The sequence below is a fragment of the Aeromonas sp. Marseille-Q5825 genome, assembly GCF_946892685.1.
In the GTDB taxonomy this organism is placed as follows: domain Bacteria; phylum Pseudomonadota; class Gammaproteobacteria; order Enterobacterales; family Aeromonadaceae; genus Aeromonas; species Aeromonas rivipollensis.
Map to the genome: position 1 here is coordinate 57,672 of NZ_CAMPOU010000003.1, position 56,401 is coordinate 114,072.

Genomic DNA, 56,401 nt, shown 5'->3' on the forward strand with positions numbered 1-56,401 from the left:
CTTTGAACCAGCGCAAAAAACCTGTCGATTCTGACACTTGGGTCAGCAATATCCGTGGATCGGGCCCCGTCGGCTCCGTAGGATGGGGGTGGGTGCCCGTTGGCCCCTGTTTTGTCCCGTCGGGTCAGCGGCGCATTGTGGTAGCGAGAGCCAGGGGCGGTAGCGTCGTTGGCGGATGCCAGCCCGGCATCCAGCACCTCGGCAAGGTGCGAGGGCTCCACCCTCGATGGGGTTTCCGACGGCCCCGGGACCCGGGACAAGTAGGGTCGAGTTGAGTCGATTAGCGAAGCGTAATCGGCCGCGGTAACAGTCCCCTCGCCCCAACGGGAGAGGCGTAGGGTGCAATAAGCGGAGCGCATTGCACCAGGGTAACAATTCCCTCTCCCCTTGCGGGAGAGGGTCAGGGTGAGGGGTCGCCATCCTCTTTGGCATGGCTTCGCCAGTAGGGTCGATTAGCGAAGCGTAATCGTCCGCGGTAACAGTCCCCTCCCCCCTTGTGGGAGAGGGTTAGGGTGAGGGGTTGGGTAACTTGGGCATGGCTTCGCCATGCAGGACACGAGGGCACTGCCCTCGACAGGGTTTCGGCTTGGTCCCCTCTCCCCTTGGGGGAGAGGGCCAGGGTGAGGGGTCGGTAACGGCATTGCCTGGCGAATGCCCCCCCACGCCATAATGGCACGGCTTCGCCATGCAGGACACGAGGGCGCTGCCCTCGACGGGGTTTCGCCCGCCCTTCGGGCTGAGGCGAGTGACTTTTCTTTGCGTGGCCAAAGAAAAGTCACCAAAAGAAAGGCCACCCCCACTTGTTCGCCCTCCTGCGTCGGGTTCCCTCGGTTCACCCCTTTGTCCGACGGCACGCGCCGATGGGCCATCCCTGGCCCAGCGCCGCTCGCTCGGCATCCTGCCTCGCGGCCTGGACAAACGGGCTCACCTCGGCGAACAACAGGGGGCAACACCCAACCCACAGCATCGAGGCCAGTTAACACACCCGTTATTTCAGGAGGTCGTCTTAAATTGAAAGACCAATAGTGAGCTATTTCGCTGTGATAACACCTTAATTTCTCGAATGTCCGATTACACTTCGCTGGTCGAACTTACAATTTGCATTTAAGTTAAGAGATTACAAAGATGATTATTGGTTTATTTTTGAAACACATTAAAGCATACAAAGGAATCTCATTCATTCCGATTGGTTCAAAGTATGGTTTCGTTTCATATGTGGGAGAAAATGGTGTTGGTAAAAGTTCCATCCTAGAAGCACTAAATTCATTCTTTAACGACAAACCATACCCTATAAATAAGGATGGGAAACGAGATGGATTAACCACCGTCGGAAATGAACCATTTATATCGCCTATATTTTTAATCAAGAAGACTAAAGTGCCACGACAAAAGAAGGAGTTTGAGAGGATAAGTAAATACTTCTGGGAGGTACAGAAAAATACATTACATAGTGGAGTTAGAGGCTCCATGAATGACTTCTTTGAAATCAGGAGTCAGCTATTAGAGCAGAAAGGAATATCCATTGACTCTCATTACCTAATAGTTGCTGGTGAGTCGGAGATACAGTCTAACGTACCACGGTTATATTTTGCCAGTTTCCATGGCGAGGAAAATTTCCTTTCATACATGCTGGATGAAGAAAAAGTCAATAGCGAACCCCAAGAAAAAAGGGAAACAACAAGCAATAGAAAAGAAAGATTATCTAAATTACTGTCTAATTCTGATTGGAAGAAATTTCATAGCGAGCTAAAGGGTCTTTATTCCTTCATATATTTCCCTGTGGAAATAGAGGTTGAAAGCTTTACAAAAATTGAAACTACAGAAATGCAGAAAGTTTTTGACAAACAGTTAAAGGCTGAAATAGAAAAATCATTAAACACGGTTAACTTCAATAATCAAGGGGGGATTAATAAAACACTAGGTAATTTTGTATCTGAAATTGAAGTAATACTAGAGAAAGAATATTGCTATCATACAGGGCAAGATCGAAACAATTCAGTAACCAAGGCTGACCTAGTAAATAAGATCTTAGAAGTTTATTTTCAGAAAAGAGTTCTGCATAGAAGAAGCGGGGATTCGTTAACAAAAGTTAATGAACTAAGCGCAGGTGAAAAAAGGCAAGCATTAATAAATTTAGTTTATGCTTTTCTAAAAAGAAACTCTGAAAGAGATAGAATGGTCATTATAGGGATAGATGAACCCGAAAACTCACTACACACATCATTATGCTATGAACAATTTGAAAAACTAAAGGAAATATCCGCCAGCAATCAAATTTTAGTGACAACTCACTGGTATGGTTTTCTGCCAATTATAAGTAAGGGTCATAGCCATTTTCTTACTCAGGTCGATAAAAAGATACTTTTTGAAAGCTTTGACCTATATGACTATAGATCACAATTAAAAAAAGAAATTGAAGCGTCTAGAAATACACTCCCCAAAGACTGCACCCTGAAAAGTACATATGATTTAGTTCAATCTATATTTTACTCATTGAAGATGCCCACACCATATAACTGGATTGTTTGTGAAGGGGTAAGTGAAAAAATTTACTTTGAAAGCTTTTTCAAAGAAGAAATTGAAAACAAAAATCTTAGAATATTACCAATGGGCGGCCAATCGAAAGTAATTAGATTGTATAAATATTTAGAAACTCCCATGGCAGAAGAAAATACCAATGGAAAAGTTTTCTGCTTAATCGATACAGACAACACAAGATGCGAAGAAATAAATGCCGGCAGTAAAACCTTAAAAATTAGACGCCTAAGCAACAAGGGCGAAATGGACAAAACTCATTTATTGCCGTTGGTTCACTCCGACACATATAAAACAGATATAGAGCAAGCCCTTAACCCTATCATTTTCTCCATTACTTTAAAGACCATGCAGACATCCGAAGACCTAAGGGAAATACAAGCAACCAACCTCAATGGAAATACAGACTTTATAAAGAATTTCAAAAACCTTAAACTCGAAGAATTTTTCCATTCAAATGATGGAGGAAATAAAATTATTTTCGCAGAAAAGTATATTGAAGCATCCACAAACTATGAAGAAGATTTCGATGGTGCAGATGTTACTCCTGAGTGGATTAAAGAAATAAAACAATTTTTCCAGTAAAAAATGCAGTCTTAAGCTGCAGTTTTTCTATTTTCCAAATTCTCTTCCACTCAAACCTGTGCCCGATTTGGCCAACGGCTTGGCACCTGTTGCGAGATAGGCTGTCAGTTAACAATTAAGGCTACGGGCGAGCACGGTATTGGCTCCCCCTGCAAACCGCCGAGTCGAGTTCAACGGGGCAGGAGCGCCATCAGGGATGATGGCGCAGCCGCAGTCGGCACAGGGATGTGCAGTCTGCGGCGCTCCGTCCGACCCGTTGGACGAGACGAGGGAACCCGCGAAGCGGGTGGTTTGCCGGGGGAGAAGACCTTTGGTGACTTTGGGTCTTTCCAAAGTCACTCGCCCCAGCCCGAAGGGCGGGCGAAACCCTGTCGAGGGCAGCGCCCTCGTGTCCTGCATGGCAAAGCCATGCCATCCAAGCGTTGGCTGGCATTTCGCCGAGGAATGATGTTAGCTACCCCTCACCCTGACCCTCTCCCCCAAGGGGAGAGGGGATCTGACCGAAGGATGCCGTGACTTCACGGCAGGGCACAATCAAAAACCGCAGCCTTGAGCTGCGGTTTTTATTTCTATTCCCCAAACACGCTTTGACCCAAGGCAAAGCCCTATTTCCCCAACCCCTTGCACTGCGCTGCCCCTGCGGCGGGATAGGCGGCGAGCGTCTCAACGAGGGCGGCGCGCAGGCTGCCGGATTGGCAGAAATCGCAGCTGCCGCCAGCATCGATGTCGGTGATGCGGGCGCCTTGCGGCCCCTCCTTCACCAGATAGGTGCTGACAAAACGGTAGGTGCCGCTGGTGGCGTCGAGCGGGGTGCCCGGCTCACCGAAGGTGAAGCTGATCTTGACCTTGCTCTCCCCCTGATGGCCCGGGATCGGGCTGGACGAGAGGATCTGCGAGCCCAGCAGGTGATCCCAGGCATTGGGCAGGAAGGGGTTGCCCTCGACGAAGGGGGGCTTCTCGTCCGGGGCTTCGCGAGTGGCTATCTCCCGCGCCCTGGAGGCGGCATTGAGCAGGCAGAGCAGCTCGGGGGAGACGATATTGGGCAACGCACCGCCCAGGTCTGCCTGATAGAGGCCGCTCGGTTTGACGCTGCGCTCCCAGACCAGAAACTCGGCCACCTTGGCACGGGCACTGGTCGTCGGTTCCAGCACTCCGCTGGTGGCGGTGCCGGCGTGGGCCGGAACAGACAAGGCAAACGCCAGCAAGGGCCAGCCAGGTATCTTCATGGTGCCATCTTCCTTATGTTCGATTGCATGGACGGAGCGCCCTGAAAAAAAAACGCAGCCCAAGGGCTGCGCTCTGCGTCAGGTCGTCAACCGGCGAGCCTCAGGCACGGCGCCAGCTGGTCTTGCCGGCGCTGTCTTCCAGCACGATGCCCATCTCGGTGAGACGGTTGCGGGCGGCGTCGGCGGCGGCCCAGTTCTTGTCGGCGCGGGCCTGGTTGCGCTGGGCGATCAGTTGCTCGATCTCGGCCACTTCGTCGTCCGCTTCGCCACCCTTCAAGAAGGCATCCGGGTCTTGTTGCAGAATGCCGAGCACGGCGCCCAGTTCCCGCAGGCGGGCACCGAGGCCTGCGGCGACATTGATGTCTTCAGCCTTCTGGCGGTTGATCTCGCGCACCAGATCGAACAGGGCGGAGTAGGCTTCCGGGGTGTTGAAGTCGTCGTCCATGGCATCGACAAAGCGAGCCACCTGCTCGTCACCACCGGCGGCGGCAGCGGCAGGCAGGTCGCGCAGGGCGGTATACATCCGCTCCAGGGCAGCCCGGGCCTGCTTCAGGTTGTCTTCCGAGTAGTTGAGCTGGCTGCGGTAGTGGCCGGACATCAGGAAGTAGCGCACGGTTTCGGCGTCAAAATGGGCCAGGACGTCGCGGATGGTAAAGAAGTTGCCAAGGGACTTGGACATCTTCTCTTTGTCTACCATCACCATGCCGCTGTGCATCCAGGTGTTGACGTAGTCGCCACCGTGGGCGCAGCAGGACTGGGCTATTTCGTTCTCGTGGTGGGGGAACTGCAGATCGGAGCCGCCGCCGTGGATGTCGAAGTGGTTCCCAAGGTGCTTGGAGTTCATGGCGGAGCACTCTATGTGCCAGCCGGGGCGACCCGGGCCCCAGGGGCTGTCCCAGGTCGGCTCGCCGGGCTTGGACATCTTCCACAGCACGAAGTCGAGCGGGTTGCGCTTGGCTTCGACCACGTCGACCCGGGCGCCGGCCTGCAGTTGCTCCAGATCCTGGCCAGAAAGCTTGCCGTAGTCGGCGAAGGACTCGACGATGAACATCACATCGCCGTTGTCCGCCACGTAGGCGTGCTCTTTCTCCAGCAGGGTTTCGACCAGGGCGATGATTTCATGGATGTGCTGGGTGGCGCGGGGCTCGATGTCCGGGCGCAGCATGCCGAGGGCATCAAAATCCTGGTGCATGTCGCCGATCAGGCGCTCGGTGAGGTCGTCACAGGTGACCCGGGTCTCGGCAGCGCGCTTGATGATCTTGTCATCCACGTCGGTGATGTTGCGCACATAGGTGAGATCGTAACCGGCGTAACGCAGGTAACGGGCCACCACATCGAAGGAGACGAAGGTGCGGCCGTGGCCGATATGACAGTGATCGTAGATGGTGACGCCACACACATACATGCCCACCTTGCCCGGGTGGATAGGTTTGAATTCTTCTTTTTGACGAGTGAGTGTGTTGTATATCTTCAGCATCTTATGACCACTGCCTGTGAGTAAAATGGCCTGACATTCTAACCGCATCCGGTGGAGAAAACGAGGCAGAAAAAGCGCCGGATCCCCCATGCCATCTATGCCGCAGCCCCTTGATGGGCTAGAATTGCCACCACTTTAGGCCATAGCCCATGCAACAGCCGCGAGCCGGCTTCGTGCTCGCGCAACATTTGAAAGGACATATCATGGTTACTCTGCACACCAACCACGGCGACATCACCCTGACCCTGAACGCGGAAAAAGCCCCCGAGACCGTGGCCAACTTCCTGCAATACTGCCGTGACGGTCACTACGACAACACCATCTTCCACCGCGTCATCGACGGCTTCATGATCCAGGGCGGCGGTTATGCCCCTGGCTTCGAAGAGAAAGAGACCCGCGCCTCCATCAAGAACGAGGCGGCCAACGGCTTGTCCAACAAGATTGGCACCATCGCCATGGCCCGCACCTCGGAGCCGCACTCCGCCAGCGCCCAGTTCTTCATCAACGTGAACAACAACGACTTCCTGGACTTCAAGTCCCCCACCACCCAGGGCTTCGGCTACTGCGTGTTCGGTGAAGTCACCGCCGGCATGGACGTGGTCAACAAGATCAAGGGCGTCAAGACCGGCAACTACGGCCGCATGCATCAAGACGTGCCGACCGAAGACGTCGTCATCACCAAGGTGACCCTTGCTGAGTGATTGTCGCCTTCTGCGCACTGATATAACTGCGGCCCCGGCCGCAGTTTTTCCATCTGCGCAGGCCACCCCTGCCAACTGGCGCCGCCTCGACTATCTGGCCCAGGGCAATCCCCGCCAGCGCTCCGCCCATGCCCTGCTCAACGCAGGCTGCTGGGATGCGCTGGGGCGCCTGTGCCAGGACCTGGCGCTGGTGAGCACTGTCGCCATCGGGCTCGACAGGCCCGGCAGCGATCTCGACATCCTCTGCCAGCACCCTGATCCCGCGCGCCTCGCCACCCTCTTGCGTGAGCAGGGCTGGACGGCCAGCGACAAGGGGCACCAGGTGTGGCTGCTGGAACAGACCCTGACAGGCCCGGACCAGACACGCTGGCCAGTGGAGCTCTATGTCACCCAAGCCCCGCTTGAGACGCTCAACGGCTGGCGTCACCTCAGCCTGATGGCCGCCCTGCTGGGACACTTTGGCCACGACTTCTATCAGGCCGTGCTGCGCCTTCGACTCGAGTCAGGACTCAAAGGAGAGGCAGCCATCTGCCGTCTGCTTGGCCTTGGCGGCGATCCTTACGCCGCGCTGCTGACCCTGGAGGGGCGCGACCTTGCCGCGCTCCACTGGCAGGCACAATCCCAGTGCGACTCGTCCACCCCGGCAGACTCCCCTGCCCCCCTTTGCCCGGAACCCATCAAGAGCACTCATCCCACATCATGAGCACCCTTTTTATCAGTGACATTCACCTGTGCGCCCAGCGGCCCGACATGACAGCCGCACTGGTGCGTTTTCTCGAGCGCGACGCCCCCAAGGCCGATGCCCTCTATGTGCTGGGAGATCTGTTCGAATTCTGGATTGGCGACGACGATCCCAACCCGCTCCACAGCCAGGTGGCCGAGGCCTTCCTGGCACTGAGCCGGCAGGACGTGCCCATCTACTTCATCCACGGCAACCGCGACTTCCTGCTGGGCAAGGCCTTTGCCAAACGGGCGGGCATGACGCTGCTTGGCGACCCTTGCGTCATCGATCTCTACGGGGAGCGGGTGCTGCTGAGCCATGGGGACCTGCTCTGCACCCTGGATGAGGGCTATCAGAAGTTTCGCCGCATCACCCAGCAAAAATGGCTGCGCTGGCTCTTCCTGCGCCTGCCGCTGGCCCGCCGCCAGATCATCGCCTGCAAGATGCGTGGCCAGAGCCAGATGGAGAATGCCGGCAAACCACAGACCATCATGGATGTGACCCCGGCGGCGGTCGATGCGCTGCTGCGCCAGCATGGCTGCCGGCTGCTTATCCATGGCCACACCCACAGACCCGCCGTCCATGACTTCATGCTGGACGGCAAGCCGGCGCGGCGCATAGTGCTGGGAGACTGGTTCGAGCAAGGGTCCGTGCTGAGCTGCTCCCCGCAGGGCCAGCGCCTCGAGAGTCGCCCCCTCCCCGAGTGACGGTCCCCCTCGGGGATGAGGGGTGCCCATATGACAACGTCTGTCCCCCTCCCCGAGCAGGATGCAACGCAGAACCCTGCATATACTCTGTGTCTCTGCACACAAATGAGGACTAAATGATGGGATTTCTTACCTGGGTTGTATTGGGATTGATCGTCGGCATCCTGGCCAAATGGATAATGCCGGGCAAGGATGGGGGCGGTTTCTTCATGACGGTGATCCTGGGGGTCATAGGCGCCATGGTGGGTGGTTACATCGGCACCCTGCTGGGCATGGGAACGGTGACCGGCTTCAACCTGCCGAGCATACTTATCGCCACAGTGGGTGCCTTGATAGTGCTGTTTTTCTACAACAAGATCCGCAGCTGAGCCGCTGAGCTCGCCCCTGTCAGCACTCGCTGTGTATGCCCCCGTGCCAGGATCCGAAACCTTGGGTTTCGGATTTTTTATGGGCGCTCCGCCCCTTTCGCCTCCGGCGCAGCTGGCAGCCCAACCCAGGCGCCGGGGTTCTGGCGTGAAGCGCTGACGTATAGAGGTGGGCAAGGTGCGGCACTGGTGCAGATCTGGTGCTTGCGCCTATGGGATCCCGTTATTGCCATACAGACAGAAACCGGGGCGCTCGCTCAATCGCTCGTAGTAATCGCTCACCGCCGCGAGTGGCGGGCGCTCGAAGGGGGTATGGAACCAGCGATTCACCGACAGGCCGACGGGAATGTCCGCCAGCGAGAAGCGGCTCTCGGCAACATAGCCGCCGGTAGCCTCAAGCTGCCTGTCCAGGATCTGCATGTACCTGGACCACTCGGCACAACTCGCCTCCATCGCCTGGCTGTGCTGATGGGCGGGGGAGTGCCTCACCAGCGACATGAAGGCGTAGCTCCAGGCGCGGTTCAAATCCGACGACTGCCAATCCATCCATTGATCGACCCTGGCCCTTGCCCGCGCCTCGGCGGGATAGAGCGAGCCGTCACCATAGCGCGTCGCCAGATATCGGATGATGCTGTTCGATTCCCACAGGGTGAAGTCCCCATCTCTCATGACCGGCACCATCCCGTTGGGATTCAACGCCAGGAACTCGGCACTCCGGGTGGACTGAAAACCGCTCCCCCACTCCTCCCGCTCGAAGGGAAGCTCCAGCTCGGCGCAGGTCCACAACACCTTGCGCACATTGATTGACGACCCCTTGCCCAGTATCAGTACCATATCTTCGTCCTTGTGTGAGAAGGGCCCAGCTTCCATCAAGGGGAGAGCGCCGGTCAAGGGGAGAGCCATGACTGCAGTTGGCCCATGTGACTGGCTCATGGACCGCCCTGGGGCATGACCTGAGCGGGGTGAGCCACAGATGAAAAAGAGGCGGTGGGCTAAACTCATGCTTGCTTGTCCGGCTTGACCGGCTCCTTCAGAGCGGCCGCGGGACAGGCCAAGCAGTAAAGGACAACATCATGAAAATATGGAAAATCTGCCTGATAGCAGCGCAGCTCTTGCTGGTTGCCTGCGCCTCCTCCGACGGCTCGGGTCCTCCCCCGACCGGGGACGACGGCAGCAACGCCGGCGGCAAGAGCGGGGGTGGCAGCAGCTACCTGACCTATTAGCCAGGCCATCGCCCCTGCAAACCGAGGCTCAGTCAGGCCCCAACGTCTAATACGACAAGACCAGAAAGCGCCGGCAGCCCGCCGGCGCTTTTCGTCTCGCCAATCGGTGATGCCCTGCCCGACGACCATGCGCACAATGACCCAAAGAAGGGGCAGAACAGCGCCATCTGGAGCAAAGGTGGACACGGAGGAAAAACAAAAAGGCCACTATCGCTAGTGGCCTTCGTAAGTCTTTGATTGCTTTCTTCAATAACTGGTGCCTGAGGCCGGAATCGAACCGGCACGACGCGAACGTCGAGGGATTTTAAATCCCTTGTGTCTACCGATTTCACCACTCAGGCACCGCAATCGGTATCAAGTCCGCGGGCGGGCTTGTCAATATGGAGGCACGTTCCGGAGTCGAACCGGACTAAACGGATTTGCAATCCGCTGCATAACCGCTTTGCTAACGCGCCATGCAAAAGAGAGTTGGCTCTCTATTGTCTGAATTTGGAGCGGGAAACGAGACTCGAACTCGCGACCCCGACCTTGGCAAGGTCGTGCTCTACCAACTGAGCTATTCCCGCATCGGTCTGGCTGACTGCCTGACTACGAGAACGCATTCTAGCGATGTTCCTCGTCCAGTCAACCAAAAACATTTAATACTCTGATCGTTCGGGCATTTTTTGCCCTTCTCCCACACTTTTGCCACTCATGGCCGTTTCTCTGCCCCAACGGCAAGGAAACGGCCATTTGCCCATGGGAGGACTAGAAGCGGGAGTGGTAGGTCAGATCGCCCCAGGCGGCCTTCATGTACTGGAACATGGACCAGAAGGTGAGCACGGTGGCGACATAGAGCAGCACGTAGGCGAGCCACACCATCCAGATGTCGTATTGCCAGATGAGGCCGGTGAGCGACACCATCTGGATCATGGTCTTCCACTTGCCAATCCAGCTGACCGCCACCGAGGAGCGCTTGCCGAGCTCCGCCATCCATTCGCGCAGGGCGGAGATGATAATCTCGCGGCCAATCATGGTCATGGCCGGGATGGTGACCCAGATGGTGTTGTAGTGTTCGACGATGACCACCAGGGCGGCCGCCACCATGATCTTGTCGGCAACAGGATCGAGGAAGGCGCCAAAGGCGGTGGACTGGTTCAGCTTGCGGGCGAGATAACCATCAAACCAGTCGGTCGCGGCCGCCAGGATGAAGACAAGCGCGGCCGCCAGGTAGGACCACTGATAGGGAAGGTAGAACAGGATGACGAAGACGGGGATGAGCAAAATCCGAAAAAACGTCAGCAGGTTAGGAATATTTGTCATTATTTTCAGCCACTTCTTGTATGCCGCTACATGGTAGCCCCAAGCCGATTACCGTTGCAACCGGACAGGCGCCCGCCTTGGTCTATTAATCCGTCAATAACCTCAGGATGCATGCCATTATGGCATTTGCGGGCCCCCTGCGTCACGGCTCTTGTGCGGCCGGAGCCGGTTTGCGGGATCCACATCAACTGCAAGCCACTCTGGGTAGCCCTGGTCAGACCCGCTCCTGACTGATGCCGGATATCCGATTGCTCCGAACGCCGCCAGCCCGGAATAAGCCTGTTTATTCAGGGTTAGAGCGAGTGCAGGGCGTCATGAATGGACTGGGCAAGCTCCTGGCTGATACCGGGCACCTTGGCAAGCTCGTCCACCCCCGCCTTCTTCACCTCCTGTAAGCCGCCCAGATATTTGAGCAGCGCCTGCCGCCGCTTGGGCCCCACCCCCGGGATGTCCTCCAGGGTACTGGTGGTGCGGGCCTTGGCTCGGCGGGCCCTGTGGCCCGTGATGGCAAAACGGTGGGATTCGTCGCGAATGTGCTGGATAAGGTGCAAAGCTGGCATATCTGCCGGCAAGTGCAGCTCTTCGTGGCTCTCCCCCATGATCAGGGTCTCCAGCCCCGCCTTGCGGGTCACCCCCTTGGCGATACCCACCAGCAGCGGGTATTTGCCGCCGAGAAACTCCAGTTGGCGGGCCAGGATCTCTTCGGCGCGGCGCAACTGGCCGAGGCCGCCGTCGATGAAGAGCACGTCAGGCACCTTGTCCGGCTCCTGCTGCTTGCCAAAGCGCCGCTCCAGCGCCTGCTCCATGGCGGCGTAGTCATCGCCCCCCGTGATGCCGTCGATGTTGAAGCGGCGATATTCCGACGAAAGCGGCCCTTCCCGGTTGAACACCACGCAGGAGGCCACGGTGCGCTCCCCCATGGTGTGGGAGATGTCGAAACACTCCATGCGGGCTATGGGTCGCTCGAGCTCCAGCAACTCCTCCAGCTGGTCGTAGCGGGCTGTGATGGTGCTCTTGTGGGCGAGACGCGAGCGCAGCGCCGTCTGCGCGTTGATGGAGGCGAGCTTGATAAAGCGGGCCCGTTCGCTGCGGGTGCGGCTCTGCACCCGCACCTTGTAACCGGCTGTCTGGCTCAGGGTCTCGGCGATCACCGCCTCGTCTTCCAGCGCCACATCCAGCAGCACCTCGCTCGGGATCTGCCTGCCCCCCTGCCCCGACAGATAGAACTGCAGCAGGAAGGATTGCACCACCTCGTCGAGGGGGGTATCGGCCGGCACCTTGGGGAAGTAGCTGCGCGAGCCGAGCACCTTGCCCTGACGGATGAAGAGCACGTGGATGCAGGCCGCCCCCTGATCGAAGGCCACCCCCACCACATCCAGCTCGTCCAGCACGTTGCCACTCACCGACTGCTGCTCGGTGACCCGGCGCAGGGCCTGGATCTGATCCCGGTAGCGGGCCGCCTCCTCGAAGCGCAGATCGCCGCTGGCGGACTCCATCTTGCCCACCAGCTCCCCTATCACCTGCTGGTTCTTGCCCGCCAGGAACAGCTTGGCCAGCTCCACCTGCTGGGCATACTCGGCCTCGCTCACCAGACCGGCGACACAAGGACCGGCGCAGCGCTTGAGCTGATAGAGCAGGCAGGGACGGGTGCGGTTGGCATAGACAGCATCCTCGCACTGACGCACCGGGAAGATCTTCTGCATCAGGTGCAGGCTCTCGCGCACGGCGCCGCCGGAGGGATATGGACCGAAGTACTCCCCCTTCACCTTGCGGGCACCGCGATGCACGCCGATGCGGGGATGCAGGTGCGCCGTGATGATGATCCAGGGGTAGGACTTGTCATCCCGCAGCAGCACGTTGTAGCGCGGCTGGTACTGCTTGATGAGGTTGTGCTCGAGGATCAGCGCCTCTGTCTCTGTGTGGGTGACAGTAACCTGGATGTCGGCTATCTGGCGCACCAGGGTGCGGGTCTTGATGCTGTCGACATTGGTGCGAAAGTAGGAGGCGAGCCGCTTTTTCAGATCCTTGGCCTTGCCCACGTAGATGACAGTGCCGCCGCCGTCATACATGCGGTAGACGCCGCTCTGGTGAGTCACGGCACTCAGAAAGGCCTTGCTGTCAAAAAGGGGCTCGGGAGAGAGGGTCATCGGCAACTCGACTCAACGGATGAATGCAAAAAGACGGGGGAAGCATACTGCGCCCACAGACTGAAAAGCAAAAGGGGCTGAAAAAGCAAAAGGCGGCCGGTGCCGCCTTTGGTGTCCACACGACCCCTTACAGGGTGTCGGCATCCAGCATGCCATAGCGAATGGCCAGATGGGTCAGCTCAACATCGCCATTGATCCCCAGCTTGCTGAACAGGCGGTAGCGATAGCTGTTGACCGTCTTGGGGCTCAGGTTGAGCTGCTCCGAGATGTCGGTCACCTTCTGCCCCTTGGTGATCATCATCATGATCTGCAGTTCGCGCTCGGAGAGGGACTTGAAGGGGTTCTCGTCCGCCGAGGCAAACTGGCTGAGAGCCATCTGCTGGGCTATCTCGGGGGAGATGTAACGCTGGCCGGAGTGCACCAGGCGAATGGCGTGGATCATCTCGTCCGGCGCGGCCCCCTTGGTGAGGTATCCGGCGGCACCCGCCTGCATCACCTTGGTGGGGAACGGATTCTCGGAATGAATGGTCAGCACTATGATGCGCACATCGGGGCGCAGCCGCAGGATCTTGCGGGTCGCTTCCAGACCGCCGATGCCCGGCATGTTCATGTCCATCAGGATCACGTCGGGGTGATGCTGCCGACAGAAGGCCACGGCGGTTTCCCCGCTCTGTGCCTCGCCCACCACCTTGATCCCGCGGACATCTTCCAAAATGCGTCTTATCCCTGTACGCACCAACTCATGATCATCGACCAGGAATACATTAATCACCCAAACACCCCGTTTTTTATCTCGTTATATGCCAGTTAGGGTTAACACGGCGTCTTGCATCATAACCAAACTCGATGATTTGGCAAACCATGGCCGGGAAAAGTTTGAAATCGCTCGTAAAAGCCGTTTTAAATCAACTTATTATATAAATAATCAACGAAAAAACGGCGCCTGAAGGCGCCGTATCGGTCAACTTTGGTGCCGCCAGCCTCAGTGGGCCAGCAGTGCACGCACCTTGTCCAGGTCCTGCTGGGTATCCACCCCCACCGGGGGGGCCTCCAGGGCCTGGGCGACGTGGATCTTCTCCCCGTACCAGAGCACCCGCAGCTGCTCCAGCGCCTCTACCTGCTCGAGCGCGCTCGGCGCCCAGTCCACGTAGCGCTGGATGAAGCCAGCGCGATAGGCATAGATGCCGATGTGGCGCTGATAGTGGCTGCCAATCTGCTCCCGGCTCTTGGCAAAGCGGTCCCTGTCCCAGGGAATGCTGGCCCGGCTGAAGTAGAGGGCGTAGCCATCCTTGTCCGTCACCACCTTGACCGCATTGGGGTTGAACGCCTCTTCGGCGTCCTGGATGGGCACCGACAGGGTCGCCATGGGGGCCGTGGCGGCGGCCAGGTTGTCCGCCACCTGGCGGATGATGGCGGGCGGGATCAGGGGCTCATCCCCCTGCACGTTGACCACGATAGTATCGGCGGCAAAGCCGTAGTGACGGCACACCTCGGCCAGACGCTCGGTGCCGGACTGGTGATCCTTCGATGTCATGCACACCTCGACGCCGGTGGTCTGCAGCGCCTGCTGCACCCGCTCGTCGTCTGTGGCGACTATCACCCGATCGGCGCCCGATTGCAGGGCCTTCTCCACCACGTGCTGCACCATGGGCTTGCCATGGATGTCCGCTAGCGGCTTGCCCGGCAAGCGGGTGGAGGCGTAGCGGGCCGGAATGACGACGACGAAACTCATGGCTTCAGCTCTTCCAGGGGCAGATGGCGCGCCCGGTTCTCCAAGAGGACGGGGATCCCCTCCTCCAGCGGATAGGCCAATCTGTCGAAGCGGCAGATGAGCTCATGGGCGGCCTTGTCCGATTGCGGTTGATAGTGCAGCTTCCCCTTGCAAACCGGGCAGGCGATGATGTCGAGCAATTTGATATCCAGTGCCAAAACGAAACTCCTTCAACGATGTCGAGCAAGCGACGCTTTCGAGCGAGCTATGCTGCCGAGCAGTTTAATGGTCCATCGCCGGAGCCGGAACCCGGCTCCTTGCAACGGCGCCCCACGGGCTATGATGCCGTGCAGGCGATGATCTTGCGCCATTCAATATGAACGTTCATGGCCGGGCGCTTGCGGCGGGGTCAACCGCTGCAGCAGGGTGTCGAGCAGTGAGGCGGGCAACTCGGCGCTCACCGGCAGATACCACCAGTGCGCCGGCGCGAAGGCTCGGCACTTGACCGCATCCTTCTCCGTCATCAGCAGGGGGCGCTCGCCAAAGCGGGCGAGCAGCTCATCCCGATCAAAGGCCTGATGATCCGCATAACCGACACTCTGCACCAGCTCATAACCGAGCCCGGTCAGGGTGGCAAAGAAGCGGGGGGGATGGCCTATGCCCGCCAATGCGTCCACAGGTCCGGCGAGGGGAGCCTCGAGGGGCGCATCGTCGCATACGCGGCGCGGCGCGGCCGCCACCAGCGCCATGGGGTATTCCCCCAGGGCCGGGGTCCCGCCGTTGCAGATGATGGCATCGACCCGCTTGAGGCGGGTCATGGGTTCGCGCAGCGGTCCCATGGGCAGCAGACAGCCATTGCCAAAGCGCCGGGCCCCATCCACCACTACCAGCTCTATGTCCCGTGCCAGGGCGTAGTGCTGCAGGCCGTCGTCGGTGATGATGATGTCCACCTCGCCGCTCTGCTCAAGCAGACGCACCGCATCGGCGCGCTTGGGTGCCACCACCAGGGGGCAGCCGCAGCGCCGGGCGATGAGCACAGGCTCATCCCCCGCCTGGGCCGTGGTGCTGGTGGCGTCCAGCCGATAAGGGTAATGGGGCGCCTTGCCCCCATAACCCCGACTGACCACGCCGGGGCGCCAGCCACGGGCTTGCAGCTGTTCCACCAGCCAGACCACCACAGGGGTCTTGCCGTTGCCGCCGACCGAGATATTGCCCACCACTATCACAGGCAGGTTGGCCCGATAGCGGCTGAGCCAGCCGCGGCGGTAAGCGAAACGGCGCCCGCCGCTGACGAGGGCAAACAACAGGGCCAGGGGGGCCAGCGCCCAGCGCCAGCCACTCTTGCCGTACCAGAGACGCTCCAGCATCAGCCCTTGTTACTCACGGCGACGTTGCCAAACTGAATGGCCCGCAACTGGGCATACGTGCCCTGTTGGGCCATCAGGGCGTCATGGTTGCCGCGCTCGACGATATGACCCTCGTCGATCACCAGGATCTCGTCCGCCTTCTCTATGGTGGAGAGACGGTGGGCGATGACCAGGGAGGTGCGCGCCTTGCACAGCTCGTCGATGGCCGCCTGGATGTGGCGTTCGGACTCTGTGTCCAGGGCCGAGGTGGCCTCGTCCAGCAGCAGCACGGGGGAATCCCGCAGCAGGGCGCGGGCGATGGCGATGCGCTGGCGCTGACCACCAGACAACGAAGCGCCGTTCTCGCCGATGACGGTGTCATAGCCTTCCGGCATCTTGCGCACGAACTCGTCGGCATGGGCGATGCGGGCCGCATGCTGGATCTCTTCCCGGCTGTACTTGTCTTCTGCCGCGTAGGCGATGTTGTTGGCCACGGAGTCGTTGAACAGATGCACATGCTGGGAAACCAGGGCGTACTGCTTGCGCAGCTCGCTCAACTTGTATTCGCGGATGTTGACGCCATCCAGCAGTATCTCCCCCTGCTCTATGTCATAGAAGCGGGTCAACAGGCTGGCGATGGTGCTCTTGCCGGAGCCGGAGCGACCCACCAGGGCCACGGACTTGCCCGCCTCCACCTTGAAGCTGATGTTATGCAGCGCCGGGGTCTCCTTGGTCGGGTAGGTGAAGGTGACGTTGCGAAACTCTATCTCACCGCGAGCCCGCTCCAGGGTGCGGGTACCGGTGTCCTGCTCCGGGGTGGAGTCCAGCAGACCGAACAGGCTCTGGCAGGCGGTGATGCCGCGCTGGAACTGGTTGTTCACGTCGGTCAGGCTTTTCAGCGGCTTGAGCAGCATCATCATGGAGGTGACCATGACGGTGAAGGTGCCCGCGGTCAGGGTCGCCTTGACCGAGTCTATGGTCGCCACGTAGAGGAAGACCGCCAGGGCGACCGAGGCCACCATCTGGACTATGGGGCTGCCGATGGCGTCGGCCGCCACCATCTTCATGGTCTGCTGGCGCATCCGGTTGCTGACGGTGAAGAAGCGCTTGTCCTCCACCTGCTGGCCACCGAACATCAGCACCTCTTTATGGCCCTTGAGCATCTGCTCGGTGGAGGTGGTGATGTCACCCACCGCCTGCTGTATGTGACGGCTGATCTTGCGAAAACGACGGCTGATGAGACCAATCAGCACACCCACCACAGGGCCGACCACCAGGAAGATCACCGACAGTTGCCAGGAGTGCCAGAACATCAAGCCGAGCAGGCCGATGACGGTGGCCCCTTCGCGCACCAGCGACACCAGGGTCGAGCTCGCGGCAGAGGAGACCTGACCGGCGTCATAGGTCACCTTGGAGAGCAGGTTGCCGGTATTCTGGCGGTCGAAGAAGCTCATGGGCATGGCCATCAGGTGGCTGAACACCTGCTGCTGCAGCCGCATCACCACATGGTTGCCGACCCAGGCCATGCAGTAGTTGGAGAGGAAGGCGGCACAACCGCGCAGGGCGACGATGCCGAGCACGAAGAAGGGCATCCACTTGAGCACACTGCTGTCGTTGCCGTTGAGGCCCTGATCGATGAGCGGCTTGATGGAGTAGACGAAGGTGGTATCCACGGCCGCATAACCCAGCATGCCGATGATGCCGCCCACCAGCCCCAGTTTGCGATCCCGGACATAACCGAGCAGGCGTTTGAAGACGGGCCAGCTCTCTTGTGAGGTTTCTTGTTGCATGAATAGCCGTTAATAAGGGAAATGACGGGCTATTCTAGCCAAAGCGCAGGATTACACCAAGCGTTGCCATAACTCCGGCCCTACCCCAAAGAGAAATGACGGCTGGCTTCCAGTGCCAGAGCCGGGTTCTCCACCCGCTCCTCACCTCTTCCCGGCTTCTTTTCCTCTCTTTACAGGGAAACCTGGGCTCCCTAGCGCCATAACCTGGGTTGCCACCAGTGGCCATTGCGCCTGTACCAGGGGCCCTGCTCGCGCTCGGCCCGGATCTTGAGCCCACCCTCCCCCGCCTCGATCAGGATGGCACCATCCTGCCCCGTCACCCATTGACGGGCCCCCTGGTATCTTGCCACCACCTCGGGGCGGGGAAACTGCCACTGGTTCCTGTCGCCGGCGCTGTGGATGACGACATCCGGAATCACCGCCGCCACGAAGCCCGGGGTCGAGGAAGTGCGGCTGCCATGGTGAGGGCTCACCAGCACAGTGCTGGAAAGAGTGCTGAGGGGAATGCTGGAAAACGTGCTGGCGAGCTCCTCTCCTTCTCCCTGCTCTTCCAGGGCCAGCAGACGGCGCTCCGCCCCCTGCTCTATGTCGCCACTGAGCAGGATGCGATGCCGGCCATCGCTTATCTGCACCACGCAACTGTCGTTGTTGCGCCCCGCCCCCGGCCGCTCGGGCCAGAGCACGCGCACCTCCAGCCCCTGCCAGTGCCAGCGCTGACCGCGGCGACACAGCGCAGTGCTGCGGGCGAAGCCGAACGAGGAGAGCTCGCGGCGCACCGGCATCGCCTGCAGCATGGCGCGCCTGTTGCCCGCATGATCCCTGTCCTTGTGACTGATGATGAGGGCATCGAGCACCCGCACATCGAGGCGGCTCAGCACGGGCAGTATGGCGGCCTCCGCCATGTTGTAGCCGCCGGGATAGCTATCCCCGGTGTCATAGAGGATGCCGCGCTCGCCCCGGGTGACGAGCACAGACAAGCCCTGCCCCACGTCCAGCACCCGCACCTGCCAGGGAGTGGGAGCAGGCCAGACACCCAGCAGCAGGGCGGCCCCCACAGGGAGCAGCAAGCCGCGCCCTCCCGGCAACTGCCAGGCCCCCCACAGCAGTACCAGCAAGGCGCTGACGGGCATCAGCCAGCCGGGAACAGGCCACCAGAGCTGCAGATGGTCCGCCAGCAAGCCGAGTCCCCACAACACCCAGGTCAGCCCCAGATCGGACAGCCAGAAAAGAGCATGAGCCAGGGCGGTGGAGAGCGGCGCCAGCAGCACGCCGATCAGCGCCAGCGGAATGATGCCAAGGCAGAACAGCGGCAACGCCAGCAGATTGAGCAAGAGCGCCAGCGGGGCCATGCCCTCGAACAGCAGCAGTTGCAGGGGCAGCAGGCCGAGCAGCAGCAGGCATTGCAGCCGCACCAGTCCGGGACGCGCGTGCAGCAGGCTCGCCAGCAACAGCAGGGCCACCGCCATGAAGGAGAGCCAGAAACCGGCCGAGTAGAGGGCGAAGGGATCCCAGAGCACTATCACCACGAAGGCCCACAGCCAGATGCGGTGGCTGGGCCAGTCCCGATTCAACCAGCGCAGCAGGCTCCACACCAGCACCATGATGAGGGCCCGCTCGGTCGCCACAGCGAATCCCGCCAGCCAGCTGTAGACGGCGGCAAACAAGAGGGAGACCACAATGGCCCCCCGCAACCCCAGCAGCCGCCCCAGCCACCAGCCGAGCACCGCCACCAGGGCGATATGCTGGCCCGAGATGGCGATGATGTGGGTCAGGCCGCTGCCGCGAAACAGATCCCACTGGGCATCCGTGATGCCCCCCTGCTCCCCGAAGCTGAGCGCCGCCAGCAAGGGGGCCTGCTCCAGTCCCTGCCAGGCGCTGCTGGCTGCGGCCAGCCAGCGCTCGCGCATCCCCGGGGCCGCCTCCTGGACCTCGACGATCCGGCGCAGGTTGCCGGTCGCCGTGATCCCCTTGCCAAGCAGCAGGCGCCGCCCATCCATGCCCGCCTCGTTGGCCAGCCCATGGGCGGGCTTGAGGGAGCTCACCAGGGTGATGCGACTACCGGCCGGCAAAGGGGGCAACCCTTGGTAGGCATTGATCCTGACCAGGGGGGATATCGCGAGGGACTGCTCGTCAAGCGTCTCGACCCGCAGCAGCAGGCGGGCAAATTTATCTCGCGGTTTATCGCCCGAGGACTCCGTACTTTGCACCCGTGCGGTTATGATGTGGCTGGTCTGTGTCTCCAGCTTGTCCAGCCAGGCCAACCGATACTGCAGGTTCAGCTGCATCCAGAGCACGCCGAGCACCAGAAACAAGAGCCGCCAGTGACGGCCATGGGCGAGCAGGATGGCGAGGGCCAGCAGCGCGCCGCCCCATGCAGTAGAGGGTAACCAGGGCCAGAGCAGTGAGGAGCTTGCCCCCAGGGCAAATGACAACAGACGCAGATCCATGGAGCAAGTATTTAGCAAGGTTTCAAACATGCCCAAACGACTCATAAAACGCTGGCTGCCCGATCAGGACAAGCTCAAGGAACACAAGCACTTGCGGCTGTTCGGCAAGCTGCTGCTCGATGCCAACCTCTGGCACCTCAACCGCCGCTCCGCCGCCGGTGCCTTCGCGGTCGGCCTCTTCATGGCCTGGATCCCGCTCCCCTGCCAGATGCTGCTGGCGGCCGGTGGCGCCATCCTCTTTAGGGTCAATCTGCCCCTCTCGGTCGCCCTGGTCTGGCTCTCCAACCCCTTCACCATGCCACCGCTGTTCTATGGCGCCTACCTGGTGGGCTGCCAGCTGCTCGGGCACCCCGCCCAGCACATCGATATCCAGTTCACCTGGGAGTGGCTTGTCTCGGTATTTGAAACCCTGGCCCCGCCGCTGCTGCTGGGCTCCCTGGTGCTCGCACTGCTGAGTTCCTTGATGGGTTACGCCTTCATCCGCACCTTCTGGCGCATCAACACAGTGCGCCAATGGCAGAAGCGCAAGGAGGCGCGGGCATGCTGAGCCGCTGGCTGGCCCGTTTCAAGATAGACCCGGACACCCTGCGCCAGCAGAAGTGGTTCGCCCTCTTTGGTGAGCGCCTGCTGACCCCCGCCCTCTGGCAGGGCGGCACCCGGGCGCTCAGCGGCGCCGTGGCGGCCGGCCTCTTCGCCAGCTGGATCCCCATCCCCATGCACTCCCTCGTCGCGGTCGGACTGGCGCTGGCGTTTCGCCTCAACCTGCCGCTGGCCCTGCTGGCGGTCTGGTTCAACAACCCGCTGACGTTGCCCTTCATGTACCTCTATGCCTATCGCACCGGCTGCCTGGTGCTGCACCAGACGCCGGAGCCCTTCCACCTCACCTGGTCATTGCACTGGCTGGAGCACGAGGCGGCGACCCTGGTGCCCCCCTTCCTGCTCGGCAGCCTGTTGCTGGCGGTGCTGACCGCCGCCACTGGGGCCCTGCTCACCCTGCTGATGCTGCAACTGGGCAGACTGACCGGCGCCCGCTAAGCCTCCTGCCCGCCCTTCGGCTTAGCCACAGGGCGCAATTCGCGCCGCCTTGCCATCGTTTGGCTCTGCCACCACACTCCTTGTAGTCCTCAGCTTGCCGCTACCTGCAAAGACAAGGAGTTCACCATGGCCCAACCCCTGACGCTGGCCTATGCCAATGGCCAACCCATCTCACTGCTGCCCGCCATGGCCAACCGCCACGGCCTCATCACAGGTGCCACGGGGACCGGCAAGACAGTCACCCTGCAGGTGCTGGCAGAGGGGTTCTCCCGCCTCGGGGTGCCGGTCTTTCTGGCGGATGTGAAGGGGGATCTCAGCGGCCTCGGCGCCGCCGGCACCCCGTCGAGCAAGCTGGATGCCCGGCTGGCCCAGCTCGGCATCCCGGCCCCCGCCTTCGCCCCCAGTCCGACCCTGTTCTGGGACCTGTTTGCGGAGCAGGGGCACCCGGTGCGGGCCACCGTCTCCGACATGGGGCCCCTGCTGCTGGCCCGCCTGCTCGGCCTCAACGACACCCAGAGCGGGGTGCTGGAGCTGGTGTTCAAGGTGGCGGACGACGAGGGCTTGCTGCTGCTCGATCTGAAAGACTTGCGCGCCATGGTGCAGTTTGCCGGGGACAACGCCAAATCCCTCACCACCCGCTATGGCAATGTGTCCACCGCCTCCATCGGCGCCATACTGCGCAACCTGCTCACCCTGGAGAGTGCGGGAGGGGATCACTTCTTCGGCGAGCCCATGCTGGACATCCAGGATCTGCTGCAGACCGACGGGGCCGGCCACGGCCACATCAATGTGCTGGCGGCCGGCAAGCTCACCCAGTCCAGCCGCCTCTATGCCAGCTTCCTGCTCTGGCTGTTGTCTGAGCTGTTCGAGCAGCTGCCCGAGGTGGGGGATCCCGATAAACCCGTGCTGGTGTTCTTCTTCGACGAGGCCCATCTGCTGTTCAACGACGCCCCCAAGGCGCTGCTGGAAAAGATAGAGCTGGTGGTGCGCCTCATCCGCTCGAAAGGAGTGGGCGTCTATTTCGTGACCCAGAGCCCGGCCGATATTCCTGACAGCGTGCTGGGGCAGCTCGGCAACCGGGTGCAGCACGCCCTGCGCGCCTTTACTCCGAGCGACCAAAAAGCGGTGCGCATCGCCGCCAACACCCTGAGGGCCAACCCGACCTTCGACGCGGCCGGCGTCATCACCGAGCTCGGGGTGGGCGAGGCCCTGGTCTCCCTGCTCGATGAGAAGGGGCGCCCAAGCGTGGTGGAGCGCGCCTTTATCGCCCCGCCCGCCAGTCGCATAGGTCCCCTGAGCGACGCCGAGCGGCAGGCCCTGATCCAGGGATCCGTGCTCCACGGCCGATACGAGACCCGCGAGGATCGCGAATCCGCCTTCGAGCGCCTCAATGGCGGGGCACCAGCCGCCTCGGATGATGTCTCCCAGACCCCGTCGGAGCAGGGGGGCGGATTGCTCGATGCCCTCAACGGTATCCTGTTCGGTCGCACAGGCCCGCGCGGTGGCCAGCATGACGGCGTGGTGCAGACCGCCGCCAAGAGCGTGGCCCGTACCCTGGGCAACGAGGTGGGGCGCCAGCTGGTACGGGGCGTACTCGGCTCCCTGTTGGGGGGCAGCAAACGGCGCCGCTGATGCCGGAAAACAGGCATGAAAAAGCCCGCCGACATGGCGGGCTTTTTACTGAGCGGATGCCGATGGTTGTGCTTACAGCACCTTGGCGATGGCATCGCACAGGGGATCTATGATATTGACGCGGGTGATTCCCGCATAGAACCTCTTCGCCTCAGTTACAGCACCTTGGCGATGGCGTCGCACAGGGGATCTATGTTGGCGCGGGTAATACCGGCCACGCTGATCCGGCCGGAGCCGACGATGTAGATGGCAAACTCGCTCTTGAGACGCTCCACCTGATCCTTGGAGAGACCGGAGAAGGAGAACATGCCGTTCTGCTCGCGGATGAAGCTGAAGTCCTGGCTCACACCGAGGGCAGCCAACTTCTCTACCAGCAGTTCGCGCATCTCGCGAATGCGCACCCGCATGGCCGCCACCTCTTCCACCCACTCGGCATAGAGGGCCGGATCGCTGACGATAGTGGTCACCACGGCGGCGCCGTGTGACGGCGGGTTGGAGTAGTTGGCTCGGATGACGGTCTTGACCTGGGTGAAGGCCACATCGGCAATCGCCTTGGTCGCGCTGACCAGGGTGAAGGCACCGACCCGCTCGTTGTAGAGGCCGAAGTTCTTGGAGAAGGAACTTGCCACCAGCAGTTCGTCATGGCACTCGGCGAAGATGCGCAACCCCTCGGCATCTTCCTCTATACCACGGGCAAAACCCTGATAGGCGAAGTCAAACAGCGGCAACCAGCCGGCGGCGGCACTCTGTTTGGCCAGGGCGCGCCACTGATCAGCTGTGGGGTCAATACCGGTCGGGTTGTGGCAGCAACCGTGCAGCAGCACCAGATCGCCGGCCTGCGCTTCGCAGAGCGAGGCCTGCATGGCGGCAAAGTCGAGACCCTTGGTCGCCGCATCGTAGTATTTGTACCACTTGACGGTGAGGCCGGCGGCCTGGAACACGCTGACGTGGTTGGCCCAGGTGGGATCGGAGATCCAGATGGTCTTGGCCAGACCGTTGCGCACCACGAACTCGGCGGCGATGCGCAGGGCACCTGTACCGCCCGGCGCCTGGGCTGTCTTGGCGCGGCCGCTGGCAATCAGGGTGGAATCCTGCCCGAACAGCAGTTGCTGCACTATGCGGCCATATTCGATATTGCCTTCAATACCGAGGTAGTTCTTGGTCTTCTCGTCGGTGAGCAGCTTCTGCTCGGCTTTCTTGACGCAATGAAGGATAGGAGTGGCACCGGTCTCATCCTTGTAGATCCCGACCCCCAGATTGATCTTGTGGCTGCGAGAGTCGGCACGGAAGGCTTCGGTCAGGCCCAGGATCGGATCCGCTGGGGCGGCAACAACCTTTTCAAACATGGTATTCCCTGTATTCCGTTGAGTTCGTTGGCTGGCAAAGCAGGTTGGCAAACAAAAGCGCTCCTTTGGCGAGCGCTCCGTCAACTCTTTATACCACTGCCTTCCATAGGGGAAAACCGCTTTCTCAAGGGTGATGACGGGCCCCTTCAGCCGATGGCATGCCAGCCCGATGCCAGGGCGCATACCTCGGCCGACAGGCCGCGGTTGGACTCCACCAGATCGCTGCACAGGGCCCGCAATGGACGAGGGATCCGGCTCGGCTCCCAGGGGCGAGCGTCCTGCATAGGGGCGGCATAGGCCTCCTTGATGGGAGCCAGGTCCCGGGGCAGCCACCAGCTGGCCGGGCGTCCCAGCCTCTGGGCCAATACCAGGACCCTGTCGACACCGGCCGGATCCAGGGCTGTGAGGTGGCTCCAGAGGGTCTGGGGCGGCAAGGCCGCAATCAGGGGTTGCAGGGCGCCGGGATCCTGGGCAGGAAGCCAGACCAGCAAGGCGTCGTCCGGGAGACTCAACTCGGCGAAGACGCCGACGGAGTCGGTGCTGATCACCCGCTGGATCTCCCCCTCGCCCCAGAGGATCTTGCCAAGCCCCGCCAGGGTGCGGGCGGGCAGCGCCACCTCTCCCAGGGTGTGCAGCCAGGGGGCCGCATCGAGCAGGGTGCCGCCGCTGAAGAACAGGCTGAACGGGCGAGCGGCCCGTAGGCGCAGCGGCAGATCGCTGCACAGCCGTATCCCCTTGTCTTCGAAGTTGATCTGCTCGACCGGACTGAAGCTCGCCTCCCCCTTGCGATAGAGCGCCGCCAGCACCCGCTCGTTGACCCGCTCCCCCAGTTGCCAACCCTGGGCATGGAGCCACTCCTCGGGCTCGGGGGGGGCACAGGCCAGCTCGGCCAGCATCAGCTCGCGGGTGAGATAGCGCCGTCCGGCCGGGGTCAGCTCATAGCGGTGATTGCCAAGGGGGAGCAGCAGCTGATTGTCCCTGAGCATGCCGATGAGGGGCTGCCATTGGCGACCGCGGATAACCTGGGGCACCTCGTCCAGCAACTGCTGAGCCAGCGCTCGCCACTCGGGGTGACTGAAATCGATCACACGCATCCTTCCCTGTCGGCAGACCATCTTTCAACGAATTGAATAATCTAGCGATTTACGACGAAGGAGCCAAGGGCGGAAAAGAGACAACGTGACCTGGCGCAGGGCCAAACGGCGGAGGGAATAAGGTGAAAGGCAGATAAAACAAAACGGCCAAGCAAGCTTGGCCGTTTATCAACTAAATCCGTACTAAGACTGGATTAGAAGTTGTATTGCAGGGCAACAGTGAACTCGTCGTCCAGATCGTCGATACCCTGGATCTTGTACTCGGTGTAAGCCTTCAGCTTGGAAGTGAAGGAGTACTGAACACCCAGCAGGGTTTCGTCAACTTGGTCTTCGTAAGAAGAACCGGAAGCGCTGTCCTTGCCTTCTTTGAAGTTGTAGCCAGCCAGGAAGGTCCAGGCGTCTACGTTGTAGGAAGCAGCCAGCTCGTAACCACGACCCTTGCCACCGGTGTTGGTAGAGTCATTGTCCAGCTCGCCTTCGGTGTAGACACCAGCGAAGTAGAAGCCGTTGATGGCGTAGTGTGCGCCCAGAGCCCACTCGGTCTTGTCACCGGAATCACCAGTGACCTTGTTCTCCAGGTCGGAGTAAGCGTAACCGGCGTTCAGGCCCAGACCGAAGTCGAAGTCATAACCGGCAGCAGCTGCATAGCCGTAGTTACGCTTCAGGTTGGGGAACACGTCAGTCACGGTTTGACCACCTACGTCAGAGACGATGACAGCGGTGTCGTCGTTGGTCTGGTAGGACAGTTTGCCCTTGAAGCCCTGGTAGCTGTTGGAGTAGATGATCTGGCCTTCTTGACGACCGTCGTAGAAGTTACCTACGTCACCCCATTCGTTGAAGATATCGGTCGGCTCCAGCACGTCGTAGAACGCGGTGTCGGTTTGGCCGAAGATGATCTTGCCGTACTGGGTACCGTCGAAACCGACATAAACGTGACGAGCCTTGAAGGTGTCGCTGTCAGAATCGTTGTTGTTGGAGTTCTCGGAAGCTACCTGCCACTCGGTCTTGGCGATGCCAGACCAGGTGTTGTTCAGTGCAACTTTACCGGACCAGCCCAGACGGGAGGTACCGATCAGCTCTGCGTCAGCATCGTTGTGGTCGGTGTAGTAGTTAGCCTGAACACGGCCGTAGATATCAAAAGAGGTACCGTCTTTGTCATAAACTACTGCGGCGTTAGCGGCAGATGCGAACAGAGCCGGGATAGCGATAGCCAGAATTGTCTTTTTCATAGTTGTTTCCAATGCCTACTGTAATTAAACACTAAGTCCTTGTTATTCCCTGTGTTAGCGATGTTCTTTGCATCACTATGCCGCCGAGACTATCACCGGGTTTTCCGATCCGCAACGAAAAAACTTGGAACTTTTTGAGAAAACCATAGTCATAGGAAAAAAATTGTGAGCTGAATCTCATATTGTTTGCCCTCTCAGGGAAAACGTTTACAGCGATACTCGCTGCCTGAAACGCCCTTTTTTGGTGGTTTATTGCACGCACAATCCACCCCATGACATAAGTGCGGATCCCGGCCCATAACCCCTGCCTCGCCTTGCCTCGACCCAGGCCGCCTGTTGCGGGTATCCTGTGGCCATTCATTCCAGACACGGTCACGCCCCATTCATGCTATCGACTCGCCTCAAAGCCACCATTCGCAATACCTATCGACAGATTGCCGATGGTTTACCCGGTTTTGTGCCGCGCAAGGAGCAGAATTTTCTGGTGGCCGAAATCGCCAAGACCCTCACCGGAGAGTATGAAAAGAGTCGCCGCATCCTGGTGGCCGAGGCGGGCACCGGCATCGGCAAGTCCCTCTCCTATGCCCAGGGCGCCATCCCGGTGGCGCGGCTCACCCAGAAGAAGCTGGTGATCTCCACCGCCACCGTCGCCCTGCAGGAGCAGTTGATCCACAAGGACCTGCCCTTCTACCATCGCCACAGCGAGCTGCCGTTTCGCTTCATGCTGGTCAAGGGGCGCCAGCGTTACTGCTGCGAACATCTGCTTGAACAAGCGGCAAGCGGCGCCGATATGGCCAACTTCGAGCTCGATTTCGGCAGCTTGAGCAAGCACAAGCCGTCAGATTCTGACAAGGAGCGCTATCAGGCGCTGTGGCAGGCCTACACCGAGGGGAAGTGGGACGGGGACAGGGACAACTGGCCCAAACCCATTCCGGATCTGTGCTGGGATCGCATCGCCGCCGATCGCCACAGCTGCAACAAGGCGCTGAGCCACCACCAGCACTGCCCCTTCCACCGCGCCAGGAACGACATGGACGCCGCCGACGTGCTGGTGGTCAACCATGCCCTGCTGCTCTCCGACCTCACCATGGGCGGCGGCATCATATTGCCGCCACCGGACGAGTGTATCTATGTGCTGGATGAGGCCCACCACCTGCCGACCATAGCCCGGGATCACGGCGCCGCCTCCGCCAGCGTCAAGGGGTCTCGCCGCTGGCTGGAAAAACTGGTGCAGAGCGCCGGCAAGCTGGCCAGGGCACTGAACAAGGAGAGCTTGCTCGACCCCCAGCTCAAGCTGCAGGATGCCCTGGCCTCCCTGCAACCGGATCTCAAGGCGCTGGAGCTGTGGCTCGCCGGCAACGATCAGCTATTTGGCTCCGAGCAGCACCACAGATTTGCCGAAGGGGTGCTGCCCGATCCCCTGCCCATGCTGGCGGAGAACCTGAAGGAGGCGAGCAAAAAGGCGCTGCGGGCGCTGGACAGGATGCAGGGTGCCATCGGCGAGGCGCTCAAGGACGGCGAAATCCGTCGCAAGGAGGCCGAGCCCCTGCTGGCGGAGAGCGGTTTTCACCTGCAGCGGCTGGAGAGTTTCTGCGCCCTGTGGGAGATGCTGAGTCGCCACGTGCCGACGGGCAAGACACCGCTGGCCCGCTGGATGGCAAGGAGCGAGGATGGAGACATCTGGCTGCACGCCTCCCCCATAGAGGTGGGTTATCTGCTGGAGGAGTGGCTCTGGTCTAGGTGCCTGGGCGCCGTGCTGGTCTCGGCCACCCTGACCGCCCTCTCCTCCTTCAGCTATTTCCGCCACCAGGTGGGGCTCAAGGAACATGACGGCACCCGCTATCTGCGTCTGCGCTCTCCTTTTGAATATCACAAGGCCGAGCTCTATCTGCCCAAGATGACCCATGAACCCAGCGCTCCCGGCTTTACCCAGGAGCTGGTCGATACCCTGCCCCGGCTGCTGGCGGGCAAGGAGGCGAGCCTGGTGCTCTTCTCCTCCTACCGGCAGATGAACGAGGTGGCGGTGGGGCTGCGGGCCAAGGGGCTCTCCCTGCTGGTGCAGGGGGAAGCGTCGCGCAACGCCCTGCTGACCTTGCACAAACAGAAGTGCGACGGCGGCCAGGCCAGCATCCTCTTTGGTACCGGCAGCTTCTCCGAGGGGCTGGACCTGCCCGGTCACTACCTCACCAACCTGGTGATCACCAAGCTCCCCTTCGCGGTACCGAACTCCCCGGTGGAAGAGGCGACCGCCGAGTGGGTCGAGAAACGGGGTGGCAACCCCTTCCTGCAGCTGACGGTGCCAGAAGCGTCCCGCAAACTCATCCAGGCCTGTGGTCGTCTGATCCGCAAGGAGGCCGATCGGGGCCGAGTAACCATTCTCGATCGGCGCCTTCTTACCAAACGCTACGGCAAGGGCTTGCTCGATGCCCTCCCCCCTTTCACCCGGCGTATCGAGTGAGCCATGCCGGGTTTATTTGATAGATAAGTCAGCAAGCTGCCTGCCGGGCTGCGCCATAAACGGCTATTGCCGCTCTGGGGCAAACCTGTAAAAATGAGCCCCTATTTTTCAGTGGGCAATCGCCTGACTGTTCAAGGAGATGAAATGAAACTGACTGTTCTTGTGCCGGCCCTGGCTGGTCTGTTGTGGGCAGGTAGCGCCCTGGCTGATAGTCAACTGGAAATACACAATCCCTATGTGGTGCAGTTACTCGACGGCGTGACCATCAATCCCAAGCTGCTGGACAAGACCAGCACCTTCCCCATCAGTGCCGGCAAGCACCAGGTAGTGGTGGCCTTCGAGGGCAACTACTCCAACCGCAACGACATCAAGCTGGTGACCGCCGAGCCCCTGGTGATCAACTTCACCGCCGCCGACAACCAGACCCTGATGCTGGATTTCAAGAAGCCCCGTAACGAAGACGAAGCCAAGGCGTTCGTGAAAGAGCAGAAAGTCGTCCTTAAAGACAAAGTCAGCGGTCAGGCCCTGGCCAGCGAGCAGTTCGTCATGCCGACCGTTGGCGGTTTCCAGCTGACCCGCGACTACCAGCAGGAGCTGCTCAAGATGGGCAAGGCCTTCAACCAGCCAGCCAGCGTTGCCGTCTCCACCGCTGCCGTGATGGCCGCCGCCAGCGCGCCGGTCGAAGTGGCACCGAGCAAGGCCCAGAGCAATCCGGAAGCCCTGACCCAGCTGCAGAACTGGTACAACAAGGCCGATGCGGAAACCCGCAAAGCCTTCCAGATCTGGGTGATCCAGCAGCAATAAGGCGCAGCGCGTCGCTTTATGCATAGAGGGGAGCCTGGCTCCCCTTATTCATATCAGTTCAGGCCTATTGCCATGTCCCTGCGCATCTTCTATCACCCCCATTACTCCTCCCTGACGCTGCCCGAGCGCCACCGCTTTCCCCTGGCCAAGTACCAGGCGCTCTACCAGATCCTGGCAACACTGGGCTATCCGCTGGCAGAGGCACCCGCCGCGAGCCGCCAGCAGTTAACCCGGGTCCACGACGCCGACTATGTGGCGGCGGCCCTTGCCGGCACCCTGGATGACGGCGCCATCCGCAGACTCGGCTTTCCCTGGTCACCCATGCTGATTGAGCGCACACTGCGCTCGGTCGGGGCCACCATCGCCGCCAGCCGCCACGCCCTCGAGCAGGGCTGCGGCCTGCAGGTCTCCGGCGGCTATCATCACGCCCACAGGGACTTTGGCAGCGGCTTCTGCCTGTTCAACGATCTGGTGATAGCGGCCCGGGCCTGCCTCGACGAGGGGCGCTGCGAGCAGGTGCTGATCGTGGATCTCGATGTCCATCAAGGGGATGGCAGCGCCGCCCTGTGCGCGGGGAGCCGGGACATCATCACCCTCTCCCTGCATGGCGAGCACAATTTTCCCCACCACAAGCCCGCCTCCCATCTGGACTTTGCCCTGCCAAGCGGCATGCAGGACGACGCCTACCTCGAGACCCTGACCCAGGCGCTGTCACTGGCGCTGCGCCTCTACCGCCCCGACCTCATCCTCTACCAGGCCGGGGTCGACGTGCACCAGGCCGATGAGCTCGGTTATCTCTCCCTGAGCGACGCCGGGGTGCGCCAGCGGGACGCCATGGTGTTTGACTGTGCGATTAGCCACGGCCTGCCCATCGCCGCCGTACCGGGAGGCGGTTATAGGCGCGACTGGCGGCAGTTGATCCCGCTGCACCTCTCCCTGTTCGAAGAGGCGAAAACTCGCTATGGCTAGCGCCCCTCTCCCCCTAGCCAGTCTCTGATAACAACAAGGCGGCCCCGGGGCCGCCTCTTCTTATATAGGGCACTGCTGCGTTTTGCAGCGCCTGTCACCAGAGACAGGACAGGGCGTCATCCATGGCTCTCTGCGCTTCTTTCCTATCAGACACTAGCCATCAGGCATGTGCCACCGGCGTCGGATGCTCACCCACGGGACGCAGCAGCATCAGCAGATAGATGAAGGACACGCTGGCGATCATGATAAACAGCAGCTTGTCCGAAAGGTGCTGCATCAAGAGCGAGGTATAGGCCGGGCCAAGCAGGCTGCCTATGGTGTAGCTCAGCAGCAGCGCCTGATTCATCGCCACCAGCTGATGCTGCTCGACCTTCTCGCAGGCCCAGGCCATGGCCACCGGATAGAGGGTAAAACCGGCGGCGCCCAGGATGAAGAGCGCCGGACCCATCGCAAGGTTGCCGAGCATCGCCAAGGCGCCCAGGATGACCACCAGCACCTGCAGCCGCAGTACCGGCAAGCGACCGAACCTGTCTGCCAGACGGCCGGCAGGCCACTGTCCCAGGATGCCGGCGCTCACCATCACCGCCATCCAGTAGCCGATACCGGCATCACTCACCCCCTGATGGTTCAGGTAGAGTGGCATCAAGCCATAGAGCGACCCCAACACTATGCCGGAGATGATGCAGCCATTGACCCCAAGGCGCGCCTGACGCAGGCGCAGCATGGGCCACACCCGGGTTGCCCCCTGCTGCTCGCCCTGCTCGTTGACAATGCGGGTAAACAGCAGCGGCAGGATGGCGGCCAGTACCAGGCCAGTCACCCAGGGCAGCACATCCATCAGACCAGTCGGCAGCGTGCTGACCAGCAGTTGCCCGAGCACAGTCCCCATGTAATAGACCATCATGTAGGCGGCGAGCAGGCGCCCCCGGTTGCGCGCGTTGCCGCTGCACATCAGCGCACTCTCAACCACCACCCAGATCATGGCGCAGCCGATGCCGGCGATGAATCGCCAGATAAGCCAGCTCCAGAACCCCAGAGTGAGCCCAAGCCCGACACAGGCTGCTGCGAAGAGGACTGAGGCCAGGTAGTAGCTGCGGTTGAACCCGGCATGCTTGATCAGCACCCCCGCCAGCAAAGTCCCCAGCAGGTTGCCGCAAAAATAGGCGGAGCCGACCATGCCCACCTGCCAGGTCGGCAGCTTGTCATGGGCGAGCCAGAGCGGCACCAGGGTATTCAACACTGCTATGGCCAGGGTCAGTAGCAGCAGGCCACAGAGCAATAACTGCACTGGCCGGGAGTATGTGGTCATGGATAAAACCCTGGGGAGAGGCAAAATGCGAGCGCATCATGCCACCGCCAATGCCATTGTCAATCGGCACTGAACGAGCCGCAGCCAGGTTTTGCCCCGGCCCGGCCATTGGCGTCATAACAGAAGAGGCGACCCCGGGGTCGCCTCTTCGTTATAGCTGCCACAACATCGGCTATTTCTGACGCTTTTTGGCGTACTTGCGACGGGCCCGCGCCTGGCGCTCCTCTTCTCGCTCGGCCTTCTCCTTGGCCTTCTCCTCAGCCTCTTCTGCCGCCAGTATGATCTCGGCGCTCACCATCTCAGGGGTCTCCAGGGAGATGCGCCCCAGCATACCTGAGCGGAACTCGTTGACCAGGATCTCGGAGGCCTTGTGCAGATCCGCCAGGCCGCCCTTGCGCACGAAGGCGCGCTGACGGGCGATCATCTCCAGCAGCTCGATCTCGGTCTCGGGCAGATCGGTTATCTGGTAGCGGGCCTTGATGCGCTCGGGGTAGGCCTTGATGAAGTAATCGGCGGCGAACATGGCGATGTCGGCGTAGTCAAAGACGGTGTCCTTGATGGCCGCGGTGATGGCCAGCCGGTAGCCGCAGGAGGGCGGGTTGAGCTTGGGCCAGAGGAACCCCGGGGTATCGGTCAGGATGACGTTGTTGTCCAGCTTGATCCGCTGCTGGGACTTGGTCACCCCCGCCTCGTTGCCGGTCCGGGCTATGATGCGCCCCGCCAGGGTGTTGATCAGGGTGGACTTGCCCACGTTGGGGATGCCCATGATCATGGCCCGCACCCCGCGCAGGTCGAAGTTGCGCTCCGGCAGCATCTCGTGGCACAGGGTCAGCAGCGCCTTGATCTTCTCCGGCTCCTGCTGGGTCAGGGGCAACGCCTTGATCCCCTTCTCTTGTTCCATGTGCGCCACCCACAGCTCGGTGATCGCCGGATCGGCCAGATCCGCCTTGTTCAGCACCTTGATGACAGGGGTATCCCCACGCAGCTCGGGCACCAGGGGGTTCTCGCTGGAGAAGGGGATGCGGGCATCGAGCATCTCGATGATGACATCGACCTGGGGCATGACCTCGGCAATTTCTTTGCGGGCCTTGTGCATGTGGCCGGGGAACCAGTTGATGGACATATCCGTTACTCTCTCATTGGGGATGCTGGCTCCCGCTGGGGGCTGCGGGCGCCTGGTGATGCGCCAAACCGCTGGCACTCATCGCAAGGGGGCGCATTTTACCTGCTGCGGCCCCGATTTGACAGGTCATTGTGGCCACAGGCGTGCACGGCAGCGGCGCCGGCGCCACTACGACAGCCTGGGGCAGAAGGGCAGACAGCAATCAATAAGTGGTTGATACAACATAACATTTATCTGGCACCTTCACCGTATTGTCATCCAGACTCACTAAAAGTGTCATCTGCCCCCTCTAGGCTGCGCTCAGGTTTTACAAGGAGCGAACCCCAATGAGAAACATGGCAGGACTTGCAGTGATGATAGGCGCCACCCTGGTCGCCGGCTGCAACTCCAACAATGACAGCAGCACCCCGGAGCCCAGCGCCAAAAACGTCATCTTCTTCCTCGGCGACGGCATGGGCCTCAACACCCTGACCGCCGCCCGCATCTACGGCGTGGGGGAAGAGGGCAGCCTCACCATAGACACACTGCCGGAGACGGCCTTCATCAAGACCTTCTCCCACGACGCCCAGGTCACAGACTCGGCCCCCTCCATGGCGGCCTACATGACAGGGGTCAAGAGCAACAACGGCGTCATCAGCATGGACAGCGACGCCACCTATGAGAGCGACTGCAGCCAGAGCGCCGGCAAGCCGGTCACCACCTTGCTGGAGCTGGCCAAGGCCGACGGCCGCGGCACCGGCGTGGTCACCAGCACCCGGGTGACCCATGCCACCCCGGCCGCCACCTATGCCCACATCTGCAACCGGGATCTGGAAGCCGACATCGCCGCCCAGCTGGTGCCGGACGGCGCCGGTTACAACGGCGCCCTGAAAGAGGGGCTGGACGTGGTGCTCGGTGGCGGCAGCAGCTTCTTCCTGCCCACCGCCGACAAGGGCAAGCGGGAGGATGGCCGCAACCTCATCAGCGAGATGCAGGCCAAGGGCTATCAGTTTGCCAGCAACCTGGACGAACTGAACCAGGCCGAGGCGGGCAAGCCGCTGCTGGGGCTGTTTGGCGCCAGCCACATGAAATATGACCTGGACAGGCCCGCCAGCGAGCCCTCCCTTGCCCAGATGACCCTGGCTGCCATCAAGCAGCTCAAGGACAAGGAGAAGGGTTACTTCCTGATGGTGGAAGGGGGCCGCATCGATCACGCCCTGCACGACACCAACGCCAAGCGCGCCCTGCAAGATACCCTCGCCTTCGACGACGCCATCAAGGCCACCATCGACGAGGTGAAGAAAACCGACCCCGAGCTGAAAAACACCCTGATAGTGGTCACCGCCGACCATGACCATACGCTGGTGCTGAACGGCTACGCCAAGCGCACCGGCAAGACCACGGCTGGCAACCCCGGCGTGCTCGGGCTGGTAAAGAACTACGAGACCGGCGAGCCGAGCAAGGACAGCGACGGCATGCCCTACACCATCATCGGCTTTGGCAACGGCTACAACCGGGTGGATGGCCCGCGCAGCAGCGTGGCACCGCTCGACGATGCCACCGTCTCGGCCGACGACTATCACCAGGAGGTGGTGGTCAAGGTGGGCGAGCTAGGCAACGAGACCCACGGCGGCACCGACGTCTTCCTCGGCGCCATAGGCCAGGGGGCTGACAGCTTCCACGGCTCCCTCGATAACACCGCCGTCTTCGGCAAGGTCAAGGCTGCGGCCAAGCTGTGAGGATCATTCCCGTGAGAAAAACCATGAACAAAACCCTGGTGTGCACCGCCCTGTTCGCCGCCCTCGGCGGCCTGTCCCAGGCCCAGGCCAGCGACGCCAAGAACGTCATCCTCTTTATCGGCGACGGCATGGGCCCCAGCGTGCTCACCGCCACCCGCCTCTACAAGGTGGGGGAAGAGGGGGATCTCGAGATGATGAAGCTGCCACGCAGCGCCCGCATCAAGACCTTCTCCCACGACGCCCAGACCACGGACTCGGCCCCCTCAATGGCGGCCTACACCACAGGGGTCAAGATGAACAACGAGGTGATCGCCATGAGCAGCGACACCCAGGCCGTGGCGCCGTCCAAGGACATCAACGGCAACAAGGGCATCAACAACTGCAGCGGCGACAACGGCACCCCGGTGCCGACCATACTCGAGCTGGCCAAGGCGGCGGGCAAGTCGGTGGGGGCCGTCACCACCACGGAGCTGACCCACGCCACCCCGGCGGCCACCTACTCCCACATCTGCCACCGTGACGCGGCCTACGCCATCGCCGAGCAGGCGGTCCCGGGGGGTGCCGGCTTCAACGCCGCGCTCGGAGACGGGGTGGACGTGCTGATGGGGGGCGGTGCCAACCACTGGACCCCCTACAGCGCCAGCAACAAGGGGGGCCGGGCCGATGGCCGGGATCTCACCGCCGAGCTCAGTGCCCAGGGCTATCAGTACGTCACCACCCAGAGCGATCTCGCCAAGATAGAGAGCGGCAAGGTGCTGGGTCTGTTCAGTGCCAAGTCCCACCTCGACTACGAGCTGGACCGCGTCGCCAAGGGGGCGGCCAATACCCAACCGTCCCTCTCCGAGATGACCGCCAAGGCGATCGATCTCTTGAGCCAGAACAGCCAGGGTTACTTCCTGATGGTGGAAGGGGGCCGCATCGACCACGCCCTGCACGCCACTAACGCCAAACGATCCCTCACCGATGCGGTGGCGCTGGACGAGGCGGTCAAGACGGCGCTCGGCAAGGTGGACTTGACCGATACCCTGATAGTGGTCACCGCCGATCACGACCACACCATGACCATCAACGGCTACTCCGCCAAGGGCAACCCTGTGCTGGATCTGGTCAAGAATGGCGACGGCTCCACCCAGAACGACGTGGATGGCAAGCCCTTCACCACGCTAGTGTTCGGCAACGGCCCGAACCGCGCGGACCTGCGCCCCACCCTCACCAGCAACCAGGTGATGGGGGATGACTACCTGCAGGAGACAGGGGTCAAGCTGGGCTCAGAGACCCACGGCGGCGGCGATGTGATGCTGTTTGCCGATGGCGCGGGCAGCGGCCGCTTCAAGGGCACCCTGGACAACACCCTGGTGTTCGGCAAGCTCAGGGAGGCGCTCGGCCTGTAAGAAAGAGGGCCCGGTGTCACGCCGGGCCCCCTTCTTTCGAGCGATCACCCATGATGCGATTGTTACTTACGTTATGGCTCCTTGGCAGCACCCTCAGCTTCCCCCTGCTGGCCGATGAGGCCCCCGATCTGGCCGCCCGCATCCGCTATCAGGACAGGATCACCAGCAGCGACGGCATAGCCCGGGAGAACCACTGGCAGGAGAAATGGATCCGGGTCGGCAACCAGGTGTGGAGCCAGCGGCTCATCCCCCTGCCGCTCGCCCGCGCCTATCACGCCAGCCACGATGCAACTCCGGGCCACAAGCACTTCACCCACCAGATGGCGGCCCGCTGGGTCAGCCGCAGTGATGAGGGGGAGCTGCAACTGCGCTACGCCGACGCCTGGCACAACCAGCTGGTGGAGGTGCCGCCGGAGGAGTATGGCCAAGTAGCCTTCACCGCGGACTGGGCACGCCTTCGCCACCTGGTAGACCCGGCCCTGCTGCAGGGCATGACCGCCCTCGACGAGGCGGCCCCCGAGCAGGCCCGCTGGTACGAGAAACGCGAGGGCAAGCAGCGCACCCGCATCCTCTGGTCGAGCCAATGGCAGTTGCCCCTGGTGGTGGAGTCCGCGAGCCTGGACGGCTATCGCAGCTACCGGATGGAGGTGACCCTCAAGCCCTTGCCAAGGCAGTTGCCCTGGCAGCAGCTCGATAGCTACCAGACCCTGGATCTGCGGGACTTCTTCGACTGACGGCCCGCTCCCCCCAATGGGTTGACTGACTTGGGGTTACGGGATGTTACACTCTGTGTACTCATCCCTGACCCGGTCTTCTATGCGTCTTCCCCTATTGCTTCTATTCTGCTGCGCCCTCCTCTTCCCGGGTCCAGGCGCCCACGCCGTGGTGGTCCTGGCCGCAGACGTTCCCCCTTATGTGATTCGCTCCCAACAGGGGGCCCCAAGCGGCATGGCAATCGAGGTGCTGGAGGAGGCTGCCCGCCGCCTTCGGGAGCCGCTTGAGATAGAGCTGATGCCGCTGGCCCGCGCCCTCAGCCAGACCCGCCATCGGGCGGACGTCCTGCTGCTGCCACCGGCCAGGAGTCCACAGCGCGAGCCCCTGTTCCTCTGGATTGCCCCCCTGCTGGAGGAGGCCTTCGTGCTGGTCAGCCACCGCCAGCACCACCCGGCCCCCCTCTCGGTCAAGGCGCTGTCCGGCCTGACCCTGGGGGCGATGCGCGGCTCTCATGGTCAGAGCCTGATCCAGCCCCTGGAGGGAGTGACCCGGGAGCTGGTCACCGAGGAGGTCAACAATGCCAGCAAGCTGGCGCTGGGCCGCATCCAGGGCTGGGCCGTGGCCTGGAACACGGCCCGCTACAACCAGCAGCGGGCCGGCTTGCCCCTGGCGGATCTGGTGCGCGGCGACACCTTGCAAGAGAGCGCCCTCTACCTGGCCGCCAGCCCGCAGTTTCCTGCGGCCGAGGCGCTGCGCTGGCGCAAGGCGATTGAGGAGATGCGCGAGGATGGCAGCCTGGCGCGCATCCTGCGGCAGTACGATTACCAGGCGCCCTGACCCCCGGCCGGGCATTTGCCAAAGCCATTCAGAATGGTTATGGTATCCCCATGAAAGCGCTCATGATTTTTTCCAGTCAGCTCACACCCCGTTGAGCCCCCGCCCTCGCCCCTGACAGCGAGTCGCTCGGGGGCATCGCGCTTGCGATCTATTCTCACAATCCGAACCCTTTTTCGACCAGCTTGTCCGTCATCCTGGTCCTTTCAGCCATTGATAAGGAATACCCCATGCAACAGCCACATCTCGTCATCTCCAACCTGGATCTGGATCGCATCGAGCAACTGCTCGGTAACCACCCGCAACACCTGGCCCTGCAGGAGGAGCTGAACCGCGCCGAGATCCGCGACCCCGCCGACATGCCGCCGGACGTGGTGACCATGAACAGCACTGTGCGCTTCAAGATGCAAAACAGCGGCAACGACTTCTGCCTGACCCTGGTCTACCCGAAGGACGTGCAGGGGGATGAGTCGAAGATCTCCGTGCTGGCGCCGGTGGGCAGCGCCCTGCTGGGCTTGAAGGTGGGTGACAGCATCGCCTGGCCCGGCCCGGCCGGGCGCACCATACAGGTGGAGATACTGGAAGTGGTCTATCAGCCGGAGCGGGCGGGCGAGCTGCACCGCTGACAGGGCCAGGCACGCCCTGCCGCCCCGGCGAGCAGAGCGTGCCTCTCCTTATATTGCCGCCCTGAATCACGCACTCAGGTGAAGCACCCATAGCCGCGTCTCCTGCGCAGGGGCTCTCCTCCCCCTTGAGCCAGGGGGCGAGCGGGAGTATCTTGTTGGCCGCGCCAGCGCCCTGGCCGCAGATCTCAGGCTGACACCATGATAAAAATTGCCCTCATCGACGATCACCAGATAGTCCGCTCCGGCTTTGCCCAGTTGCTCAATCTCGAACCCGATCTGCGGGTCGTCGCCGAATTTGGCAGCGCCGCCGACGCCCTCGCCGGCTTGCCGGGCAGCGGTGTACAGCTGTGCGTGTGCGACATCTCCATGCCGGATCAATCCGGGCTGGACCTGCTCAGGCAACTGCCCGCCGGCCTCGCCGTGGTGATGCTGTCGGTGCACGACAGCCCGGCCCTCATCGAGCAGGCCCTGCAGGCTGGCGCCAAGGGGTTTCTCTCCAAGCGCTGCAGCCCGGAGGAGCTGATCGCCGCGGTGCGCACCGCCGCCCAGGGAGGCTGCTACCTCACCCCTGACATAGCCCACAAGCTCGCCAGCAGCCACAGAGATCCCCTCACCAACAGGGAGCGGGAGGTGGCGCAGCTGCTGGCCGGCGGCATGGAGGTGAAGGCCATCGCCGAGCGCCTCGGCCTCTCCCCCAAGACGGTGCACGTGCACCGCGCCAACCTGATGGACAAGCTCAACGTCAGCAACAACGTGGAGCTGGCTCACCGCATGCTGGACAGCTGGTGATCTCCCGCCTTGCCAGCTATGTCGCCATCGCTCTGGCGGCCTGCTTCATCTTCGCCGCCGGCTGGTTCTGCCTCTGGAGCATCGGCCTGCACCTGGTGGAGAGCCCGGTGCTGGCGGTGTTGCTGTTCCCCTTCGGACTGCGTCTGGGTCTGCTGCTGCAGAGCCCCCTCCCCTACTGGCCGCCCCTGCTGCTGTGTGAAGCCCTGCTGCTCCACTGGCTCGATCGGGAGGTGGGCATGCCCCTGTGGCCCCTCATCCTGGCTGGCAGCCTGCTCACCTTGCTGCCGCTGCTCATCGCCCGCCGCCAGCGGGTGCGAGACGACTGGCAGCAACTGCTGGTGCTGCTCGCCACCGTCACCGTGGCGGCGGCCCTGCAATCCCTGCTCTGGCATCTGGCCGGAGAAGATGGCCTCACCGCCCTGCTGCTCACCCTGACCGGCGGCCTGACCCTCACCTCCACCTGCATGCTGATCTGGCACTATCTGACCCGCGCCACCTGGGTGCCGCTCGGCCCTGCGCTGGTGGATCAGCCGGTGGACTGGCGCTTTCGCCATCTGGTCTGGTATCTACTGCTGTTCGTGCTGAGCCTGGGGCTGCAGCTCGGCCTGCCGGACTCTTTGGTGCGCTTCACCCCGTTTTGCCTCGCCATTCCCATCATGGCCATGGCCTGGCGCTACGGCTGGCAGGGGGCCCTGCTCGCCACCCTGATGAATACGGTGGCCCTGATGGCGGGCCAGGCCTGGCACGAACATCCCCTGGATCTGCTGCTCTCCCTGCTGGCCCAGAGCCTGACCGGCCTGCTGCTGGGCGCCGGCATCCAGCGCCAGCGCGAGCTCAACCAGGCGCTGACCCGCCAGCTCGCCCACAACCGCCAGCTCACCGAGCGGCTGCTGGAGACAGAGGAGAGCATCCGCAAGGAGGTGGCCCGGGAGCTGCACGACGACATAGGCCAGACCATCACCGCCATCCGCACCCAGGCGGGCATAGTGCGCCGCCTCGCGCCGGACAACCCCCATGTCGGCCAGAGCAGCGCCCTTATTGAGACCCTGTCGCTCGGGATCTACGATGCGGTGCGCGGCCTGCTCGGTCGCCTGCGCCCGCGCCAGCTCGACGATATGAGCCTGGAGCAGGCGGTGCGCGGCCTGCTGCGGGAGCTGGAGCTGGAGCGGCGCGGAATCGTCACCCGGCTGGAGTGGGGGCTCGCGGATGAGGCGCTCTCGGACGCCCAGCGAGTCACCCTGTTTCGGGTCTGTCAGGAGGGGCTCAACAACGTGGTCAAGCACGCCAATGCCAGCGCTGTCACCATACTGGCCCGCCAGCAGGCCGATCGGGTGCTGCTGCAACTGGACGACGACGGCTGCGGCCTGCCCGAGCAGACGCCCCAGGGCTATGGCCTGCTCGGCATTCGCGAGCGGGTGCAGGCGCTGGGGGGGACGCTGCGCCTCTCCTGCGCCCAGGGGACCCAGCTGACTGTCAACCTCCCCAGCCGCAAACGGGAGGAGTCCCATGACTGATCCAGGATCCAGAAGGCAGATCGCCCCATGCTGAGCTTTATGAAGAGCCGCCCGCTGGCGCCACCGATGCGGGATAAAGAGGAGATAGACGCCAGCTATCGCCATTGGCGCCTCCACATACTGCTGACCATGTACCTGGGCTATGCGGTCTTCTATTTCACCCGCAAGAGCTTCAACTTCGCCATGCCGGACATGCTGGCGAGCGGCATTCTGGACAAGGCCGACATCGGCATGATGTGGACCCTGTTCTACCTCACCTATGGCTGCTCCAAGTTCGTCTCCGGCATCATCAGCGACAGGGCCAATCCCCGTTACTTCATGGGGCTGGGGCTGATGGCGACCGGGGTCATCAACATACTGTTCGGCCTCTCGTCGGCCCTCTGGATGTTCGTGGCACTCTGGATTGCCAACGCCTTCTTCCAGGGCTGGGGCTGGCCCCCCTGCTCCAAGCTGCTCACCAGCTGGTACTCGAGGACCGAGCGCGGCTTCTGGTGGTCGGCCTGGAACACGGCACACAACGTGGGCGGGGCCCTGATCCCGCTTATCGTCAGCACCATAGCCCTGCAGCACGGCTGGCGCTACGGCATGATAGTGCCCGGCCTCATCGCCATACTGGCCGGGCTGCTGCTGTGCTGGCGACTGCGGGACACCCCGAGCACCCTGGGGCTGCCCACGGTCGGACAGTGGCGCCAGGACGCCCTGGAGATGGCCCAGCAGACCCAGGATGTCGGCCTGGATCCGCGCCAGATCCTGCGTAAATACGTGCTCGGCAATCCCTACATCTGGCTGCTGGCCTGCTGCTACGTGCTGGTCTACGTGGTGCGCACCGCCATCAACGACTGGGGCAACCTCTACATGACGGAGCAGCGCGGCTTCAACCTGATGAGCGCCAACTCGGCCATCTCGATGTTTGAGGTGGGGGGCTTTATCGGCGCCCTGGTGGCGGGCTGGGGCTCGGACAAGCTGTTCAACGGCAACCGGGGGCCCATGAATCTCATCTTCGCCATGGGGATACTGCTCTCTGTGGGGTCACTCTGGCTGATGCCCTTCTTCAGCTACGTGATGCAGGCGGCCTGCTTCTTCACCATCGGCTTCTTCGTGTTCGGTCCCCAGATGCTGATCGGCATGGCGGCGGCGGAGTGCTCCCACAAGGATTGCGCCGGGGCCGCCACCGGCTTCGTCGGGCTCTTTGCCTACATGGGGGCGGCGCTGTCGGGGTATCCGCTGGCCAAGGTGATGGAGATCTGGCACTGGAACGGCTTCTTCGTGGTCATCTCGGTGGCGGCCGGGGTCTCGGCCTTGTTGTTGCTCCCCTTCCTCAAGGCCCAGGCGCCCCGTCCCCTCGCAGTCGAAACAGGCTAAGAGGCCGACTCCCGACCCTGCTGCTGCACCTCTTCAGGCTGAAGGCCCAGGCGCCGCGGACCCTCGCAGCCGAAACGGGCTAAGAGGCCGACTCCCGACCCTGCTGCACCTCTATCAGGCTGAAGGCCCAGGCGCCCCGCCCCCTAGCAACCGAACCGGGCTGATCACGACAGCTCAGGCCGGCAGGCAGACCCGGTTCTTGCCGCTGCGCTTGGCCTGATAGAGGGCGCGATCCGCCTGCCCGAACAGGGTATCGAGATGCCAGCCCCTGGCGTAAGGCACCAGCCCCAGACTGGCGGTGACCTGGATGCCGTCCAGGGGCAGCGTCGCTATGCCCTGACGGATCTGCTCGCAACGGGCCTGCTGAGCCAGGGCATCCCCCTCGGGCAGCAGCAGCACGAACTCCTCGCCGCCGAAGCGGCTGGCCACCAGATCCCCCTGACCGGCCAGATAGGCACCTACCGCTGCCAGCACCCTGTCCCCCGCTTCGTGACCGTGGCGATCATTGATCTGCTTGAAGTCATCGAGATCCAGCACCACCAGCGCCCCCTGTTTGGGCGCAGTCACACAGCGCTCCATAAAGCCACGCCGGTTGAGCAGGCCCGTCAAAGGATCCTGGCTCGCCTGCCGGCGCAGGGCCAGGGCCCGGTACTGGGTACAGAGCAGCAGCACCCCGAAGGTGGAGAGGTAGTTGCCCATCAGCATGGAGAGGAAGGGCAACACATTGACCACGTGCGGATCCATCAGCACCCGCACCTCGCCACTGAGCAGGGCCCCCATGCGCACCAGGTTGAAGCCGTAGAGCAATATGTTGACCACGGTAAACACCAGCACGGCCGGCAGGTAGGCCGGATAGCCATGCCGCCAGATGAGCACCACCACCACTGCCCCCAGCACCATGTAGCTCAGGCAGGCCAGCAGCACCCGGGGGGCCATCTCGTCGTTGAACAGCACGCTCCAGCAGAGGATCAGCAGGTAGACCAGCATGAAGAGCGCAAAGGCCCGCCAGTTCGGCGGCTCGCCGAAGAAGCGCTGCAGCGCCAGCGGCATCAGCGCTATGCAGAGGGTGATGAGCAGGTTGGCCAGCCAGATCCCCGCGATGTGGGGGGCGAACGCCTGCATAAAGAACAGCGACTGGGCCGCCAGGGCACAGAGGCTGGACCACCACCAGAGCCCGAGGCCGGGGATCTCCCTGTGGGTCGACCAGATGATGGAGAGGGTGATGAATCCCAGGCTGTAGCCCCCGAGGGCCATGAGCATCAGCGTGAAAACATCCAGATTGAGCAGAATTGAGGTGTCCATTCCCGAGCCTTCCATTGGGGATGGCTGAGTATATGGGAAGCCCATGACAAGACACAGAGGGAGCCTACTGGCGCGATGAAATATTTTCCGGCTCCCCAGCTGACCCGATGCCTGGCACTCAAGGTTCGTTCGGACCCAGATTTCCCACCGACCACACAGCAAAATGCCTGCCAACTATTTTTGCACTTGAACCCGCGCCATTAGATAGATATGTTGTTTTCATGTGGTTTTATGAGCCGTGCCGCGAGGAAAAAGCGCCACTAACCTATTGAGTCGTCTGACACAATCGGATTTTGGTACATTTTTCACTCAATGAATGGGGAATAGAATCTCATATGGGGCTTTTGCCTCAATCAAGACAATAATCCTGTCTTGCCTGCTGCCGGATGCAGCAGTCTCTTGTGCCATGGAGTCGCACGGAGCAGGTTCAAGGCCGAACACACTTTCGACAGAGACGTCACTTATGATCAAAAAACTCATTCTCTCTACCCTGCTGCTGTGCGGGCTCGCCAACGCCGCGCCCAGCTCCACCCTGGACGCCGTGCTGGAGCGCGGTGTGCTGCGGGTCGGCTTCGACGCCGGCTATCAACCCTTCGAGATGACCAACAAGCAGGGCCAGTACATCGGCTTCGACGTGGATCTGGCCAAGATGGTCGCCAAGGAGATGGGCGTGAAGGTGGAGTTCGTCAACACCGCCTGGGACGGCATCATCCCGGCCCTGCTGACCGACAAGTTCGACGTCATCATGGGCGGCATGACGGTCACCCCCCAGCGCAACCTGCGCGTCAACTTTGCCGATCCCTACATAGTCGTGGGCCAGACCATAGTGCTGCGCAAGGACAAGGCGGGGGAGATCAAGTCCTTCAGCGATCTGAACGATCCCAAGTACAAGATCGCGGTCAAGCTCGGCACCACAGGCGAGCAGGCGGTCAAGCGCCTGATCCCCAAGGCCACCCTGTTGCAGTTTGAAACCCAGGACGACGCCAAGCTGGAAGTGATCAACGGCAAGGTGGATGCCTTCGTCTACGACCTGCCCTATAACGCCATCTTCGCCTCCCAGAACACCGGCGCCGTGGTGCATCTGGACAAGCCCTTCACCTTCGAGCCGCTGGCCTGGGCCATCCGCAAGGGGGATCAGGACACCCTCAACTGGTTCAACAACTACCTGCGCCAGATCAAGGGCGACGGCAGCTACGACCGTCTCTACAAGAAGTGGTTTGAATCCAACGCCTGGCTCAACCAGCTCAAATAACCTCTCAAGGGGCGGTTCGCCGCCCCTTCACGCAGACCCCACACAATAACGACAAGAGAGGTTGTGACAGTGATCAACCCCAAAATCACAAGACAGATGGAAAAACAGCCCAACCTGCTGCTCTGGCACGGGGTTTTCCTGCTGATGTTGCTGGCCGCCATCTTTGGCATCTACAAGGCCGTGCAGGCGGTGGATTACACCTGGCGCTGGGAACGAATTCCCCAGTACATCGCCTACCAGGCCGAACAGAAACAGTACGCAGAATTTGACGGCACAGTGGTGGCCGGCACCACTGCCGCAGAGAAGGGGAAACTCTTCCTGCAAGACGATCTCGACCCCAACCGTCGCCAGGCCATCGCCAGCACAGGCGCCCAGGTTGCCGAAGGGGATACCGTCTTCATCGGCGATACGCTCGACACCCAACTGAGCTGGACCGCCGGCCCCATCGCCTGGGGCGTCTGGGTCACGGTCAAGCTTTCCCTGGTCGCGGGCGTCTTCGCCATACTGCTGGGCACCCTGGCCGGCCTCGCCCGCCTCTCCCCCAATCCCGCCCTGCGCAACCTGGCGGTCACCTATGTGGAGCTCATTCGCGGCACTCCGCTGCTGGTGCAGATCTTCATCGTCTATTTCTTTATCGGCACTGTGCTCAACCTCGACAGATTCACCGCCGGGGTAGCGGCGCTGGCCGTCTTCACCGGCGCCTATGTGGCCGAAATCGTGCGCGCCGGCATCAGCTCCATCCACAAGGGCCAGATGGAGGCGGGCCGCAGCCTTGGCATGACCTCGGCCCAGACCATGCGCTACGTCATCCTGCCCCAGGCGTTCAAGCGGGTCTTGCCCCCCCTGGCGGGCCAGTTCATCAACCTCATCAAGGACTCCTCCCTGGTCTCGGTCATCTCCATCACGGATCTCACCAAGGCGGGGCGGGAGGTGGTCAGCTCCACCTTCAGCCCGTTCGAGGTGTGGTTCACCGTGGCCCTGCTCTACCTGGTGCTCACCGGCACTCTCTCCTTCCTGGTGCGTCGTCTGGAGGTGAAATATGCGCGTAGCAACTGATCCCATTATTAAGGCTCTGCAGGAGTCGAGAAGTGCAGCCATCACCGGCACGCCCCGCGCCTTCCCGGTGCGTCGTCTGGAGGTGAAATATGCGCGCAGCAACTGATCCCATTATTAAGGCTCAACAGGAGTCGAGAAGTGCAGCCATCACCGGCACGCCCCGCGCCTTCCCGGTACGTCGTCTGGAGGTGAAATATGCGCGCAGCAACTGATCCCATTATCAAGGCTAGCGGCGTGGAAAAATTCTACGGCACCGAGGTGCACGCCCTCAAGAACGTCAGCACCCAGGTGGCCGAAGGGGAAGTGGTGGTGATAGTGGGGCCGAGCGGCTCTGGCAAATCCACCTTCCTGCGCACCCTCAACCAGCTCGAGACCATCAACGACGGCCATATCGAGGTCGATGGCATCAGCCTGACCGAGCCGGGTGACGTCAACAAGCTGCGAGAAGAGGTGGGCATGGTGTTCCAGTCCTTCAACCTCTTCCCCCACTTGAACGTGCTGGACAACATCAGCCTCGCCCCCCAGAAGGTGCGGGGGTTGTCCCGCAAGGATGCCGAAGAGCGGGCCAAGGCCCTGCTGCTGAAAGTGGGGCTGTCGAACAAGGCCCAGAGCTACCCGTCCCAGCTCTCCGGCGGCCAGCAACAGCGGGTGGCCATAGCCCGGGCGCTCGCCATGCAGCCGCGCATCATGCTGTTTGACGAGCCCACCAGCGCGCTGGACCCCGAGATGGTGGGTGAGGTGCTGGACGTCATGAAGGGCCTGGCCCGGGAAGGCATGACCATGGTGGTGGTGACCCACGAGATGGGCTTTGCCCGGGAAGTGGCGGACAGGGTGCTCTTCATGGAGAGCGGCGAGCTGCTGGTGGATGAGAAGCCCACCGACTTCTTCGACAACCCTCCCTCACCGCGCCTGCGCCAGTTCCTGAGTCAGGTGTTGTGACCGCAAGCTTCGACAACCCAGAGTGACTGCGTCAGGTGTTGCAAGGGAAAGAGATACAACAGAGGGAGCCCTGGGCTCCCTCTGTTGTTGAGGCTGATGGGTGCGCCTCAGAAGCGATAACCTGTCATCAGCCCGGCGTAGTGTTGTTCGGGCAGCACTAGGGGGGCCAAGATCCAGCGATCGGTGGCAAAGGCGCCAAGCGCCGCTCCCAGCGCATTGACGCCCGCGTCCAGGGCAGAGAAGTCGCCGTTTCTCGACGCCAGCTCCCCCACCACCCCGATCCCGGTGGAGATCCCGAACCCTATCCAGCCTCTGTGCTCCCGATAGCCGTAGTGATCGGCCACAGCCGTGAAGCCCGCCCCCATGGCCGCGCCCCCGGCGAAATGGCTCAGCTCGCTGTTGAAGCTGTCATTGGCCTGCGCACTCGCGCTCAGCAGGCCGAACATGACACACAGATGAACCGCTCTCATTATCCCCTCCACTGGCGACACCCTGCCGCCCCTGGCAACCTCGTTCTCCCAGTGTATGCGAGGCCCCGCCGGACGACGGGTGCCGCCCAGAGCTGACTCATCCAGGGCTTATCGCCAGCGGCCAGGCTTTGTCAGCAAAAACAAGCCATTGAACCTCGGTCCCGGTTGCGGCAGGCACAGCTGGGTCATCAAATGTTAATGAATTTTTAAATCCATTCGGTATGCTGGAACCCAACTGGTCCAACCGGATGCCTCACATGGATGTGCAACTGCTGCTGCTCTACCTCTCCCCCCTCTTTCTGGCCTTCGTCGGCTGGGAGATGCTCTATCTGCGCAAACACGGGGCAGCCTTTCCCACCGCCTCCTACCAGTGGCGGGACCTGTTCGCCAACGCAGCCCTGGCCCTGATGCACCAGGGGGGCGATGCCCTGGCGGCCATCGCCATCGCCTACCTCTATGAGGGTCTGTGGGGCTGGCGGCTGTTCGACATAGAGCTGAACCTCTGGAGCCTCTTGCTGCTCTTCCTGCTGCAGGATCTCTGCTACTGGCTGTTCCACTTCGCCAGCCACCATGTGCGCTGGCTCTGGGCCTCCCACGTGGTGCACCACAGCTCGGAGCGGCTCAACCTCTCCACCGCCTTTCGCCAGAGCCTGATGTACCCTGTCTCCGGCATGTGGCTGTTCTGGATCCCCATGATCCTCATCGGCTTCCCCCCCGAGGCCGTGGTCGCCACAGTGCTACTGAGCCTGGGCTTTCAGTTCTTCGTCCACACCCAGGTGGTGGGCAAGCTGGGCTGGCTGGAGCGGGTCTTCAACACTCCCTCCCACCACAGGGTACACCACGCCAGCAACCCCAAATACATAGACCGCAACTTCGCCGGGGTGCTGATCATCTGGGATCGGCTGTTTGGCACCTTTGTGGAAGAAGACTTGGGCGAGCCCTGTCGCTTCGGTATCACCAAGCCCGTCCACAGCTTCAATCCCCTCACCCTCACCTTCCACGAGTGGCGCGACATGCTGCACGACGCCCGCGGCCTGCCCTGGTCAGAGAAGCTCAAGGTGCTGTTTGGCAAGCCGGCGGGCCCGGGGGGCGCCTGATCAGGCGCACCGACAGCCCAAAAAAAGAGAGCGCCACCAGGGCGCTCTCTTGCATTGGGTCACCACCTCACTCAGACATGGGCAAAGGACCAGATGGCGGGCACCAGGCTCACCAGGGTGATCCCGGCCAGCAGCCGCTCGCGCAGGCTGAGTCGCTGATCCGCCCCGAGCTGGCGGCGGCTGTAGAGAAACAGCAGCAGGCCCGGCCCGTAGAGCAAAAGCGACAGCAGCAGATACTCCACCCCGGCGGCATAGAGCAGCCAGAGACCGTAACCACTCGACACCAGGGCCACCGCCCGCACCAGGCCATTGCCCTGCCCGCTTAAGGAGAGCTTGAGCAGGAAGAGGCCGATCAGCAGATAAGGCACCAGTATCATGGAGGTGGAGATGAGCAGCAGGTTGGTGTACCCCTTGCCGAGCAGCCACACCAGCAGCAGGCAGCCCTGCACCGTCAGGCTGGTGAGCCAGAGCGAGGCTATGGGGGTGCCGTTGCGGTTCTGGCGCCGGAAGATGGCCGGGAAGGCGCCGTGGCGCGCCGCGCTGAAGGGCACCTCGGCCGAGAACAGGGTCCAGCTCACGTAGGAGGCGAGCACAGAGACGATGAGGCCGACGCTTATCAGCACCTTGCCCCAGGAGCCCGTCATCTGGGCCATCAGCCCCGCCATGGAGGGGTTGGGCAGGGCCGCGAGCTCGGGGCGACTCAATATCCCCAGCGCCAGCACAGAGATGAGCACATAGAGCAGCAGTGCCAGCACCACCCCGAGCACTGTGGCCGTGCCCACATCCCGCTTGTTTCTCGCCCGGGCCGAGAGCACGGCCGCCCCCTCTATGCCGGTGAAGACCCAGAGGGTGATGAGCATGGTGTTGCGCACCTGCTCGGAAACCGGCACCGCCAGCGTGCTTCCCCCCTGATCCGCCGCGAAGGTGACAGGATCGAACCAGTAGCAGGCGAACAGGATGAACAGCAGCAGTGGCAGGCTCTTGGCCAGGGTCGCCACCAGGTTGAACAGGGCCGCCTGCTGCACACCGCGGGCCACCAGCAAGTGCACCGCCCAGAGGATGCAGGACTCGCCGATAAAGGCCGCCAGCGTATTACCGTCACCAAACCAGATCTGTTCGGGGGTATCGACGAAGCTGCCCAGCGCCGCGAAGGCGATCACCAGATAGCCCACCACGCCTATGGTGGCGCACAGCCAGTAGCCCCAGGCGGAGAAGAAGCCCACCAGATCCCCAAAACCGGCGCGGGCGTAGCTGTAGATGCCGCCGTCGAGATCGGGCCTTAGCCGCGACAGGTAGAGAAAACTCGCGGCGAGCGCCAGAATGCCCACCCCGGTGACGCCCCAGCCGATCAGCACGGCGCGGGCCCCCGCCACCTCGGCCATGTTCTGGGGCAGGCTGAAGATCCCCGCCCCCACCATGGAGCTGAACACCAGGGCGGTGAGGGACCATAGGCCTATTTTGCTCTCTTTCATGGGCTCTCCTTAGCGCAGCCGGCTGGCCAGGGCCTGAATGTGCTCCGGGCCTATGCCGCAGCAGCCGCCGATAAGATTCGCTCCGACCCCGCGCCAGCGCTCGGCCCAGCCGAGGTAATCCTGCGGCCCCAGATCGGCGCGGATCTCGTCCAGCCCGTCGTTGGCGGTGGCCTCCTTGGGCTGGGGCGGGAAGGCGTTGGCATAGGCGCCGAGGCGAATGTCGGTGCGGCCCAGGGCCTGCAAGCCGGCGCTCGCCACCTTGAGCGCCCCTTCAATCACCTCGGGCTGGCAGCAGTTGAACAGGATGGCGCTCACCCCGGCCGACGCCAACGCGGCGACCGCATCGGCCACCCGCTCACCGGAGCGCAGTCTGGGTTCGCTGCCCGGCGCCTCGTCCTCCAGGGTGAAGGAGACCCAGAACGGCTTGCCATCCTCCGGCAGCAGAGCCTTGAGGGCCAGCGGCTCGGCAATCAGGCTCATGGTCTCGGCCAGCCAGATATCCACATGAGGTGAGAGGCCCCGGATAAGCGGGGTCGCCAGCTCGCTCACCCTGTCCGCCTCGAACAGATCGGCACGGTAAGAGCCAAACAGCGGTGGCAATGAACCGGCCACCTGCACGGCACCAGCCTGCCCGTCGGCCACGTCGCGGGCCAGCTGCCCGGCCAGGGCTGCAAGCCGCTCGCCATCCGCGGCGAAGCGCTCGTCACCGATATGAAAGGGCACCAGGGCATAGCTGTTGGTGGTGATGACTCTGGCCCCGCTCGCCACATAGGCCTGATGCACCTCGCGCACCGTCTCTGGCGCCTCCATCAGGGCCAGGGCCGACCACTCCGGCTGGCGAAACGGTGCGCCCCGCCGTGCCAGCTCACGCCCCATGCCGCCATCCAGTACCCACAAATCCTTTGTATCCATCTCTGTCTCTCTGCGTGTCCCCGTCATGACGGGTGTTTATTGTGTGAAAAAACATTAAGCCATCAAAACATCTAGACGGCTATAAGTCTTGTGCATCATGGCGCAAAGCAGAGGGAGAGGCAATCGGGAACTAGGAACAAATCTGAGCAAGCTCAGGATGATAGCGGCAAAGGGAGGCCCCGCGTCCTTGCCACCCAGGGCCCGAGTCCACAGGCCTGAACGACAAGAGGCCACCCCGTGGGTGGCCTCTTGTGAAGCATGGATGGGCTGGCGACTCAGCGCCCTGCCAGTACCCGCTTGGTCTGCTTGACCCAGTCGGAGACTCGCCCCTGCTGGGGGAATCCTTGCCAGATCTGCTCCCACTGGGCCGGACTCAGGGGGCGGCCCAGCCTGCGCTGCACACCGGCATAGAGATAGTCGTGAGCCGTGGTGCGGGCCTGGGCCGAGGTGAGGAACTTGGCCACAGGGTCGGTCAGGCGCACGTCCCGCATGCCGAGCAAGGGGTAATCGCTGTGCACCGCCGCCAGCATGGTCTCACGCATTGCCGACTCTATGTAGCCACGGGCGAACAGGGCGGTCACCGACTCCAGCGACCCCTGATCCGGACCATGGTACTCCTCATCGAACACAGGGCTCGGCTCCGCCACTGCGCTTTGCACCACGGCATCGGGGTCCGGCTGCGGCGCCACCACAGCGGCCTTGGGGGCCACGGGCTTGGGGGCGGCGGCGGGTTTGCGGGGAGCGCTCTGGCTGCAGGCCCCCAGCGCCAGGGCGAGAGCCACACAGCTCAACGCACGGGAATAAGACGGCATCTTCATGACTCCTTGGTAACTCCTTTCACGATTCCAGGGCGGGTTTCTCGGCCAGCACAGGCTCCACCCGGGTGACCAGCAACTGATCGATCTTGTAGCTGTCGATGTCCACCACTTCGAACTTGTAGCCCGCGTATTTCACCGAGTCGGTGCGCTTGGGGATCTTGCGCAGCATGAACATGATGAAACCGGCGATGGTCTCGTAGTTCTGGTTCCCCGGGAACTCCTCGATATCGAAGGCCCGCATCACATCGGAGATGGGGGTAACCCCGTCCACCAGCCAGGAGTTCTCGTCCCGCTGCACTATCTGCTCTTCCATCGCATGGGTGGCCCACTCGCCCATGACGGTGCTCATCAGGTCATTCATGGTGACTATGCCCACCACCAGGGCGTACTCGTTCATCACCACCGCGAAATCACCGCGATGATTCTTGAAGTACTCCATGGCCTCGTAGAGGTTCAAGGTATCGGGGATGATGATGACGTTCTGCACCAGGGAGCCGCTGTTGAGATCTATGCTCTGGCCGCTGATGACGCGGATCAGCAGCTCCTTGGCGTCGACGAAGCCCTTGATGCTGTCGAGGTTGTGGTCACAGACCAGGAACTTGTTGTGGGGGTGCTCGGCAATCTTGGCCTTGATGCTCTCTTCGCCCTCCTGCAGGGTGAAGTAGATGAGGCTCTCGCGGGCCGTCATGGCGGAGGTGACGCCCAAGGATTGCAGCTCGAACACGTTCTCGATGAGCTGGTGCTCCTCACGCTGGATGACGCCGGCCTCGGCGCCCGCATCCATCACCGCATAGATATCGTCCGAGGTGATCTCGTCGTTGCGCACCATGGAGACCCGCAGCAGGCGGAACAGGGCGTTGGCCAGGCCGTTGAAGAACCACACCAGCGGCATCAGCAGGGTCACGCACAACAGCATGGGGCGTACCACCACCACCGCAACCCGTTCCGGCATCGTCATGGCCAGGCGCTTGGGCATCAGGTCCGCTATCAGGATGAACATGCCGGTGACGAACACGAAGGAGGCGATCGAGCTTATCTGGGAGAGCCAGGGGCCCTGATAGAAGCCGGAGATCAACGACTTGATGGCGGGGTTCAGGGCGGATTCGCCCAGGATGCCGCCCAGGATGGCGACGGTATTGAGGCCTATCTGCACCACGGTAAAGAAGTTACCCGGCTGGGCCTGCAGTGCCAGCACTTTTTCGGCATGGCGATTGCCCTCGTCGGCCATCACCTGCAACTTGATCTTGCGGGAGGCGGCGAGAGAGATCTCGGAAAGCGAGAAGAACACGCTGCCGGCGACCAGCAGCATCAAAAAGAACAAACTATCGGCAAAACTCATGATTAACCTATTGCTACAGCCGCCTTAGCACAAGACGGCAAACTGGGCCCGGGAAACCGGACCGTGACTCCATCCGGGACTCACACAGGGGCCATATTCTAGCAGAAAAGCGCCCCGTGGGGCGCGTTATCTTAAGCCGCCCCCCAATGCAATAAAAAAGGCGCTCAAGGCGCCTTTTTATTCATTTCTGTCTCAATGCTTGCCCAGCAGGTCGCTCAGCTCGTCCGCCTTGGTGTGGCGCACGTCCTTGCCCTTGACGTAGTAGACGATGTATTCGCAGATGTGCTGGCAACGGTCGCCGACCCGCTCTATGGCCCGCGCCGCCCACAGTACGTTCAGTACCTGGGGAATGGTGCGGGGATCTTCCATCATGTAGGTCATCAGCTCGCGGATGATGGACTCGTACTCCCTGTCCACCTTGTCATCTTCCTTGTAGACGGCAATGGCCGCCTCCAGATCCATGCGGGCGAAGGCGTCGAGCACGTCGTGCAGCATCTTGATGGTGCGACGGCCCATGTTCTCGAGGGACACCAGCGGCGGCTGCGGCTTGTTGGCGTTGTCGGTCAGCATGCGGGCTATCTTGTCCGCCACATCGCCGATGCGCTCCAGATCCGTGATGGTCTTGATGATGGCCATCACCAGGCGCAGGTCGGACGCGGTGGGCTGGCGCTTGGCGATGATGCGGGTGCACTCCTCGTCGATGGCCACTTCCATGGCGTTGACCTTGTGGTCGTTGGCCACTATCTTGCGCGCCGCATCCAGATCCTGGATGTGGATGGCGGAGATGGCGTCCGTCAGCTGCTGCTCCACCAGACCGCCCATCACCAGCACCTGGTTGCGCACGTTCTCGAGCTCGGCATTGAACTGACCGGAGATGTGTTTATTGAGGTTCATATTGTCCATACAAATAATCCTTGTTGCTCCGATTATGCCTTAGCCGTTGAACCGACCGGTAATCTGTTTATTGATGCTCATCTTGTTCATACCAATAACCCTTGTTGCACCAACCATGCCTTAGCCGTAACGACCTGTGATGTAGTCCTCGGTCTTCTTCTTGGCCGGGGTGGTGAAGATGGTATTGGTGTTCGAGTACTCGATGAGCTCACCCATGTACATGAAGGCGGTCTGATCCGACACCCGCGCCGCCTGCTGCATGTTGTGGGTCACTATCACCACGGTGAACTGGCTCTTGAGCTCGTTGATCAGCTCCTCGATGGTGAGGGTGGAGATGGGGTCGAGCGCCGAGGTCGGCTCATCGAGCAGCAGCACTTCCGGCTCGATGGCGATGGCACGGGCGATCACCAGCCGCTGCTGCTGACCACCTGAGAGGCCGAAGGCGTTGTCGTGCAGGCGATCCTTCACCTCTTCCCACAGGGCCGCGCCGCGCAGTGAGCGCTCGGCGGCTTCGTCCAGGGTGCGTCTGTCGTTGATGCCCTGCAGGCGCAGGCCATAGACCACGTTCTCATAGATGGATTTGGGGAAGGGGTTGGGGCGCTGGAACACCATGCCGACCTGACGGCGCAGGGCGGAGACATCGACGCTCTTGTCATAGATGTTGTGGCCGTGCAGCTGGATTTCCCCCTCGATGCGGCAGATCTCCACCAGATCGTTCATCCGGTTGATGCAGCGCAGCAGGGTCGACTTGCCACAGCCGGACGGGCCGATAAAGGCCGTCACCTGCCCTTTCGGGATCTTCATGTTGACGTTGAACAGCGCCTGCTTGTTGCCGTAATACAGGTTGAGATCCTTGACCTCAAGGGCGGTCTGCTCCGGGCTCAGGTTGAGCAGGTCCAGGGCGGTATGCTGGGTCGAAGTCGGTGTTACGTTGATCATCTGTTACCTCAAATCTCTCTGGGGTGGCCGGATACATTCCGGCGACCATCATGCTGTTGATGGCGGCCGCTGGGCCGCGCATCTCTTGTCTCGGTCAGGTGGCCGGATTAATGCTCCAGCGACCGGAATTTCTCGCGCAGGTGGTTACGAATACCGATAGCCGTCAGGTTGAGGCCCACTATCACAGTCACCAGCAGGAAGGAGGTGGCATAGACCAGGGGCCGCGCCGCCTCGACGTTCGGGCTCTGGAAGCCGACGTCATAGATGTGGAAGCCCAGGTGCATGAACTTGCGCTCCACGTGCAGGTACGGGAAGTTGCCATCCATCGGCAACGTGGGAGCAAGCTTCACCACCCCCACCAGCATCAGCGGCGCCACTTCACCGGCTGCACGGGCAATCGCCAGGATGAGGCCTGTCATGATGGCCGGGCTCGCCATGGGCAGCACTATGCGCCACAGGGTCTCGGCCTGGGTGGCCCCCAGGGCCAGGGAGCCCTGGCGTATGGTGCTCGGGATCCGGGCCAGCCCCTCTTCGGTGGAGACGATCACCACCGGCAGGGTCAGGATGGCCAGGGTCAGCGCCGACCAGATGACGCCGGGGGAGCCAAAGGTCGGGCTCGGCAGCGCTTCCGGGTAGAACAGCTGGTCTAACGAACCACCGAGCGTGTAGACGAAGAAGCCCAGGCCAAACACGCCGTAGACGATGGAGGGCACACCCGCCAGGTTGATCACCGCGATGCGGATGATCTTGGTCAGGCTGTTCTTGCCCGCGTACTCGTGCAGGTATACAGCGGCCACCACGCCGAGCGGTGTCACTATGATGGCCATCAGCAACACCATGAAGACGGTGCCGAAGATGGCGGGGAAGACGCCGCCCTCGGTGTTGGCCTCACGGGGATCGTCGGAGACGAACTTGCCAATCTGGTGGAACCAGTGACCTACCTTGGCCATCAGGCTCATGTCGTTGGGCCAGACCACGTCCAGCACCTTGGACATGGGCATGGTCACCAGCTCGCCACGCATGTCCTTGACGGTGATGGCGTCACGATCCGCCTGGGCGCGCAGGGAGAAGAGCTCCTTCTCCAGCACCAGATAACGATCGTTCAGGGCCTGGCGCTGGGCGGCGAGATCCGCCTTGAGCGCGTCGGTCAGCTCCCCTTCCAGCTCCGCCTTGCGCTCTTTCAGACGCAGTCGCTCCAGCTGGTAGTTGATGCCGCCGATGTCTCCCTTTTGCAGATCGTTGGCCTGCTCCGACAGGGCGTTGGCACGAGCCAGTACCCGTTGCAGGGCAGGATGCAGATCTGCCGTCAGCTCTTTGCCATCCTCTTTCACCGAGGTGATGTAACCGTAGAAGTTGCCGTTGGTGGCACGCTCCACCATGGCGAGCTCGGCCGGCTGGCTCTGGGACTTGATGTCGGTCTCCAGCACCCAGCGAAAATCGAGGTCGACGAACTCACGGTTGCCGGTCTTGACCAGATAACGGGTCAGCAGCTCGCGCTCCTCCCCCTCCAGCGCCTGGCCCGCGGCGCGCAGCCGCTCCACAGGTACCATCTCGCGGTCATTGATTTCGCCGATCAGCACGCTCTTGTTGCCGCTGGCGTCTTCAAGCTGCCACTCATAGATGGGGTGCGGCCAGAAGTAGACCAGACCACGCCAGCCGATCAGCAGCAACAGACCCAGTA

Annotated in this window: 51 protein-coding genes and 3 tRNA genes (1 of these 54 running past the window's edge); 26 read left to right on the forward strand and 28 right to left on the reverse strand. The window is 61.9% G+C overall.

Annotation, left to right across the window (positions count from 1 at the left end; genetic code table 11):
- The first annotated feature begins 1,125 nt into the window (after positions 1 to 1,125).
- Positions 1,126 to 3,120: an ATP-dependent nuclease gene (locus OC537_RS08630; RefSeq protein WP_262110796.1), complete on the forward strand. Its 1,995-nt coding sequence runs from the start codon at positions 1,126 to 1,128 to the stop codon at positions 3,118 to 3,120.
- Positions 3,121 to 3,725: 605 nt separating this feature from the next.
- On the opposite strand, the gene OC537_RS08635 is transcribed toward OC537_RS08630, so the two are convergent.
- Together OC537_RS08635 and cysS are read right to left on the reverse strand one after the other, a co-directional pair.
- Entirely contained in the window at positions 3,726 to 4,346 is a 621-nt protein-coding gene (locus OC537_RS08635) for a hypothetical protein (RefSeq protein WP_262110797.1), read from the reverse strand.
- 100 nt (positions 4,347 to 4,446) lie between these two features.
- Positions 4,447 to 5,823, reverse strand: coding sequence for a cysteine--tRNA ligase (cysS, locus tag OC537_RS08640; RefSeq protein ID WP_182310119.1), 1,377 nt, complete (start codon positions 5,821 to 5,823; stop codon positions 4,447 to 4,449).
- 203 nt (positions 5,824 to 6,026) lie between these two features.
- Here cysS and OC537_RS08645 point away from each other — a divergent pair, with 203 nt between their 5' ends.
- From OC537_RS08645 to OC537_RS08660, 4 genes are all read left to right on the forward strand, one after another.
- Positions 6,027 to 6,524: a peptidylprolyl isomerase gene (locus tag OC537_RS08645; protein WP_025327420.1), complete on the forward strand. Its 498-nt coding sequence runs from the start codon at positions 6,027 to 6,029 to the stop codon at positions 6,522 to 6,524.
- A complete protein-coding gene (locus OC537_RS08650) occupies positions 6,514 to 7,227 on the forward strand; it encodes a DUF4269 domain-containing protein (protein WP_262110798.1) in 714 nt (237 codons plus the stop codon). The genes OC537_RS08645 and OC537_RS08650 overlap by 11 nt, the downstream gene beginning before the upstream one ends.
- Entirely contained in the window at positions 7,224 to 7,952 is a 729-nt protein-coding gene (gene lpxH, locus OC537_RS08655) for a UDP-2,3-diacylglucosamine diphosphatase (RefSeq protein ID WP_106886425.1), read from the forward strand. The genes OC537_RS08650 and lpxH overlap by 4 nt, the downstream gene beginning before the upstream one ends.
- 119 nt (positions 7,953 to 8,071) lie before the next feature.
- Entirely contained in the window at positions 8,072 to 8,320 is a 249-nt protein-coding gene (locus tag OC537_RS08660) for a GlsB/YeaQ/YmgE family stress response membrane protein (RefSeq protein WP_025327423.1), read from the forward strand.
- Positions 8,321 to 8,527: 207 nt separating this feature from the next.
- Here the strand turns inward: OC537_RS08660 and OC537_RS08665 are convergent, their stop codons facing one another.
- Entirely contained in the window at positions 8,528 to 9,151 is a 624-nt protein-coding gene (locus OC537_RS08665) for a glutathione S-transferase family protein (RefSeq protein WP_262110799.1), read from the reverse strand.
- Between the two features lie 239 nt (positions 9,152 to 9,390).
- Here OC537_RS08665 and OC537_RS08670 point away from each other — a divergent pair, with 239 nt between their 5' ends.
- A complete protein-coding gene (locus OC537_RS08670; RefSeq protein ID WP_158318658.1) occupies positions 9,391 to 9,540 on the forward strand; it encodes a hypothetical protein in 150 nt (49 codons plus the stop codon).
- A gap of 254 nt (positions 9,541 to 9,794) precedes the next feature.
- Here the strand turns inward: OC537_RS08670 and OC537_RS08675 are convergent.
- The 11 genes from OC537_RS08675 to OC537_RS08725 all read right to left on the reverse strand — a co-directional run bounded on the left by OC537_RS08675 (position 9,795) and on the right by OC537_RS08725 (position 20,283).
- Positions 9,795 to 9,881 (reverse strand) — tRNA-Leu (locus tag OC537_RS08675).
- Positions 9,882 to 9,921: 40 nt separating this feature from the next.
- Positions 9,922 to 9,995 (reverse strand) — tRNA-Cys (locus OC537_RS08680).
- 35 nt (positions 9,996 to 10,030) lie between these two features.
- Positions 10,031 to 10,106 (reverse strand) — tRNA-Gly (locus OC537_RS08685).
- A gap of 181 nt (positions 10,107 to 10,287) precedes the next feature.
- Positions 10,288 to 10,842, reverse strand: a complete 555-nt coding sequence (gene pgsA, locus OC537_RS08690; RefSeq protein ID WP_139436951.1) for a CDP-diacylglycerol--glycerol-3-phosphate 3-phosphatidyltransferase — start codon at positions 10,840 to 10,842, stop codon at positions 10,288 to 10,290.
- A 293-nt stretch (positions 10,843 to 11,135) separates the two neighbouring features.
- Positions 11,136 to 12,989 (reverse strand): excinuclease ABC subunit UvrC, encoded by a 1,854-nt coding sequence (uvrC, locus tag OC537_RS08695; protein WP_168235364.1) that lies wholly within the window; start codon positions 12,987 to 12,989, stop codon positions 11,136 to 11,138.
- A 127-nt stretch (positions 12,990 to 13,116) separates the two neighbouring features.
- Positions 13,117 to 13,761, reverse strand: coding sequence for a UvrY/SirA/GacA family response regulator transcription factor (gene uvrY / locus OC537_RS08700; RefSeq protein WP_025327477.1), 645 nt, complete (start codon positions 13,759 to 13,761; stop codon positions 13,117 to 13,119).
- A 210-nt stretch (positions 13,762 to 13,971) separates the two neighbouring features.
- Positions 13,972 to 14,721, reverse strand: coding sequence for a 3-deoxy-manno-octulosonate cytidylyltransferase (gene kdsB, locus OC537_RS08705; protein ID WP_168235365.1), 750 nt, complete (start codon positions 14,719 to 14,721; stop codon positions 13,972 to 13,974).
- Positions 14,718 to 14,918, reverse strand: a complete 201-nt coding sequence (locus OC537_RS08710) for a Trm112 family protein (RefSeq protein WP_005331987.1) — start codon at positions 14,916 to 14,918, stop codon at positions 14,718 to 14,720. The genes kdsB and OC537_RS08710 overlap by 4 nt, the downstream gene beginning before the upstream one ends.
- Before the next feature lie 153 nt (positions 14,919 to 15,071).
- Positions 15,072 to 16,067: a tetraacyldisaccharide 4'-kinase gene (lpxK, locus tag OC537_RS08715; protein ID WP_262110800.1), complete on the reverse strand. Its 996-nt coding sequence runs from the start codon at positions 16,065 to 16,067 to the stop codon at positions 15,072 to 15,074.
- Positions 16,067 to 17,836 carry a lipid A ABC transporter ATP-binding protein/permease MsbA gene (gene msbA / locus OC537_RS08720; protein WP_106886405.1) on the reverse strand — a complete coding sequence of 590 codons (1,770 nt, stop codon included), beginning with the start codon at positions 17,834 to 17,836 and terminating at the stop codon, positions 16,067 to 16,069. The genes lpxK and msbA overlap by 1 nt, the downstream gene beginning before the upstream one ends.
- A 191-nt stretch (positions 17,837 to 18,027) precedes the next feature.
- Positions 18,028 to 20,283 carry a DNA internalization-related competence protein ComEC/Rec2 gene (locus OC537_RS08725; protein WP_262111015.1) on the reverse strand — a complete coding sequence of 752 codons (2,256 nt, stop codon included), beginning with the start codon at positions 20,281 to 20,283 and terminating at the stop codon, positions 18,028 to 18,030.
- 28 nt (positions 20,284 to 20,311) lie between these two features.
- Between OC537_RS08725 and OC537_RS08730 the strand changes: the two genes are divergently transcribed.
- The 3 genes from OC537_RS08730 to OC537_RS08740 all read left to right on the forward strand — a co-directional run bounded on the left by OC537_RS08730 (position 20,312) and on the right by OC537_RS08740 (position 22,950).
- Positions 20,312 to 20,830 (forward strand): DUF2062 domain-containing protein, encoded by a 519-nt coding sequence (locus OC537_RS08730; protein ID WP_025327482.1) that lies wholly within the window; start codon positions 20,312 to 20,314, stop codon positions 20,828 to 20,830.
- Positions 20,824 to 21,318 (forward strand): DUF2062 domain-containing protein, encoded by a 495-nt coding sequence (locus OC537_RS08735; protein ID WP_163149857.1) that lies wholly within the window; start codon positions 20,824 to 20,826, stop codon positions 21,316 to 21,318. Before OC537_RS08730 ends, OC537_RS08735 begins: the two co-directional genes overlap by 7 nt.
- 126 nt (positions 21,319 to 21,444) lie before the next feature.
- Positions 21,445 to 22,950 carry a DUF853 domain-containing protein gene (locus tag OC537_RS08740; protein WP_262110801.1) on the forward strand — a complete coding sequence of 502 codons (1,506 nt, stop codon included), beginning with the start codon at positions 21,445 to 21,447 and terminating at the stop codon, positions 22,948 to 22,950.
- Between the two features lie 155 nt (positions 22,951 to 23,105).
- Here OC537_RS08740 and OC537_RS08745 read toward each other — a convergent pair whose 3' ends face one another.
- From OC537_RS08745 to OC537_RS08755, 3 genes are all read right to left on the reverse strand, one after another.
- On the reverse strand, positions 23,106 to 24,296 hold the full coding sequence (locus OC537_RS08745) for an amino acid aminotransferase (RefSeq protein ID WP_262110802.1): 1,191 nt from the start codon (positions 24,294 to 24,296) through the stop codon (positions 23,106 to 23,108).
- 146 nt (positions 24,297 to 24,442) lie between these two features.
- Positions 24,443 to 25,384, reverse strand: a complete 942-nt coding sequence (locus OC537_RS08750; protein ID WP_262110803.1) for a hypothetical protein — start codon at positions 25,382 to 25,384, stop codon at positions 24,443 to 24,445.
- Positions 25,385 to 25,584: 200 nt separating this feature from the next.
- Positions 25,585 to 26,619: a porin gene (locus OC537_RS08755; RefSeq protein ID WP_262110804.1), complete on the reverse strand. Its 1,035-nt coding sequence runs from the start codon at positions 26,617 to 26,619 to the stop codon at positions 25,585 to 25,587.
- A 385-nt stretch (positions 26,620 to 27,004) separates the two neighbouring features.
- Between OC537_RS08755 and dinG the strand changes: the two genes are divergently transcribed.
- From dinG to OC537_RS08770, 3 genes are all read left to right on the forward strand, one after another.
- Entirely contained in the window at positions 27,005 to 29,077 is a 2,073-nt protein-coding gene (dinG, locus tag OC537_RS08760; RefSeq protein WP_262110805.1) for an ATP-dependent DNA helicase DinG, read from the forward strand.
- Between the two features lie 144 nt (positions 29,078 to 29,221).
- Positions 29,222 to 29,881, forward strand: a complete 660-nt coding sequence (locus OC537_RS08765; protein WP_262110806.1) for a DUF2057 domain-containing protein — start codon at positions 29,222 to 29,224, stop codon at positions 29,879 to 29,881.
- A 72-nt stretch (positions 29,882 to 29,953) separates the two neighbouring features.
- The gene (locus tag OC537_RS08770; RefSeq protein WP_262110807.1) at positions 29,954 to 30,850 is read left to right on the forward strand and encodes a histone deacetylase; all 897 of its coding nucleotides are present in this window, start codon (positions 29,954 to 29,956) and stop codon (positions 30,848 to 30,850) included.
- Between the two features lie 160 nt (positions 30,851 to 31,010).
- Here the strand turns inward: OC537_RS08770 and OC537_RS08775 are convergent, their stop codons facing one another.
- Positions 31,011 to 32,159, reverse strand: a complete 1,149-nt coding sequence (locus OC537_RS08775) for an MFS transporter (protein WP_262110808.1) — start codon at positions 32,157 to 32,159, stop codon at positions 31,011 to 31,013.
- Positions 32,160 to 32,331: 172 nt separating this feature from the next.
- Complete coding sequence (gene ylqF, locus OC537_RS08780) at positions 32,332 to 33,282, reverse strand: ribosome biogenesis GTPase YlqF (RefSeq protein WP_106886395.1); 951 nt, start codon at positions 33,280 to 33,282, stop codon at positions 32,332 to 32,334.
- A gap of 326 nt (positions 33,283 to 33,608) precedes the next feature.
- Between ylqF and OC537_RS08785 the strand changes: the two genes are divergently transcribed.
- The 8 genes from OC537_RS08785 to OC537_RS08820 all read left to right on the forward strand — a co-directional run bounded on the left by OC537_RS08785 (position 33,609) and on the right by OC537_RS08820 (position 42,230).
- Positions 33,609 to 35,000 (forward strand): alkaline phosphatase, encoded by a 1,392-nt coding sequence (locus OC537_RS08785; RefSeq protein ID WP_234676717.1) that lies wholly within the window; start codon positions 33,609 to 33,611, stop codon positions 34,998 to 35,000.
- A 23-nt stretch (positions 35,001 to 35,023) separates the two neighbouring features.
- Positions 35,024 to 36,391, forward strand: coding sequence for an alkaline phosphatase (locus OC537_RS08790; protein WP_262110809.1), 1,368 nt, complete (start codon positions 35,024 to 35,026; stop codon positions 36,389 to 36,391).
- A 50-nt stretch (positions 36,392 to 36,441) separates the two neighbouring features.
- Positions 36,442 to 37,125 (forward strand): hypothetical protein, encoded by a 684-nt coding sequence (locus tag OC537_RS08795; protein ID WP_262110810.1) that lies wholly within the window; start codon positions 36,442 to 36,444, stop codon positions 37,123 to 37,125.
- Between the two features lie 82 nt (positions 37,126 to 37,207).
- Positions 37,208 to 37,942, forward strand: a complete 735-nt coding sequence (locus OC537_RS08800; RefSeq protein ID WP_410050466.1) for a substrate-binding periplasmic protein — start codon at positions 37,208 to 37,210, stop codon at positions 37,940 to 37,942.
- Between the two features lie 227 nt (positions 37,943 to 38,169).
- The gene (gene rnk, locus OC537_RS08805) at positions 38,170 to 38,565 is read left to right on the forward strand and encodes a nucleoside diphosphate kinase regulator (RefSeq protein WP_025327497.1); all 396 of its coding nucleotides are present in this window, start codon (positions 38,170 to 38,172) and stop codon (positions 38,563 to 38,565) included.
- 198 nt (positions 38,566 to 38,763) lie between these two features.
- Positions 38,764 to 39,354, forward strand: coding sequence for a transcriptional regulator UhpA (gene uhpA, locus OC537_RS08810; RefSeq protein WP_025327498.1), 591 nt, complete (start codon positions 38,764 to 38,766; stop codon positions 39,352 to 39,354).
- Entirely contained in the window at positions 39,351 to 40,868 is a 1,518-nt protein-coding gene (gene uhpB / locus OC537_RS08815; protein WP_262110812.1) for a signal transduction histidine-protein kinase/phosphatase UhpB, read from the forward strand. Before uhpA ends, uhpB begins: the two co-directional genes overlap by 4 nt.
- A gap of 27 nt (positions 40,869 to 40,895) precedes the next feature.
- Positions 40,896 to 42,230, forward strand: a complete 1,335-nt coding sequence (locus OC537_RS08820) for an MFS transporter (RefSeq protein ID WP_262110813.1) — start codon at positions 40,896 to 40,898, stop codon at positions 42,228 to 42,230.
- Between the two features lie 174 nt (positions 42,231 to 42,404).
- Here OC537_RS08820 and OC537_RS08825 read toward each other — a convergent pair whose 3' ends face one another.
- Positions 42,405 to 43,532: a GGDEF domain-containing protein gene (locus OC537_RS08825; RefSeq protein WP_262110814.1), complete on the reverse strand. Its 1,128-nt coding sequence runs from the start codon at positions 43,530 to 43,532 to the stop codon at positions 42,405 to 42,407.
- 463 nt (positions 43,533 to 43,995) lie between these two features.
- Here OC537_RS08825 and OC537_RS08830 point away from each other — a divergent pair, with 463 nt between their 5' ends.
- The 5 genes from OC537_RS08830 to OC537_RS08850 all read left to right on the forward strand — a co-directional run bounded on the left by OC537_RS08830 (position 43,996) and on the right by OC537_RS08850 (position 46,779).
- Entirely contained in the window at positions 43,996 to 44,784 is a 789-nt protein-coding gene (locus tag OC537_RS08830; protein WP_162520050.1) for a transporter substrate-binding domain-containing protein, read from the forward strand.
- 96 nt (positions 44,785 to 44,880) lie between these two features.
- On the forward strand, positions 44,881 to 45,840 hold the full coding sequence (locus OC537_RS08835) for an amino acid ABC transporter permease (RefSeq protein WP_262111016.1): 960 nt from the start codon (positions 44,881 to 44,883) through the stop codon (positions 45,838 to 45,840).
- Positions 45,824 to 45,946: a hypothetical protein gene (locus OC537_RS08840; protein WP_262110815.1), complete on the forward strand. Its 123-nt coding sequence runs from the start codon at positions 45,824 to 45,826 to the stop codon at positions 45,944 to 45,946. The genes OC537_RS08835 and OC537_RS08840 overlap by 17 nt, the downstream gene beginning before the upstream one ends.
- On the forward strand, positions 45,930 to 46,052 hold the full coding sequence (locus OC537_RS08845; protein ID WP_262110816.1) for a hypothetical protein: 123 nt from the start codon (positions 45,930 to 45,932) through the stop codon (positions 46,050 to 46,052). Before OC537_RS08840 ends, OC537_RS08845 begins: the two co-directional genes overlap by 17 nt.
- On the forward strand, positions 46,036 to 46,779 hold the full coding sequence (locus tag OC537_RS08850) for an amino acid ABC transporter ATP-binding protein (protein ID WP_163149812.1): 744 nt from the start codon (positions 46,036 to 46,038) through the stop codon (positions 46,777 to 46,779). Before OC537_RS08845 ends, OC537_RS08850 begins: the two co-directional genes overlap by 17 nt.
- Positions 46,780 to 46,886: 107 nt before the next feature.
- Here OC537_RS08850 and OC537_RS08855 read toward each other — a convergent pair whose 3' ends face one another.
- Complete coding sequence (locus tag OC537_RS08855; protein ID WP_111910100.1) at positions 46,887 to 47,249, reverse strand: hypothetical protein; 363 nt, start codon at positions 47,247 to 47,249, stop codon at positions 46,887 to 46,889.
- 257 nt (positions 47,250 to 47,506) lie between these two features.
- Here OC537_RS08855 and OC537_RS08860 point away from each other — a divergent pair, with 257 nt between their 5' ends.
- The gene (locus OC537_RS08860) at positions 47,507 to 48,346 is read left to right on the forward strand and encodes a sterol desaturase family protein (RefSeq protein WP_163135112.1); all 840 of its coding nucleotides are present in this window, start codon (positions 47,507 to 47,509) and stop codon (positions 48,344 to 48,346) included.
- Positions 48,347 to 48,417: 71 nt separating this feature from the next.
- Here OC537_RS08860 and OC537_RS08865 read toward each other — a convergent pair whose 3' ends face one another.
- The 7 genes from OC537_RS08865 to pstA form a co-directional block, all read right to left on the reverse strand.
- The gene (locus tag OC537_RS08865; protein ID WP_262110817.1) at positions 48,418 to 49,818 is read right to left on the reverse strand and encodes a basic amino acid/polyamine antiporter; all 1,401 of its coding nucleotides are present in this window, start codon (positions 49,816 to 49,818) and stop codon (positions 48,418 to 48,420) included.
- A gap of 9 nt (positions 49,819 to 49,827) precedes the next feature.
- Entirely contained in the window at positions 49,828 to 50,730 is a 903-nt protein-coding gene (locus OC537_RS08870; protein WP_262110818.1) for a homocysteine S-methyltransferase family protein, read from the reverse strand.
- Between the two features lie 275 nt (positions 50,731 to 51,005).
- Entirely contained in the window at positions 51,006 to 51,548 is a 543-nt protein-coding gene (locus OC537_RS08875; RefSeq protein ID WP_162627170.1) for a hypothetical protein, read from the reverse strand.
- Positions 51,549 to 51,567: 19 nt separating this feature from the next.
- Complete coding sequence (locus OC537_RS08880; protein ID WP_106886381.1) at positions 51,568 to 52,887, reverse strand: hemolysin family protein; 1,320 nt, start codon at positions 52,885 to 52,887, stop codon at positions 51,568 to 51,570.
- A 192-nt stretch (positions 52,888 to 53,079) separates the two neighbouring features.
- Positions 53,080 to 53,790: a phosphate signaling complex protein PhoU gene (gene phoU / locus OC537_RS08885; RefSeq protein WP_025327511.1), complete on the reverse strand. Its 711-nt coding sequence runs from the start codon at positions 53,788 to 53,790 to the stop codon at positions 53,080 to 53,082.
- Positions 53,791 to 53,901: 111 nt separating this feature from the next.
- Complete coding sequence (gene pstB / locus OC537_RS08890; RefSeq protein WP_005328825.1) at positions 53,902 to 54,720, reverse strand: phosphate ABC transporter ATP-binding protein PstB; 819 nt, start codon at positions 54,718 to 54,720, stop codon at positions 53,902 to 53,904.
- Positions 54,721 to 54,827: 107 nt separating this feature from the next.
- Positions 54,828 to 56,401, reverse strand: partial view of a phosphate ABC transporter permease PstA gene (gene pstA / locus OC537_RS08895; RefSeq protein ID WP_262110819.1) — the 3' portion only. The gene runs 76 nt beyond the window's last position; the window shows 1,574 of its 1,650 coding nt (coding positions 77-1,650); the start codon falls outside the window, past its right edge; it ends in the stop codon at positions 54,828 to 54,830.

What these genes read in the sequence shown, in the direction of transcription:
- OC537_RS08630 (WP_262110796.1), top strand. Translation starts at nt 1,126, where the DNA reads ATGATTATTGGTTTATTTTTGAAACACATTAAAGCATACAAAGGAATC.
- OC537_RS08635 (WP_262110797.1), bottom strand. Translation starts at nt 4,346, where the DNA reads ATGAAGATACCTGGCTGGCCCTTGCTGGCGTTTGCCTTGTCTGTTCCG.
- cysS (WP_182310119.1), bottom strand. Translation starts at nt 5,823, where the DNA reads ATGCTGAAGATATACAACACACTCACTCGTCAAAAAGAAGAATTCAAA.
- OC537_RS08645 (WP_025327420.1), top strand. Translation starts at nt 6,027, where the DNA reads ATGGTTACTCTGCACACCAACCACGGCGACATCACCCTGACCCTGAAC.
- lpxH (WP_106886425.1), top strand. Translation starts at nt 7,224, where the DNA reads ATGAGCACCCTTTTTATCAGTGACATTCACCTGTGCGCCCAGCGGCCC.
- OC537_RS08660 (WP_025327423.1), top strand. Translation starts at nt 8,072, where the DNA reads ATGGGATTTCTTACCTGGGTTGTATTGGGATTGATCGTCGGCATCCTG.
- OC537_RS08665 (WP_262110799.1), bottom strand. Translation starts at nt 9,151, where the DNA reads ATGGTACTGATACTGGGCAAGGGGTCGTCAATCAATGTGCGCAAGGTG.
- OC537_RS08670 (WP_158318658.1), top strand. Translation starts at nt 9,391, where the DNA reads ATGAAAATATGGAAAATCTGCCTGATAGCAGCGCAGCTCTTGCTGGTT.
- pgsA (WP_139436951.1), bottom strand. Translation starts at nt 10,842, where the DNA reads ATGACAAATATTCCTAACCTGCTGACGTTTTTTCGGATTTTGCTCATC.
- uvrC (WP_168235364.1), bottom strand. Translation starts at nt 12,989, where the DNA reads ATGACCCTCTCTCCCGAGCCCCTTTTTGACAGCAAGGCCTTTCTGAGT.
- kdsB (WP_168235365.1), bottom strand. Translation starts at nt 14,721, where the DNA reads ATGAGTTTCGTCGTCGTCATTCCGGCCCGCTACGCCTCCACCCGCTTG.
- lpxK (WP_262110800.1), bottom strand. Translation starts at nt 16,067, where the DNA reads ATGCTGGAGCGTCTCTGGTACGGCAAGAGTGGCTGGCGCTGGGCGCTG.
- msbA (WP_106886405.1), bottom strand. Translation starts at nt 17,836, where the DNA reads ATGCAACAAGAAACCTCACAAGAGAGCTGGCCCGTCTTCAAACGCCTG.
- OC537_RS08725 (WP_262111015.1), bottom strand. Translation starts at nt 20,283, where the DNA reads ATGGATCTGCGTCTGTTGTCATTTGCCCTGGGGGCAAGCTCCTCACTG.
- OC537_RS08730 (WP_025327482.1), top strand. Translation starts at nt 20,312, where the DNA reads ATGCCCAAACGACTCATAAAACGCTGGCTGCCCGATCAGGACAAGCTC.
- OC537_RS08735 (WP_163149857.1), top strand. Translation starts at nt 20,824, where the DNA reads ATGCTGAGCCGCTGGCTGGCCCGTTTCAAGATAGACCCGGACACCCTG.
- OC537_RS08740 (WP_262110801.1), top strand. Translation starts at nt 21,445, where the DNA reads ATGGCCCAACCCCTGACGCTGGCCTATGCCAATGGCCAACCCATCTCA.
- OC537_RS08745 (WP_262110802.1), bottom strand. Translation starts at nt 24,296, where the DNA reads ATGTTTGAAAAGGTTGTTGCCGCCCCAGCGGATCCGATCCTGGGCCTG.
- OC537_RS08755 (WP_262110804.1), bottom strand. Translation starts at nt 26,619, where the DNA reads ATGAAAAAGACAATTCTGGCTATCGCTATCCCGGCTCTGTTCGCATCT.
- dinG (WP_262110805.1), top strand. Translation starts at nt 27,005, where the DNA reads ATGCTATCGACTCGCCTCAAAGCCACCATTCGCAATACCTATCGACAG.
- OC537_RS08765 (WP_262110806.1), top strand. Translation starts at nt 29,222, where the DNA reads ATGAAACTGACTGTTCTTGTGCCGGCCCTGGCTGGTCTGTTGTGGGCA.
- OC537_RS08770 (WP_262110807.1), top strand. Translation starts at nt 29,954, where the DNA reads ATGTCCCTGCGCATCTTCTATCACCCCCATTACTCCTCCCTGACGCTG.
- OC537_RS08775 (WP_262110808.1), bottom strand. Translation starts at nt 32,159, where the DNA reads ATGACCACATACTCCCGGCCAGTGCAGTTATTGCTCTGTGGCCTGCTG.
- ylqF (WP_106886395.1), bottom strand. Translation starts at nt 33,282, where the DNA reads ATGTCCATCAACTGGTTCCCCGGCCACATGCACAAGGCCCGCAAAGAA.
- OC537_RS08785 (WP_234676717.1), top strand. Translation starts at nt 33,609, where the DNA reads ATGAGAAACATGGCAGGACTTGCAGTGATGATAGGCGCCACCCTGGTC.
- OC537_RS08790 (WP_262110809.1), top strand. Translation starts at nt 35,024, where the DNA reads ATGAACAAAACCCTGGTGTGCACCGCCCTGTTCGCCGCCCTCGGCGGC.
- OC537_RS08795 (WP_262110810.1), top strand. Translation starts at nt 36,442, where the DNA reads ATGATGCGATTGTTACTTACGTTATGGCTCCTTGGCAGCACCCTCAGC.
- OC537_RS08800 (WP_410050466.1), top strand. Translation starts at nt 37,208, where the DNA reads ATGCGTCTTCCCCTATTGCTTCTATTCTGCTGCGCCCTCCTCTTCCCG.
- rnk (WP_025327497.1), top strand. Translation starts at nt 38,170, where the DNA reads ATGCAACAGCCACATCTCGTCATCTCCAACCTGGATCTGGATCGCATC.
- uhpA (WP_025327498.1), top strand. Translation starts at nt 38,764, where the DNA reads ATGATAAAAATTGCCCTCATCGACGATCACCAGATAGTCCGCTCCGGC.
- OC537_RS08820 (WP_262110813.1), top strand. Translation starts at nt 40,896, where the DNA reads ATGCTGAGCTTTATGAAGAGCCGCCCGCTGGCGCCACCGATGCGGGAT.
- OC537_RS08825 (WP_262110814.1), bottom strand. Translation starts at nt 43,532, where the DNA reads ATGGACACCTCAATTCTGCTCAATCTGGATGTTTTCACGCTGATGCTC.
- OC537_RS08830 (WP_162520050.1), top strand. Translation starts at nt 43,996, where the DNA reads ATGATCAAAAAACTCATTCTCTCTACCCTGCTGCTGTGCGGGCTCGCC.
- OC537_RS08835 (WP_262111016.1), top strand. Translation starts at nt 44,881, where the DNA reads ATGGAAAAACAGCCCAACCTGCTGCTCTGGCACGGGGTTTTCCTGCTG.
- OC537_RS08840 (WP_262110815.1), top strand. Translation starts at nt 45,824, where the DNA reads ATGCGCGTAGCAACTGATCCCATTATTAAGGCTCTGCAGGAGTCGAGA.
- OC537_RS08845 (WP_262110816.1), top strand. Translation starts at nt 45,930, where the DNA reads ATGCGCGCAGCAACTGATCCCATTATTAAGGCTCAACAGGAGTCGAGA.
- OC537_RS08850 (WP_163149812.1), top strand. Translation starts at nt 46,036, where the DNA reads ATGCGCGCAGCAACTGATCCCATTATCAAGGCTAGCGGCGTGGAAAAA.
- OC537_RS08855 (WP_111910100.1), bottom strand. Translation starts at nt 47,249, where the DNA reads ATGAGAGCGGTTCATCTGTGTGTCATGTTCGGCCTGCTGAGCGCGAGT.
- OC537_RS08860 (WP_163135112.1), top strand. Translation starts at nt 47,507, where the DNA reads ATGGATGTGCAACTGCTGCTGCTCTACCTCTCCCCCCTCTTTCTGGCC.
- OC537_RS08865 (WP_262110817.1), bottom strand. Translation starts at nt 49,818, where the DNA reads ATGAAAGAGAGCAAAATAGGCCTATGGTCCCTCACCGCCCTGGTGTTC.
- OC537_RS08870 (WP_262110818.1), bottom strand. Translation starts at nt 50,730, where the DNA reads ATGGATACAAAGGATTTGTGGGTACTGGATGGCGGCATGGGGCGTGAG.
- OC537_RS08875 (WP_162627170.1), bottom strand. Translation starts at nt 51,548, where the DNA reads ATGAAGATGCCGTCTTATTCCCGTGCGTTGAGCTGTGTGGCTCTCGCC.
- OC537_RS08880 (WP_106886381.1), bottom strand. Translation starts at nt 52,887, where the DNA reads ATGAGTTTTGCCGATAGTTTGTTCTTTTTGATGCTGCTGGTCGCCGGC.
- phoU (WP_025327511.1), bottom strand. Translation starts at nt 53,790, where the DNA reads ATGGACAATATGAACCTCAATAAACACATCTCCGGTCAGTTCAATGCC.
- pstB (WP_005328825.1), bottom strand. Translation starts at nt 54,720, where the DNA reads ATGATCAACGTAACACCGACTTCGACCCAGCATACCGCCCTGGACCTG.